This window comes from Cohnella rhizosphaerae, from assembly GCF_029525575.1.
In the GTDB taxonomy this organism is placed as follows: domain Bacteria; phylum Bacillota; class Bacilli; order Paenibacillales; family Paenibacillaceae; genus Cohnella; species Cohnella rhizosphaerae.
In genome coordinates this window covers 2,303,079-2,360,749 of record NZ_JAPDIA010000003.1, presented here as the reverse complement: position 1 = coordinate 2,360,749, position 57,671 = coordinate 2,303,079, and the positions used below count along the sequence as shown (strand labels likewise).

The window sequence follows — 57,671 nt, the reverse complement described above, 5'->3', positions numbered from 1 at the left end:
AGGTTCACGCCGCCGAGCGAATGGAATAACGTCAGGTCGACGACGCCGGCGGACAACTGCACGCCGGTCTTGACCCGAAGCCCTCGCCACTGCTCTGCCGTGGTGCCGTAGCTCTCTGTCTTGGGCAGCTTAAAGTATTTGATCTCGTCGCCCAGCTTCACGTAACGGATCGAATCCGTATCCGCGGCCGTCACGTCCCAGCCCGCCACGTACTTCACTACGAGGTCGTAAGTGCCTGTCTCCGGCACATTCAACTTCCACTTGAGCGACACGCCGAACTGATCCCAGTTGCTCACGCCCTTGCCGTTCGAGAGGAACGGGCGGGTGTCGTACACGGTCGGCTGCTTGGTGCCGTTCCACTGCGTGAACGACTCGGCTTCCTGCCATTCAATGCCCATCGTCTGCCGCGTCTGATCCGGATCCTGATACTGCTCCGTCTGCAGCGCGGCGCCCAACCCCAGGTTTTTCAGCTTCAGCGTGCCGGTGGCGCCCTTCAGCAGAACGGAAGCGTTCGCGTCGATCAGGCCGCTCGCGATCTTGCCGTACTTCTGGAAGGAGAAGCCCGACGGCGCTTCCAGCACTTCGTAGAAGCCCTGCGCGTTGGACAGCTGTCCCCAGGCGACGCTGTCGCCGTTCACGTCGCGATATGCCTGCAGCGTGACCGAACCGGCGACGCCGTCGATCTCGGTCTGCAGCGTGACCGGCGCGAGCGGACCCGGCATCGGGGCGGCGTTCAGCTTGAACGCGCGTTGGCCCTTCTCAACGTGCATCGTGAGTTTGCCGCTCGCGAACGACCATTGTACGCCGCGGTTGTTCATCCCGTCGGCAACCGTGCCGCCGGAAGGAATGGCCGTGCCGGTATCAGCATCGCGCACGGCTGTCAGACCCGACGCAGCCAGCGTGACTTGAACGTCCGTCTGCGCCGATACGGACAGCCGATCGCCGCCGTACGAGACGGTTGCGGCCGAATCGCTTTCGATGAGCGTAACGCCGTTTTTGACGAGCTTGGTGCCGACGACGAGCAGCGCCGAATCGCCCTTGACCGCGGCAGCCGCACCGTCGAACTGCACGCCGTCCGCGCCGGTGTCGACCAGACCGCTGTTCGACTTGCGGACGTATACGGCGGTGCCGTCCTCGAAGGCTAGCTTGATATAGGTCGCGGTTTCGGCCGGCGTTACGCTTTCGGGCGAATCGCCGCGCTTGTAAGGCGCCAGCGTCGCGACCATCTTGGCTTCATTCGCGCGCGGGGTGATGAACGCCGCATGCACCTGCGACTTGCCGGCGAACGCGTTCACCGGCGGATACGATACGCCGTCCGGCCCCAAGTATTGGGTCTCGTAGGTTGTACGGTAGCTCTGCGCGGCCTGACCGTAGAACTGCACCTTCAAGTTCGCGTCGCCCTTGGCGATCGTCGCACCCTTGCCTGCCTGGTCAAGCACCAGATTGTCGTCGGCATGCAGGTTCCATTCGAATTCGGAGCCGCCGTCCTTGGTCGTCGCCAGGTCGTCGATGACGACGTAGGCGTCCGGACGCACGTAGATGATATGGCGCACGGCCTTGGACAAACCGCCCTGGTAAGCCTGGGTGGCGTCGCCGCTCGTCGCGTCGAAGTCCGGACTTGTGACGAAGCCGAGAATCTTGCCGTCGGCCGCGATGTTGTCGTTGGCTTGGCCTTTGCGTCCGTCGAACGTAATCGCGTTGGCGGAGTAAGTGTTCCGCGTAAAGTTGGCATGATGCTTGCTGCCGTAGAAATCGTAGTAGCCCGCCTTCACGGCCAGAGACTCGCCGAAGGCGTTCAGCACGAAGCTGTTCTGATCGGACATCGTATGATTGTAAGTGCCGTACGGGCTCGACCGGAAATAAAGCGAGGTGCGGTCGGTCTCGTACAGCTCCGAATGCATGGCGACCGCGCCCGTATCCGGGAACCAGATGCCCTTCGGCAGATCGACCGGCGGCTGGCTGCCCACGTCGTCGGCCCGGTAGAAATAATCCGTCAGGCCGGTCGACTTGGCGCCGATCGCCTCGGCCTCCCATTTTAACCGGGAGTCGTCGTAGATCTGGGCCATCCGCGTCAGCAGACTGGTGCTGGCCGCGCCGGGGGTATACTGGGAATCGTCGCCGAAGACGCCGATCGGGCTGCCGTGCGGGAACATATACAGCGGGTACAGGCCTTCGTTGCGAGAGAAGGCTTTGTCGTACAGGTTGATCGCTCCCGAGCTCAGCAGCACGTCCATCAGCTCCTTGTTAGAGCCCGACGACCACTGCCAGTACCCGGTCCCTTGCGACCAGGAGCCGTCCTCGCCGCCCCACGGCGGCAGCACGTTGATGAACAGCGGCACGGACAGCTTGTACCAATTTGCGGCTTCCGGCATGTCGTTCAGCATCGCGGTCGCGATGATGCCGATGTAGCCGACGATCGTCCAGCCGTGAGAGTCGTAAGGGAACTTGTAGAAATTTTGCCCGGCTGCGCCGCTGTCCAGGTATTTCTGAACGAGCGTATCCGTCCGCGTCTTGATCATCGCGCGGAGCGCCGTCTTGTCGCTCTCCGACAGCAGCGGATAGAGCCAGTCGTACGCGATCGCCGAGCGATAGGCGATGGCGCGATGCACCTGGTCGTGAATGCGATAGCTCGTCGCCCCGTCCGGATTCCAGGTCGCGATGTTGAGCAGCAGCGCTTTGGCACGGTTGCCGTAGGTCGCATTGCCCGTCACGAGATAGAGGAACGAGGCGTTCATCATATCGGTCAGCGCCGTTTCGGCATACCCTTTGAGCACGCCTTGGGCAGCCACGTACGCGTCGCTGTTGGTCGGCACCTCGTTGTTCATATACGGGAACGTCGGATCGGCCGGCAGCGGCTTGCTCGCGCTCGCATTATACGCGGTCACCGTCTGGTCGAATACGGTCTTCGAGTTACCCGTCAGCCGCAGATCGCGGAAGGCGGTCAGTTCGGCCGGCGTCGTCCAGACGCGCGGATGCGCCGTGGACACGTTGCTCATGAGCGTCTCGACCGAAGGCACGGGGAACGCCACGTTGTCCTGGTCGATGCGGAATTTGCGCGTCGTGCTCCAATCGGACCAAGCGCCGCCCGCCTGGTGATAGCGGACGCGCCAGTACCAGGTGCCGGCATCGAAGGTCACGGGAAAGTTGTAGTAGTTGAACTGGATCGCGTCGTTCTCGTGCGCGACCGTCGCGAAGGACGAATCGCGGCTGACCTGGAGGTCGTACTTGTCCGCTCCAGTCACGAACGGCCAGCTGAAGTCGGGCGGGTTCTGCGTCGTGACGAGAGAATCCGTCGGCCGAAACGGCATGTTCGTGCCGCCGAGCACGTTCGCGGGCCAACCGGAATCGGCTGCCGCGGCCTTGGGCGTCATACTTGCCGGCCAACCTGCGCCAAGCAGTCCAAGCAGCATCGTGAAAGCTAATACAAGTGCGGTTTGCTTTTTCAACTTCCCGTAAATCGTCACTACACTTCATCCCTTTCGATCTGGATTGGCATTCCGTTTTTAACCCCAATTTCTGTAAGCGTTTACGATTTTTCATCGCCTAAAGGACGGCTCTCCGCAGAGAGCCGCCATCGATACTAACGTTTAAGACTAAACGCTTAAGGATGCGATCAAATCCCGAATCGGAATCGTCTTGCGCGCAAGCCTCGACTGCTCGGCGGCGAACGCCATCATATGGCTCTGCACCGAGACGTCCGCCGAGGACAGGCTGTCTCCCTCCCCCATCCCCTCGCACGAGCCGCGTGAAGTCGCGCATGATGCCCAGATCGCCGCCGCCGTGATTGAGCCCGGTCGATTCCAGATCGATCGTTTCCACGCGCCCCGTTTTGAAGTCGCTTATCTCGATCGTGTTCTTGGCCATATGCGCGCGCAATTGTCCGCGGGTGCCCATGATCTTGAGCGTGCGTCCCCCGTCCGTCGTGAAGGCGGTCATCGTGAACGTCGCCGTGATGCCATTCGCGAATTCCATCGCCGCCACCTGATGGTCGACGACGTCGTTGTCGCAGCGGTAGACGCATCTGCCGTAGGGACCGGTGCGCAGCGCCTCCAGCACGCCCGCCTCGCTCGTATCGTGGCTGATCGCGCCCCGAAGGATGCGCTCCGAGACCTTGTCCGCGTTGTTCAGGTAGATATCCGGCGCATAATACGGGCACGCGTCGCTGACCGGGCAGCCGTCCAGGCAGCGGTACGGCGCGCCTGGCGGCGCATTTTCCGCCTTGAAGTGCCTGAGCCCGCCGAAGGAAGACAGCGTATCGCAGTCCGCGCCGGCCAGCCACACCAGAATGTCGAGATCGTGGCAGCTTTTGGCGAGGATCATCGGGTTGGACTCGTCGGCTCTTCGCCAACTGCCTCTGACGAAGCTGTGCGCCTGATGCCAGTAGCCGACGTTTTCGATCAGGTCGATCGTGACCGGCTCGCCGATCCGCCCTTCGTCCAGCAGCCGCTTGACGGTCGAGAAGAAAGGCGTGTAGCGGAGGACGTGACAGATGGCGAATACCCGGTCCGTACGTTCGGCGTACTGTCCTAACCTGACGCATTCGCCCGGATCGTTCGACATCGGCTTCTCGAGGAGGACGTGATAGCCGAGTTCGAGCGCCTTGACGGCGGGGTCGTAGTGCATCCGGTCCTGCGTGCAGATGAGGACCGCGTCCGCGACGCGAGGCCCCGCGAGCAGCGCCTCCCAGCTGTCGAAGCGCATGGCCGGATCGATGCCGTGCAGGTCGGCGAACGTCTCGCGCCGGATCGCGTCCGGCTCCGCCACCGCGGTTATCCGCAGCTCTCCGGGCCGATCGAGCGCGTACTGGGCGTATTCTCTGCCTCTTCCTCCGGCGCCGATGACGGCGGCCGTTACGGTTTTCATGAGGTCGGTCTCCTTTTGACGCCCCGATCAGCCCTTGACGGAGCCGATCATGGCGCCTTGCTCGAAGTGCTTCTGAATAAACGGATAGACGATGAGGACGGGCAGACAGCCGAGCAGGATGACCCCGTATTTCAGCGATTCGAGTATGACCTTGTGGCCGTCCCTGGTCGTTGCCTCCAGCACGTCGCCCGCTTGTCCGACGACGACCAGATTGCGGATGACGAGCTGCAGCGGGAACAGGTTCGGATCGCGGATGAGCAGCAGCGCGCTCTGGAAGTCGTTCCAGATCCCGACGGTATAGAACATCCCGATCGTCAGCAGCACCGGCTTGGACAGCGGCATGACGATGCGCGTGAGCACCGTGAAGTCCGACAAGCCGTCGATGCGTCCCGATTCCTCGACCTCGACGGGCATCCCGGAGAAAAACGTCCGCATGACGATGAGATTGTACGTGTTGATCGCGTTCGGCAGCACCATCGCCCAGATCGAGTCCATGAGTCCGTATGCGCGCGCCACGAGGTAGAACGGAATCATGCCTCCGAAGAACATGATCGTAAAGACGATGTACAGCATGACCGGCTTGTAGAAGACGAGACCCCGGCGCGAAAGCGCGTAGGCGCCCATAATCGTCAAGGACATCGAAATGAAAAGACCCAGGATAACGTAGCCGATTGAATTGCGGTAGCCGATCCACAGCCGATTGTCTTCGAATATGGCTCTCAGGGCGTCGAACTGCAGACCCTTCGGAAAAAAACTGATCTCGTTGCGGACGACGTATTCCGGCGCGCTGATCGCGACGGAAGCCATATGCAGGAACGGGAACACCATCGTGATCGCGACGAACAGCAGCAGCAAAAAGTTGACGACGTCGAATACGCCGATTCTTCCTGTTCTTACCATAGACTGGTCTCCCCCACTTTGCGGCTTGCGACATTCGTTAAATAGACGAGCAGCATGGTAACGAGACCCAGGGACAGATTAATCGCCGTCGCGTAGCTCATGCCGCCGCCGAGAATGCCGATCCGGTAGACGTAGGTCGAGATGATGTCCGCGGTGTCCAGATTGCCTGCGTTGCCGAGCAGGAAAGCCTTGTCGAAGGGAATGTTGAGGATACCGCCGATGCTCAGGATAAACATGATGACGATCGCCGGAATAATGCCCGGGAGCGTCACGTGAACCGTCTGCTTCCAACGGTTCGCGCCGTCCATCCTGGCCGCCTCGTACAGCTGGGGATCGATGGCCGCCAGCGCGGCGAGGAAGATGATCGTGCCGTAGCCGGTCATCTGCCAGATGTCCGACGCGATATAGATCGTCCGGAACCATTCCGGCCGCTGCAGGAAGTTGATCGGCTCGAAGCCGAGCGACTGGATCGCCTTGTTGATCCACCCCGTGCTCGGGGACAGCAGCATGATCATGATGCTGGACAAGACGACGCTGGAGAGAAAAAACGGCAGGTAGCTGACCGATTGCACGAATCGCCTGAACTTCTTCCAGCGCATCTCGTAGAACAAAATCGCCAGCGCGATCGGCGCGGGGAAGGCAAAAATAAACTTATATAAACCCAATAAGAGCGTGTTGCGGACAATAAGCCAGGCGTCGGGATTGCTGAAAAACATCCGGTAATGCTTAAGCCCGACCCATGGGCTGTGCCAGACGCCCTTGAACAGGTTGTAGTCCATGAAGGAGACGACGATCCCGAACATCGGGACGTAGTGGAACAACAGATAGTAGAGCAGCACGGGTATAAGCAGCAGCAAATAAACTCTGTCGCGCTTCATGCGGTGAAGTAAGGACTGCTTCATGGCGTTACTCCTTTCAGAAAAAGCACGGGGCCGTGCACTGCTCGTCAACGCACGGCCCCACGGCTTGCTATCGTTGCTTACTTCGTATTCGCGAGCTGACGATCGAGCGCCGTCTGGTACGTCGTACGGACTTTCTCGAGATCGTGCTTGCCGAGATCCTTGATGAAGGCGTCCCACTCGGAGAGCGGCCGGTCGCCGTTGATGAACTTCGTCACTTCGCCCGTCCAGAACTTCCACAACTGGTCGTTCGACGTCGAGAGCGCGGCCGCTTCGTCGGCGGTCAGGTTCGGACGGCTGTAGGCGACGGGGAACCGGTACTTCGGCGCCTCGACGTACGCGTATTGCTCTTCCGGCTTGACCAGCGAGAGCCATGCGTTGAAGTCGAACCAGCCGTAGGTCGCGGCGGTCTGGATGCCGGAGATGACGCGCAGGTCGTTCGCTTCCTTGTAGTTGTCGTTAAACTTGCGCTTGCCGTCGACGACCGTATACGTCTCGCCTTCCTTGCCCCAGCTCTGGATGTCCTTGCCCTTCTCGGAGAAGATATAGTCCAGGTAGCGGTAAGCCGCGTCCTTGTTCTTGGACGTGGAGGCGACGGCCAGGCCGTAGCCCTCTTGGCCGCCCTTCGGCAGGTATGGCTTGTCGCCGGCGCCGATCGGAGGCGCCATGAACTGCAGATGGCCTTCGGTCAACTGGCTGTTCATAATTTCGATCTGGCCGATGAACTGCAGGGTGACGAACGACTTGTTGGTCGACATGAACTGCGTCCAGGCTTTGTAATCCATCGTCAGCCAGTCCGGCGGGATGAGCTTTTCCTTCACGAACTTGTTCAGCCATTCGACCATCGTCTTGGCGTTCGGGTCTTCGAGACCGAACTTCATCTTGGTCGGGTCGGCCGGATCCTGATAGAACTCCGGATAAAAGTCGAAGGTAGGCGCGAACGTATCGAGCGTGCTCAGGCCGTGGCGGAACATGAACGGATAGCTGTCGGGATAAAGCTCCTTGAGCTTCTTGGATACCGTATACAGCTCGTCCCACGTTTTAGGAACCTCGAGATTGTTCTTCTGGAAGATGTCGTCGCGATAGAACCAGACCATCTGGCTGCCTTCGCCCGCGCCGTCGTTAATAATGCTGTAAATCTCGCCGTTCGGCGACACCACGCGGGACATGACGTCCGGATGGCTGTCGAGGAACGCCTTGACGTTCGGCATCTGGTCCATGTGCTTGGACAGGTCCTCGAAGGCGCCCTGGGAACCGAACTTCTGGACGTCGTTCGGGAAGACGGACAGCACGTCGGGCATGTCGCCCGAAGAGACAGCCAGCGCCAGCGATTCCGGACCGGTCGCGAGCACCTGTTCGACGTCGATGTTGGTCTCTTCCTTGACCCACTTCCATACGCCCCAGTCCGGCTTCGGCGGCCAGGCCGTGTTGTTTTCCGTGAAAATACGAATCTTCGCCGGCTCCGGCAGCGCGGCCGACGCGCTCGGCGATCCGCTTTGCGTCGCGCCGGCGGATGCGCTTGCATCTGCCGGGCTAGAGGCGCTTGCAGCCGGCTCGTTATTATTGTTGCCGCTGCAGCCGCTCACGGTCAGCGCGACCGCCGCCGCGGCCGCCCATGTCCATTTTAAAGATTTCATTCCGACACCCCGTCCTTTTCGGATATAGTCTTAGTTGCCTTTCGCGATGCCGTTCGACTCCGCCGCGGCGTCCGCCCCGGCCGTCCTTCGGCTTGCTCCCATCGTAGGCGGTCCGGGCCCGCCCGGTAAATAATCGGTTGTCTTTAAAAATGGTACTTTTTTTCGAGGCGCATTAAAAAAAGTATTAGCTTTCCGTAAAACAGGCAAAAAAACGGCGGAAAACAGGCAAAAACGGCGGCAGGACGGGCTTTTCCCGTTCCCTGCCGCCGCCGGCTTCATTCCTCCGAAGCGCCCTGCATGCTCTTGCGGTAATCGCTGGGCCGCAGGCCCGTGTACTTCTTGAACATCCGGTTGAACGACGCGATGTTGCGATAACCCACCGCTTCCGCCACTTCCTGGATTTTCGAGCGGCCGCTCACCAGCAGGGAAGCCGCTTCCTTGATTCGCGTCTCGTTCACGTACTCGACGAAGTTTTTGCCGGTCTTTTCCTTAAAGTAGGTCGACAGGTAGCCGCTGCTGAGATTCAGCTTTTCCGCTAGGGCGTCCAAGTAAATTTCCTCCGACAGATGCTCGTTGACGTAATTCATGACGAACGTCGTCACCGTATCCTTGCGGTCCTTCCTGTTTTCGATCTCCTCCGCCGTCGAACCTACCCATTCGAGCAGCAGGCGCTCAAGCGCGTCGATCGTAACGCAGCCCTCGATCCGCTGCTCCGCATTTTCGAGGATCGCATCCGCAGCCGGCGCGCCCAACTGATCGGCGGCGACGCTTCGGATGCGTTCGGTCACGGATTGGGCAAAGCCGAGCCAGGCGGCAGCCGTCAGTTCACGGCCGCGCTGCTTCGCGAAGAAGCGCTCCATGAGCCGCTCCAGCACTTGGCCGTGGCCTTCCCGCAGATTCGCCCTGAATTCGGCCTCTTCTTCCTGGGTAAAGGCGATCTCCGTCTCCCGGCTCGAGGACGACGTCACGATCTGGGTCTCGTCGACGAGGCCGCGATCGTCGATCCGCTCCCGGACTTCCTTGTAGGCGGCGCTAATCTGATCGGAGCGATCGTAAATCGAGGTGACGGCGATCGTGATCGTGCCGCTGTCGTGGTCCTGGTCGAACACCGTCTTCATCTCCCGCAGCAGCTCCTGCAGCGTCTCCAGCCGATCGATGAACACCAGGCTCAGAATCTGGTTGTACTCCACCTGATTGGTCAGCGCATCCGGAAACACCCGGTTGAGCTTGTCCTCGATAAAAACCTTTATATAGTAAAGCCAGCTGCTGAACGTTCCGTCGTCCCAGCTCGCGCCTTTTTTCTCGACGACCTGGAACATGACGAACACGAAAGGCTTGCCGGCAAACTCCAGACTCGCGGCATCCCTGCCGCTGCCTCCCCGAATGTCCTTCAGCAGATGAATGAACGCCCACTGCCGCATCAGCTTGTTTTTATCCTGGAGCTGGCTGCTGATCAGATCGAACTCCTTGATGCTCGAGCGATACGGCCCCGCTTCGCTGGTTCCTCTGATCGAAGCGACGAGCTGCTTGAACGGATTGTTGATGCGGGCTGCCATCAGAAGCGAGATGACGACGCTGAATAGCACGACCGCGACGACCAGCACGACGAGCGTCAAGTTCAGGCGAGTCTGCGAAGCCATCTGCGCGACGGGCAGCCTGTGCATGTAGGTCATGCCGCTGGCCCCGGTCTTGTAAAAATGATAGCGGTTGTTCAGCACGAACGCCTCTCCGCCCCGTGCGTTCAGCGCATCGAGCGCAGGAAAGGCGCTCGTCTGCGACCTTTCGAACAGCGTCTCCCCCGCCGTGCCGTAAATGACGAAGTCGTCATTGATCGATTGGTGGAACGCCTCGTACATCTTGTTCGCGTCGAGAAACACGGCCATATAAAAGTCGCTGTTGTCCGCGCGCTTGAAGATCATCGGGATGTAGTCGCCGACGACCTCCTTGCGTCCGGCAAAGAGATGCGAGTAAAAGCGGTCGGCCGGAAAATTGCGGTACGTGTACCTTTCCCCGAACTGCTTGTCCCAGAACGACTTCGGATATTTCTCGCCGGCCATGAACACGTCGAACAGATTGTCGGGCGTCGTGCTCGCCGACTTGTCGATGACGAACTGATGCGACTTGGAGTAAAACACGATATCGGCGATATAGAGATTCGAGTTGGCCACCTGGGTCAAGATATCCGTGATAATGGCGCCGAAGTCGGAATACTTCGGTTCCCGCTGCAGCTTCTGCACGCGATCGCTGAACAAAAAGAGGTACATCTGCTGGCGGATGATATTAAAATGCTTTTCGTAGTTCTCCATCGTGCTGTCGAGCATGAGCGTGTTGTACTTCACGATCTCGTGCCGAACATTGCTCTTGGATACGGAAAGCGCATACGCGGTCAAAGACACGAGGAGAATAATGATACACAAAAACCCCGCCATGAGGCGCAAAAAGAGCGTCGTCGACAGATTGCGGAAATAACGCAGCGGCTGAAGCTTCATGATGATCATCCTGTCTGTTTGGCCGGTGCGCCCGGGCGTCCCTTGAAGGCGTGCCGCGGGAGCTGCCAATAATTAAAGTACCATCGTAACGAGTTCAGCTGCCAAGCGGTGACATTTATACCATATGCATCTGAAGCTGATGCAAACGACCTATGTCCATCATAATAGCCGAAGCTATTTCGAGACAAATCTTTTTTTGCGTCTTTATACGTTTTCGTGATGAAAGCGCAAAAAACGCCCCTCGCGTATCTCCGAGCGAGGGGCGTTCGATGCCGGACGCAAGCTTTTGAAAATGCGAAAAACGATAGCGTATTCGCCGCTTTCGTCAGATTCGAATTATGGAAGAGATAGAACGAAGTATGAGATAGAATCGATCAGGAGTTCCCGCTTGACGGGAAAGCGCTCAGGGGAACTCCGCTGGGCCACAAGCCGGTTGCGTTACGCTTTTTTTGCCTGCGTACTCGGCGTTCGCCGTATCGAGCATCGACTTCCAGTCGGCGAATCGGGTCTCTCTGGCCACGTGCCGCTCCCACAGCTCTTCATGAAGATTTTTGATATCCTCGTGGGAGTATACCTGGAAGTTGCCCTTCTCAAGAAATGCGAGGAACGAATCGAAGTTCGTGTACTTGCTCATGAACGCTTCGTTGAACAGTTTATCCAGCGAGACATGATTCGGATCCTCCTGGAACGTACGCTGGCCTTGCAGATCCTTCAACAATTCTTCCATCGACATCGGCTTTTGCTTTTTCAAACGACCACTCCTAATTTTTAACGATACTCCATTATTGCCGCATTCCGCCAAACTTACAAGTCGGCTGGCACGATTCTGTTGCGCAGAAGCCGTTTTAAGCCCGCAAAATGGTTTTGCCTTCTGTGCGCTATTGGATTCGGTCGCATCCGTATTCGGCGGTTTTTCGATAGGATCTGGGAGAATGGCCGAAGGCGGCCTTGAATGCCCGCTCGAAATGGGGCAGCGTGTTGAAGCCGGAAGCGTAGCAGATCTCGGTGACGGGCAGCCGCGACACCTTGAGCAGGGAGCCGGCGAACTGAAGCCGCAGATCCTGCAGGAAGCGCTGATAGGTCATGCCCGTCAGCTCCCTGAAGCGGCGGCTGAAATAGTTGGGGGACAGATGGGCTTGCGCGGCGGTCGCCTCGAGCGTAAGCGGCTCGCGGAAATGAATCTGCACGTACGCGGCTGCCTGTCTGACGGCATCGTCCACGGCGGATTCCGAAGCAGGCCGCGCAGCAGGCGCTGCCGGAATGCGCCGGATCAGCTCGATCAGAATCCGTTCGATCGTCCCTTGGACGACCAAGCTCGCGCCGGGACGCCGCTCCTGGCGGAGCTCGGCTTCGATGCGTTCGAACTCCGCGCGTATTCGCGCGATCTCCGCTTCTTCTTCGAATTGAACGACGAGGCTGTCCGTGCGGGCAACGAACAGCAACGCGCGAAGCTCGTCCCGCAGCGCCTCGTCGGAAAAGATGAGATTGTAGTGGACGCAAGGCGGACCGGAAGGCGTGTTCAGCGCGTGAAAATCGGCCGGCGTCAGCAAAAACAGCGTGCCGGGCCGCAGCGGGGCGGACCGGCCGTTCAGCACGTGCTCGCCCGTGCCGGAGATAACGAATCCCAGCTCGAAAAACTCATGCCAATGTACGTCGACGTCTCCCGTCAGCTCGTTCAAGTACAGCCGAAACGGAAGCGCCCGGTGCATATAATCGCGATTCGTAAGCCGATCCGGCTCGCGGGTTGGATGGACGGTCATGTTCGGGCGCCTCCGTTTCCTCCGCGTCGGCCGTTCGGATGCGGCGCGACGCCTGCCTTATGCGTTGACGAACGGACTGCCGGCGATATCCTTGCCGCGGGCGAGCCAGATCTTGAAGCCCGGATTGCGCTCCGGAATGACGCGGGCTTCGGTAGAAAAGTAACGCATCGTATAGCCGCAGCGTCTGTACGGACTCGTATTGGGCGCGGCGCCGTGGATGATGCGCGAATCGTGGAGCGAACACTCGCCCGGCTCGAGCTCGAAATAGACGGCTTTGTTTTCGTCCAATTCGCCCTTGATTTGCGTCGGGAAAACATTGCGTTCGGTATCGATATCCTCATATTCGGAAAAACCGCCCCGGTGAGTGCCGGGAATGACGCGCATGCAGCCGTTTTCCCGGTTGCTCCTGTCGATCGCGAGCCATACGGTCACGATCTTGTCGAAGGAGCTGAGCCGTCCGTTCCAGTACGCGGAGTCCTCGTGCCAAGGCGTAGCCCGGCCTACATACGGGTCCTTGCAAATAAAGTGGCTCGACCACAGCCCGATATTCGGTCCGATGATCGGCTCGATCAAATCCAGCACTTCGTCGCTCAGCAAAAACGAGAGCAGACGCTCGTCGCGAAAATGCGGCGTGTCCAGCTCGTCGGACAGCTTGGCGCCTTTTTTGCGCGAGCTGATCCTCGAAGATCGCCGTCAGCTCCGCCAAGCGTGCAGGGGAAAACAACGGCTTCTTGTGCAAATAATAGCCTTCGGTGCGATAAAACGCGACTTCGTCTTCGGTCAGTACGGACTGCGTCATGCGCGGATGCCTCCTCGGTTCTGATCGTTGCAGTACCGATTATAGAGCGCCCGCCATCCCCGTACTCGCCAAAAAAATAACGAAAACTATGCTTATCTTATCCTGCTTCCAACGCTCGTTTTTAATCCTGCAACATTTGCATCGCCCAGCGGCGCATTTTGGCCACGTACGGCGCGAGCTCGTGCTCGGTCGCCAGCTCGTTGAGCAGCGCCGTGACGAGGAAGCGCCGCGGCGCCTCCTTCTCTCCCTCTTCCCGGAGCATATCCAAGAGCTGCTCCAGCTCCCGCTTGCGCGCGTTGGGCACGCTCAGCTCGCGGATCGTGGAGGACGCCTGCTCGAGCACCAAGGCGCCGCAGCGCTCGATCGCTTCCTGCAGCGTCTCCGGCCGCTCGGACTCGAATTCCTTCATAAGGTCGGTCGAGAGCATCGGCTCCGCCTTCCGCGAGAGCAGTCCCTCGACCAGATCGTCCATCCGGTCGGCGAAGTAAGTCGCCAGCGCCGGCACCGAGATCGGCTTGGCGAACATCTTGATCAGGTGAAGATACTCCTTGGCCATCGCGTTCAGAATCATGACCGCATCCCAGATATGCGGCTCGAGCGCCTCCCCGTAGCGACGCTGCAGCACGCCCCGATTGTAGTTGAGCAGCTTGGCGCGCTTGCGGAACATCAGCGGTCCGAGCTTGTCGCCGGGAATCGCGGGCTTCTCCTTGAGCGAATTCGCGACGAACAGGCCGCGATTGAGAAAGTAGTCCAACTGATGGCGGATCTCCTCGACGAACAGCTCGCGCGGGGAGAGCTCCGTCCGTTCGCGAATCCGTTCGGAATCCTCCATGATTCGCGCGAAATGAACCTCCATGATCTCGATGTACAGATCCTCCTTGGAAGGAAAAAACTTGTACAGCGAGCCCTTGGCGATGCTGCAGTCGTCCGCTATATCTTGAATGGAAGTCGCCTCGTAGCCTTTCTCCGCGAACATGCGCTCGGCCGACGCTATAATTTTGTTTTTTAGGATGCTCATGAGGACCCTCCTTAAAAATAAGGATTGACAAAGGCTGCCTAACACGATAAAACTAGGCCTGTAGACTTTTATGACTCTGCGGTTTTTGTTAAAACCACTTAGTCAAAAGTTAACGGAAAATCGGAATTCCGTCAAGGCTCAGGCCCTTATTCAGAAAGGAATGAATACTTATGGCAAACCCGCGCACGGCCTCGTCCGCCCAAGCAGAGCCTTTCTCGCTGCTCAAGCTGCTGCCGCCGCTCCTCGCCGTTATTATCGGCATGTTCATGGTTATCCTTGACACGACCGTCGTCAACAACGCGATTCCGACGCTGGTCGACGACTTCGGCACGACGCTGCATCATCTGCAGTGGGCCGTCACCGGCTATACGCTCGCCCTGTCGGCCGTCATCCCCCCTCGCCGGCTGGTTGACCGACAAATTCGGTTCAAAGCGCATCTTCATCGCGACGATCGTGATGTTCACGCTCGGCTCCGCGCTCTGCGCGCTGGCGACGAACACGGAGCAGCTCGTCGTCTTCCGCGTCATCCAGGGCATCGGCGGCGGCATGGTCGCGCCAATCGGCATGGCGCTCGTCTTCCGCATCTCGCCGCCGGAGAGGCGAGGCGCGGTCATGGGCATGCTCGGCATTCCAATCCTGCTCGCTCCGGCTCTTGGACCCGTGCTGTCGGGCTACTTTGTCGAGTACGTCTCGTGGCATTGGATCTTCCTGATCAACCTGCCGATCGGCGTCGCCGCCGTGATCGTCGCGTGGCGCTACCTGCCCGCGTTCGAACGCGGCAAGCCGCCGGCGCTCGACATCCTCGGCATGATCCTCGGTCCGATCGCATTCGCCATGCTGGCCTTTGGTGTCAGCGAGGGGGGGCACGGACTGGGGCTCCGGGCGCACGTTAACGGGCCTTATCGTCGGCGGCGTCGCGCTCCTGCTCTTCATCTTCGTCGAGTTGAGGCATCGCCAGCCGCTGCTGGAGCTGCGCGTATTCAAGAGCTTCGCCTTCACGCAAGGCATTATCTTGTCTTGGATCCTCTATGCAGCGCTGTTCGGCTCCATCATCCTGTTCCCGCTCATGCTGCAGCAGGCCAAGGGCTATACGCCGCTGGAGACCGGACTCATCCTGCTCCCGCAGGCGCTTGGCTCCATGCTCGGCATGCCGATCGGCGGCCGCCTGTTCGACCGGTTCGGCGCGCGTCCGATCGTCATCACCGGCACGGTGTTCATCTCCACGGCGCTGCTCATCATGTCGCAAATCACGCTCGATCGTCCGCTGTACGTCATCATGCTCAACCTGTTCCTGCTCGGCTGCGGCATGGGGCTATCGATGATGACGATGAACACGTATATCCTCAATACGGCGCCAAAGGAGCTTGTCGGCCGCGTCACGCCGCTGACCAACTCGGCCCAGCAGGTCATCGTGTCCTTCGCGGTAGCCGGTCTGACGGGTTACTTGTCCACCCACAGCGACAAGGTTTTGGCAGCCTACAAAGGTCCCAACCCGCTCGAAGCCGTCGTCGGCGCGTTCGGCGATACCTTCCTGCTCACCTCGGGCTTCGCGATCGCCGGCTTCGTGCTCAGCCTGTTCATCCGGCGCGTCAAGCCGGCCGCGCAGAAGAGCGGTTCCGGCGATGTGCGCGGGGAGGAGAGCATGCTGGCGGGGCATTAAAGCGAGCCCCGTGCAACCCGTACCGAGCTACATGCGATGGCGCCATGCTGCGTCGGCCCCGCTTATCGCGGCGCCGGCGCGGATGGCGCTTTTGGCGTTAGAAATGCGAAGGCGCAAATTCATTTTCGAATTCATAATTGAAGAAATGAGACCGTAACTTCTCGTCGGTCAGTCTATCGCGCAACATTGCACGCTCCAGAGCAGCTCCCTATTCAGACTCGTACCCTCTCGCCATTCAGACTCGTACCCTCTCGCCGCTCAGTCTATCGCCTACGCGCACGCATAAGTGAATGTAGAGTCGACATGCACCGGATTTGCTCAAGAGACGATCTACCGCGCATTTTTGCAGTGCAGCAGCACGAAATAAATATATGGTGTGCGGGCTATGCCAGTCAGATACTTGAGGGGCGTTGGAGGCGTGCGTTAACGATACAATCGGGCGGGCTTCGAGGCGAGGCGAAGTTGCAAGGTGTTGCAAGGTAGCGCGGCGCGTCATCGCACATTTTTTGTGCGATTACAGCCGTTTGGCGCGGCTCCCTGCATGCTGGCGCCGTATGCGACCGCTAAACGGCGCATCATCGCACATTTTTTGTGCGATTACAGCCATTTGGCGCGGCTCCCTGCATGCTGGCGCGGTCCGCGACCGCTCAACGGCGCGTCATCGCACATTTTTTTGTGCGATTACAGCCGTTTAGCGCGGCTCCCTGCATGCTGGCGCCGTACGCGACCGCTCAACGGCGCGTCATCGCACATTTTTTGTGCGATTACAGCCGTTTGGCGCGGCTCCCTGCATGCTGGCGCGGTCCGCAACCGCTCAACGGCGCGTCATCGCACATTTTTAGTGCGATTACAGCCGTTTGGCGCGGCTCCCTGCGTGCTGGCGCGGTCCGCGACCGCTCAACGGCGCGTCATCGCACAGATATTAATTCGACGGATAAGCGAAAACGACGTCGTGCACGCTCAGCTTCGCGCCAAGCATGATGCCGCCGCCGGGACGCGCTTGCTCGCCGTGACCGCCCGGGTGCGCTGCCGGTTCGGCACCGGCTTCCGGCTTCGGACGGGCATGGGCATGCGCTTGCTTAAACGCGTCGCTGTTCACCCAGCTGTCGAAGGCCGCGCGATCTTCCCAGGTCGTGCACACCTTAAGCTCGTCATGCTCCGCCAGCGATTCGGTCAGCAGCTCCATTCGGACGAAGCCTGGCGCGTGCTGGACGCCCTTCGGATTTTTGAAGCGTTCGACGACTTCGGCGACATGTCCCGACTTTATCTTGATGGTGTTGATGGCGACGATCATGGCGAACATCCTTCCCTTGTCTGTGTTGTACCTATTGTAGCAAAGGGGGGAATCGCGGCTCAAACAGCGTCCGGCTGCGATGCGTGATTGCAGCTTGATGAGCGCTACAGCAACCGACCTCCTGGAGATAGTTGTCAATAAGCAGTTATTTCCCCGCCAATCGCATATCCGCAAAAAATAAGTGTCAAAAGGCTGCTAATTCCCGCTAAAACGTCAAATTCTCGCATCCCGCATGAAAATAACTGCCTTTTAACAACTAACTGCTGCTTGCTTCCGAATCCGCACGAAATAACGGCCTTTTAACCCTTATTCCGCGCTGAGCCGCGTTAGGGTGGGCTGCCCTGGGCGGGGCGTGCTCTGGGTGGGCTGCCCTGGGCGGGGCGTGCTCTGGGTGGGCTGCCCTGGGCGGGGCGTGCTCTGGGTGGGTTGCCCTGGGCCGTGCTAGGCCATGCTGCGCCGCGCGACCACGCTCCCCCCCATGTCCGCGCAAAACAAAGCCCCTTGCCGGATAAACCGACAAAGGGCAGGCTTATTCTGATTGCGTCGCGAAGCGAATTACTTGCGAATCGTCTTCAGACCCGTGGACCAGGAGATCACTTGGTCCAGCATTTGTCCGAGCGAAGTCGCCTGCACGTCCTTCGGCTTGAACACCGAGCCGTTCTCGAAGTCGGTGAACAGCGAGAGCGCCGGATGCACGCGCACGTCCGCGACCGACAGCTCGCCGAGGATGCCGCGGAGATGCTCCGCCGCGCGGGCGCCGCCGACCGAGCCGTACGAGACGATGCCCGCGGCCTTGTCGTTCCACTCTTTGCGCACGTAGTCGAGCGCATTCTTCAGCGCGCCCGTGATGGAGTGATTGTACTCCTGCACGATGAACACGAATCCGTCGCAGCTGTCGATCTTCGCCGTCCACGCAGCGGCGCCGGACGCGTCCTGACCCGGCTCGCCGAGCAGCGGCAGCTTGTAGTCGGCGATGTCGAGGATCTCGTATTCGGCGTCGCCGCGCTTGTCCGCGAGCGATTTGACCCATTCACCGACCTGCGGGCTGAGACGGCCTTCGCGCGTGCTCCCCAGGATAATGCCGATTTTCAACATGATATTGCCTCCCTTGGCCTGAAGTTGGATTCAATTCATTGTATCATCCGCTCCAAGATTATCCAAAGCCCGTCCGGTTTATGCACCTATCCCGCAAATCGTCGAATCTCGCACCGGCCGGGCCGCATTTAGACACGCGATGCAGAAGATACAGACGATGCGGATGAGGCGGACGATGTGTACGCCGCTTCCGGCAAGTCGACCATCGCAGGCGAGGGCGCGATGCCGAGACAGCGGCACATAAGCGGGGCCATCAGCAGCTGCGGCAGCGCAGACTCGCCGCGCCCCCGCTCCAGCATAAATCTGGCGTCCCCCAGCAGATAGAGCGGTACGCTTCGCTCCTCGGCCGCCGTTCCGCCGTGCATCCCCGACGCGCTCATCCCGTGGTCGGAGGTGACGAGGATTCGGTAGCCGAGCGCCAGCCACTCCGGCACGAGCGACGCCAGCATGCCGTCCGCCGCCCTCACGGCCGCCTCGTACTGCGGACTCTCGCCGCCGAACTTGTGGCCCGCGTCGTCGATGTTCATCGTATGAACGTACAGAAAATGCGGATCGTACGCCTTGCGCAGATGCTCGGCGTCCGCGAACAGGTGACTGTCCGGATAGTGGTCCTCGAAGTAAAAAACGCCATGCTGAATCGGCTTGTCCCCGTCATGCTGGTGACGGTCCGCGAGCGGCCGGAAAGGCGCGGCGTTGTACAGCTCGCTGACCCAATGATACGCTGCGGCGGCCGTACCGAGCCCCGCGCCGGCGGCAAGCTGGAACACGCTGCGCTCGCGGCTCGGACGCGCGATATGATTGGCCGTAATGCCGTTTTGCGCGGCGGGCGTGCCGGTCAGCAGCACCTCGTACAGCGGACGCGACAGGCTCGGGAGCTCGGACCGGACTTTGAGGCAGACCGCTTCTCCCTGCTCGGCCAGATGCTCCATGAAGCCGAGATAGCGGCGCGCGGCATCGTACCTTAATCCGTCCAGCACGACGACGATAAGCTTCGAAAACGTTGAGTTCATGCGAGTTGTCCTCCTTTAATGGGCGACCGTCCATTGCAAGCGGTGGGCGCGCAGCGTCTGCGCCCACTCCCGCGGCGCGGCGACGTTGCTGACGATCGTATGGACGCTGCGAAGCGGGACGATCTCCACGAACGCTTCCTTGTTCAGCTTGGAGTCGTCCGCGAGCACGATCGTCTGTCCGGCCGCCTCGGCCATGCGCCTGGACATGCCCGTCTCGGCAAGATCGTAGTCGCTGATCCCCCCGATTCGGCGATACGCCGCCGACCGAGATGAACGCCTTGTCGATCCGAAACTGCGAGATCGTCCGTTCGGCCATCGTGCCGGACATCGATTGCTGCTCCGGATTCAGCTCGCCGCCGATGACGATGATCTTGCCCGTAAAACGGCCGCCGTTCAACGATTCCATGAGATGGTAAGCGACGGCCAGCGAGTTGGTCAGCACGGTGAGCCGCTCGCGGCCCGCGATCGCCTTGGCCAGCTCCAGCGTCGTCGTGCCGACGTCGATGGCGATCGTGTCTCCCGACGAGATGAGGGCGGCGGCCGCCCGGCCGATACGTTCCTTCTCCAGCGCCTTCTCCTTCTGGCGCTGCAAATAAGGCGGCTCGTAGTTGGTCTGCTTGCTCGGCACCGCGCCGCCGTAGACGCGCCTCGCGAGCCCTTCCCGCTCGAGCAGCAGCAGGTCCCGGCGCACCGTCTCCTCCGACACGGCGAACCGCAGCGACAGCTCGGGCACCTTGACCTGCCCTTCCAGCTTTAACTGATCCACGATGACGCGTTTGCGCTCTTCCGACGAGATGGACATACGCTCAAGCTCCTTCTTTCTCCAGCTGCAGCAGCTGCGATTCGTCGAGCGCAAGGAGGACGAGGCTCCGCTCGGCGAGCGGCAGCGTGCGTCCGTCGTTCAGCGCGTCGATCGTAAGCCGCACGCCGGCGGCCTCGACGCCGTACCGGATGACGTTGCCGAGGATCGACACAGAACGGATCATGCCCGCCGCGATGCGCCGATCCGTCCCAAGCGATTCGGCGCTTTCCTTCAGCAGCACGACCGATTCGGGACGAATGGCGAAGCTTTGCGCCGCGCCGTCGACTTTGCCGAACAGCTTGAGCGCGTCCATTCGGCTAAGCACATTGTAGCTGCCCATGAACCGGGCGACGAACTCGGTCCGCGGCTTCGTATAGATCGCCTCCGGCGAGCCTTCCTGGACGATCCGGCCTTTGTTCATCAGGCATACCCGGTCGGACAACGTCAGCGCTTCCTCCTGGTCGTGCGTGACGAACACCGTCGTCATGTTGAACTGCCGCTGGATCGCGCGGATTTCGGCGCGCAGGTTTTTGCGGATTTGCGCGTCCAGCGCGCTGAGGGGCTCGTCCAGCAGGAGCACCTTCGGACGGACGGCCAGGGAGCGCGCGAGCGCCACCCGCTGCTGCTGACCGCCGGACAATTGCTGGGGATACGCATCCCGTTTGTCCGTCAGTTCGACGACGGCGAGCAGCTCCTCGGCCCGGCTCCGTCTGGCCGCCTTGTCGATCCCCCCGCATCTTCAGGCCGTATTCGATATTTTGACCGACCGTCAGGTTCGGGAACAGCGCATATGCCTGAAACACCATGCCGATCTCCCGGCTCCGCGGCGGCAGCTTGGCGATATCCTTGCCGTCCAGCAGGATTCGGCCGCCGTCGATGTCCGCGAGCCCCGCGATGCACCGCAGCAGCGTGCTTTTGCCGCAGCCCGAAGGCCCGAGCAGCGTCACGAGCTCGCCTTCTCGAATTTGCAGGTTCACGTCTTCCAGCACGTTCGCGGACCCGAATCGCTTGCGGATGCCTTGCAGCTCCAGGTAGTCGCTCATCGTTTCAAACCTCCGTTCACTTTTTGGCCCAGCTTCATGAGCATGGCGGACAGGATCAATATAAACACGAAGTAGGTGATCGCGATGGCGCTGGCGACGTGCCCGCTCTCGCCCATACGTCGATACAGGTACACCTGGATCGTCTGAATCTGCCCGCCGACGAGCATGTTGGTCAGCACGAATTCGCCGAACAGCACGGAGAACGACAGCAGCGCGGAGACGAGCACGCCGGGCCAAATGTTGGGCAAAACGACCGTCGCGAACGCGCGCATCCGGCTTGCGCCGAGCAGTTCCGCGGCGGAGAGCAGCGGACCGGCGGATACGGTCAGCAGACTGTTGCGGATGCCCTGGTACATATAAGGCAGCACGACGACGAAGTAGGCGCCGATCAAAATGTAAGCCGTGCCCGATATGTTGAGCGGACCGGAAGAATAGGCGCGGATGAGTCCAACCGCCGCGACGACGCCGGGCACCGCGTAAGGAAGCACGACGAGCCCCTTCATAAGCGACTCCAGCCTTGGCATGTAGATCGCAATGACGAACACCGCGGGCAGCATGACGAGCAGGCTGATGGCGACGCTAATCAGGCAAAGATAGAGCGAATTCCAGAGCGACGCCAGAAAACGAAGGTCCATGAACATGCCGCGGAACCATTCGAGCGTCCAGCTCTCGGGCAGCAGCGTCGTCTGCCATTCCCGGGCAAACGCATAGATGCAGGTGGCCAGCAAGGGCAGCAGCAAATAGACCATCAGCAGCAGCAGCAACGTGCGATGCGCGGGTCCCGCCCGCTTGGTCGAAGCGTCCATCACAGCTCCTCCTTGGCGGCGGCTGCCGCAGTCCACGAGCGCGGCGGCGAAGAACGGCGCTTGCGGGCCGGGCGAGCGGCGAATGCGGCGTCGAGTCGCCGCGCGCGCTGGGTCATCTTATGATTGAGAAAGACGGCGAGCAGCGTCGTGAGCGCCAGAATGACCGCGAGCGCGTTGCCGAGCTGCGGCTGGTTGACGACGTCGCCCGCCACGAGCGAGCCGATCCGCACGGCCAGCAGATTGTAGTTGCCCCCGACCAGCGCATAGGCCGTCGCGTACGCCCCCATCGCGTTGGCGAACAGAATGCCGACCGTGCCGAACACGGCGGGCGACAGCACCGGCAAGCCGATGCTCGTCCAGAACTGCCGCCGGCTCGCGCCCAGCAGCGACGCGGCTTCGCGCCACTGCTCCCGGATGCCGTAGAAGGACGGATACAGCAGCAGAAGCGCGAGCGGCACCTGGAAGTACACATACACCAGGACCAGCCCCGACCAGCTGTACAAATTAAAATCGGCGAACACGCTCCAGCCCCACTGCTTGAACAGGAGCGTGAACACCCCGTTGCTGCCCAGCAGCACGATATAAGCGAAGGCGAGCGGGATGCCCTGAAAATTCGACGTCATGTTGGATAGCATCAGCAAGCGGTCCCGCGTTCTTGACGGGAATCTCGTGATCGCATACGCGCAGGCAAGACCCACGACGATGCCGATCGCGCTTGAAGCGGCGGAGATGAGCAGGCTGTTCTTGATCGCCTGCATATAATAGGCGCTCTGCAGAATGTGCGCATAGAAGCCGAAGGAGATGCCCCGGCCCGATTCGGGCTTCAGGCTGCCCGTCACCATCGATACGACCGGGATCAGTTGAAACAAGAGTACCATCGCCAAAAAAGGGGACAAGCCCCAGCCACATCCACCGATTGCTTCGTTTCAAACGCGCCACGCTCCTATCGGATCGGAGAGGCGCCTTCGGCCGAAGTCGAAGACGCCCCGTAAGAATTTAGTTCATGTGGACGAGGACGCGTTCCTGCCACAGCTGCGGAATCTGCTTGGCGGTCTCTTCCCACGCCTTGTAGTCGTTAACCGGCTTGACGTTCGCGTAGGCTTCCTTCGGCAGCAGCTTGGCGGCCACGTCGTCCGGCAGCTTCACGCTGTCGCGGATCGGTCTGGCGTAGCCCTTGGCCAGGTTGATCTGACCTTCGTCGCTGAGGATATATTCGCGCGCGAGCTTGGCCGCGTTCGGATGCGGCGCGTACTTGTTGATGATCGTCGCGTAGCCGCTCACGACGCTGCCCTCGGTAGGAATAGCGACGTCGTACTGGTCCTTGCCGAGCTGGTCGCTGTAGTTGAGCGCGTTGAAGTCCCAGAGCAGCGTCACTTGCACTTCGCCCTTCTCGATGTTGGCGAGGCTCGCTTCCGCATTGGAGAGACGGCCTTCCTTCGCCAGGCCTTCGAAGTACGCGATGCCCGGCTCGACGTTCGTCTCGCTGCCGCCGAACGCGATCGCCGCCGCGAGCACGGCCATTTGGGCTTGCGCGGCTTTGGTGACGTCGCCGACGATAATCTTGTAGTCGCCGTTCTTCAGGTCCTCCCAGCTCTTGGGCGGGTTCGCGACGAGCTTCTTGTTCGTCAGAAATCCGATCGTGCCCTGGTAGCCGACGATCCAGTGGCCGTCCTGGTCCTTGGCCCAAGCGGGAATCTCGTCCCAGTACGAGGTTTTATAGGCTTGCGTGACGCCCTTGTCGATCGCGACCGAGCCGAAGGCGATGCCGACGTCGCCGATGTCCGCGGTCGGCTTGTCCTTTTCCGCGTCGAACTTGGCGATCTCCTCGGCGCTCGACATGTCGGTGTCCGTATGCGTCAAGCCGTATTGGGTCTGCAGATCTGCCCACGTATCTTTCCAGTTCGCCCAAGTGTCCGGCATGCCGACGCTGACGACGGTGCCCTCTTCCTTCGCGTTCTTTTCCAGGTCGGCCACCGAGATTTCCTGCTGCGGTGCTGCGCTCGCTTCCGCGCCGTCCGCGCTTTTTTCTCCGCATGCCGCCAGCGACAGCGCGAGCGTCGACAACGCGAGACCCGCAGCTAACTTCCTCTTCAATGCGATTTTCATGGTTTCCCTTCACTCCCGCGTGGATTATTGTGGACTATGTCTATATTCTTGTTGTTTTCTCTCCACCTAGAGTGTAGTCGGGGACTATTTGCGCTGGATTATCCGAACCGGGCTGATTTATTAAATCGTTTGGGGGATTTATCGCGAAGGCGAATCTAGTATAATGTTGAAAAAGGCCATATTTTGTCAGAAGGAGATTTGCCATTATATGAAAAGAAAACTAGCGGGTCTCGTGCCCGCAGTGCTGGCGCTCGCCCTGGCATTAGCTCCGCTCGGCGCGTTCGCGGCCGGACCGAAGTTTCAAAGTGCGACTCCTTCGTATACGCTGCCGGACACTTATTCAATCATATTCGATGCAGCGTTCGCCGACTTGACGGGCGACGGACGCCAGGATGCAGTTCTGATTGATCTCTATAAAAATGAACTCGCGATATTCAAAGGAAACGGTGACGGTACGTTCCAGGACCCGCCGTCCTATCAGCCGGTCGGCGCCAAACCGAGAGAAATCGCCGTGGCGGACTTCGACAAAGACGGCGATCTTGACCTGGCGATCAGCAACAGCGACTCTCACAACGTATCGATCCTCCTCAACCGGGGAGACGGCACTTTCGACACGCAGACCTTCTTTGCTGCCGGCACCTATCCGATGGGCTTAGCCGAATCAGATTTCAACGGAGACGGCAATGCGGATTTAGCCGTCGTTGATACCCTCTCGGATCAGGTGTCGGTCCTCTACGGCGATGGACACGGCGCTTTCGGCGCGCCCGTTTCTTTTTTCTGTCGGACATATTCCTCGTTACGTCGCTGCCGGCGACTTCAACAGGGACGGACAAATGGATCTCGCCGTCTCCAACGACTCCGATTCGAATATCAGCGTGCTGCTGAATAACGGAAACGGGACCTTTACGACTAGCGCATACGGAAGCTTCCCAGGTCCGTTCAAGCTCGTGTCGGGCGATTTCGACGGCGACGCCGACGACGACCTTGCGGTCGTGGCCAATGGCGTCGGCGGCAACGGCGCCTACGTTCTGATCAGCCGTGGCGACGGTTCCTTCGAGACGCCCGTCCTGTACTACACCGGCAATCAACCGATCGATATCGCCACGGGCGACTTCGACGGCGACAACCATTTGGACCTGGCGGTCACGAACCAATGGAGCACCGTCTCGTTCCTGAACGGCAACGGCGACGGCACGTTCCAGGCCAAGTCGGATCTTCCGCTCTCCGGGTACATTGCGACCGGCGATTGGAACGGCGACCTCATTACCGATTTGGCCAATTTAAGCGGGAACACGATTTTTCTGAAGACCAGCAGAGCCGAAGGCGCGCTGGCGCTATCCGCCCCCGCTTATTCCGTCCCCGAGGATGGAGTCAGCGCGATCGTGACCGTCAATCGGACCGGAAGCTCCTACGGTCAGACGAAGGTTCGGATTAAAACGTCGGACATCACCGCGATCGCCGGCTCCGACTATACGGCGGTCGACGCGACGATCGTCTTCAACCCGGGCGAGACGACGCAGACGTATTCAATACCGGTCGCGGACAACGGCGTTCATGGCGTGGACCGCACATTCGGCGTGACGATATCCGCACCGACGAACGAGGCGACGCTGGGCGGCCAGACAAGCGCGACGGTCACGATTGTGGAGGACGACCCCGTGCCGGACACGACGGCGCCGACGATAGATCCGACGAAGTTCGCCGCCGTCGACAACTACAGCGGCACGCCGGATCGGCTCGCAGGCGCCGCGGGCGCGATCGGCGAACCCGGCGCGATCGTACGCGTGTACCGCTGGATCGATGCCGACACCGACGGCGTCGTCGATGCAGGCGAGCTCGGCGCGGCCATCGCGCTCGGCACAAGCGACGTGGACGGCACGGTCCCGGGCGCCGACATCGGCGACCTCGGGCCGGGAACCTACAAGTATGTCGTATCCGCCGAGGACGCTGCGGGCAACGAATCGCCGCGCACGGCGGCGGCAGCGGTCACTGTCACGCTGACGAAGGGGCTCGCGCCCGACGTCACCGATCCGACCTGGCCGGCAGGGGCGACGCTCGCGAACACGAACGTCACGCGCACCGGCGTCCGGCTGTCGTGGCCCGCAGCCGACGACGACCGTGGCGTCGATCACTACGAGCTGAAACAGGACGGCGGCCTGATCGCCTCGCCTTCTGCGGCGACGCTGACTTACGACGTCGCTGGACTAACCGCCGGCACGTCGTACACATTCGAGATCGTCGCCGTGGACGCCGCGGGCAACCGCAGCGCGCCGCTCGCCGCGACGGTGGCGACTTCGCCGCTCGTCGATCCGGCGAAGTTCTCGGCCGTCGACAACTACGACGGCACGCCGGATCAGTTGGCCGGCGCAGTTGACGCCATCGGCCGCGCCGGCGCGACCGTGCACGCCTACCGCTGGGACGACGCCGACACCGACGGCGTCGTCGATGCGGGCGAGCTCGGCGCGGCCATCGCGCTCGGCACGAGCGGCGCCGACGGCTCGGTCGCGGCCGTCGATCTCGGCGACCTCGCGCCCGGCACTTACAAGTTCGTCGTCACGGCGACCGACGGCGCCGGCACCGAATCGCCGCGCACGGCGGCGGCGGCCGTGACCGTCACGCTGACGAAGGGCACCGCGCCGGACGTCGCGGCACCGGTTTGGCAAGCTGGTGCGACGCTATCCGTCTCGGCAGTCACCTACGAGAGCCTCCGGCTCTCGTGGCCTGCTGCAACGGACGACCGCGGCGTCGACCATTACGAGCTGACGCAGAACGCGGGTACGCCCATTATTTTGACGGCTTCCACGCTGTCCCGCGATATCGGAGACCTGGCCGCTTCGACCGTTTATGAATTTTCCATCGTCGCCATCGATGCTGCGGGCAACCGAAGCGCCGCGTTGACGGCCACGGCCTCGACGCTGCCTCGTCCTGGAATTGCGCAACCGCCCGAAGCTTCGGGCGAGAACCGACTTCGGCTGCTGACGCTCATTACGGATGCAGGCTCCGTCAGCTTGACGCCTGCCTTCGACATGAACGTACTCGCTTACGAGGCAACGACTACGGAATCGCGCGTTACGCTGAATGCCGAGCCCCTTTCTCCAGCCGCTGTTTTGCGGATTAACGGACAGAGCGCCCTCGGCAAGCTCCCGCTCGCGATCGATCTCGCCCCGGGCAAGAACGTCGTACAGATCGAAGTTCAGGCAGCCAACGGCAATATCCGCGCTTACGACCTGACGATCAATCGCCGGGAGAAGCCCCCCGGTTGGCACTTGCTTCGGCGATATCCGCGGCCACTGGGCGGAAGCGGAAATTAACGAAGCCTGCGCGCTCGGCCTGGTCCAAGGCGGGCCCGAAGGCCTTTATAGACCGGACAGCCCCGTCACTCGCGCCGAGTGGGCCGTCATGATCGCAAGATGGTTGAATTCGGACGTCAAAAGTACCGCCATGGTCTCCGAGTACGCGGATTCGTCCAGCATTCCCGCCTGGGCCAGCGAGGCGATTGCCGCCGCGACGGACATCGGCATCCTGATCGGCTATCCGGACGGCACGTTCCGCCCCGCCGTGAGAATCAGCCGCGCGGAGATGGCGGCCAGCATCGTCCGCGCCGCGAAGTGGACGACGGATCCGAAGTCCCTCACGAATTTCGCGGACGACGCGAGCATCCCGTCCTGGGCGAAGCCGTATGCCGCAAGCCGCCGCGATGCACGATACTATGAACGGCCAAAGCGGCAATCGCTTCGAGCCTCGCGCACCGACGACCCGGGCCGAAGCGGCGGCGCTCCTCGTGCGATTGTCCAAACGCTCCAACTGACTGCGCCTTTAATTGAAAACGGGATTAGGCAGGTTTGTTCCTGCCTAATCCCGTTTTTATTTGAACGATGTTTAAACTTCTGCTGCCCTGCGACAGTACTTTGCGCCCTTCGGCTTCGGACACCGCCCAACTACTGCCCTACGACCGTACTTTGCGCCCTTCAGCCCCGGACACCGCCCAACTACTGCCCTACGACCGTACTTTGCGCCCTTCAGCCCCGGACACCGCCCAACTACTGCCCTACGACCGTACTTTGCACCCTTCAGCCGCGGACACCGACCAACTACTGCCCTACGACCGTACTTTGCGCCCTTCAGCCCCGGACACCGTCCAACTGCTGCCCTGCGACAGTACTTTGCACCCTTCGGCTTCGGACACCGCCCAACTACTGCCCTACGACCGTACATTGCGCTCTTCAGCCCCGGACACCTGGCGCGGACAAGAAAAGATCCGCAGCCACTTCTTTTTCAATGCGTTTTTCATCGTTTCCCCATCGCTCCCGCGTGGATTATTGTGGACTATGCCTATATTTTTTTCGTTTTCTACTTCACTTGAATGTTGTCGGGTACGATTACGCTGAATTATCCGAACCAGGCTGATTGGTTTAATCGATTGGGGGATTTCTAGCAAGAACGAATCTAGTATAATGTTGAAAAAGGCTATATTTTGTCAGAAGGAGATTTGCCCTTACTATGAAAAGAAAACTAGCGGGTCTCGTGCCCGCCGGGCTGGCGATCGCCATGGCGGCAGCTCCGCTCGGCGCGTTCGCGGCCGGACCGAAGTTTCAAAGTGCGGTGCCTGCTTACACGATTAATAACAGCGGCTCGATTAACCATATCGCCTTCGCCGATCTGGACAAGGACGGGCACCTGGACGTGATCGTGAGCGATCCGATAAATGACCGAATCGCGATATTCAAAGGAAATGGCGACGGGACGCTTCAGGCAACGCCCCAATACTTGACGGTGGGCCTCGGTCCGAGAAGGATCTCGATCGAGGATCTCGACGGCGATGGCTTCCCGGATCTCGCTGTTACCAGCTATTCCGACGACAAAGTAACGGTCATTCTCAGGAACGCCGACGGCACGTTTAAGCCTGGAACCGCGTATGCGGCGGGAGACGGCCCGATCGGAATCGCCTCGGTCGATTTAAACAAGGACGGGCACCTGGATCTGGCGATCGCAGACAACGATAGTCATCAAGTATCTCTCCTCTACGGCAACGGAGACGGCACCTTCCTAGCCCCCGTTTCTTTGCCGGTAGGAAGTTATCCTCGTTATATCATCGCCCATGACTTCGACAAGGACGGGCAGCCCGATCTGGCCGTCTCCGACACCGGCTCGGCGAATATCAGCGTGCTGCTTAATCAGGGAGGCGGCACCTTTAACCGCAGCGATTTCGGGGGCATTCTGACCCCGACGTCCCTGGTGTCGGGCGACTTCAATGGCGACGGGATCACTGATCTGGCGACCGCCGACAACGGCAATCCCGGCGGCGCTGCCGTCCTGCTCGGCGTCGGCGACGGCTCCTTCCGCACAGCCGTCCTGTACCCGACCGCTCCGGGTACCTATCCATTCGACATCGCGGCGGGCGATTACGATGGCGACGGCCGGCTCGATCTGGCCGTCTCGAACCAGGTGGTAGGCACAGTCTCTTTCTTTAACGGCAACGCCGATGGAACCTTCCAGCCGAAGTTCGATCTGCCGATTTTCGGTTATGTAGCCTCGGAAGACTTGAACGAGGACGGGCTGGCGGATTTGGTCTATGCGAACGGCGCAAACCTCAAATTATTGAATAGCCGGGCCGAAGGCGAGCTGGCGTTTTCCGCGCCGACCTTTACCGTCGCCGAGAATGGCGGCAATGCGACTGTGACCGTCAATCGTACGGGCAGCGACTACGGCCAAACGAAGGTTCGAGTTCAGACATCGGACTTGACGGCGGTTTCGGGCACCGATTATACCTCCGTCGACCAGACGATCGTTTTTGGTCCCGGCGAGACGACGAAAAACGTGACGGTGCCGGTCAAGGACAATTCGGTCTACGGCACGGACCGGACGTTCGGCGTGACGATCTCCGGTCCGACCAACGGAGCGACGCTCGGCGCGCAGACGAGCGCGGTCGTCACCATTCAAGAGGACGATCCGGCGCCGGATACGACCGCGCCTACCCTTGATCCGACGAAGTTCGCCGCCGTCGACAACTACAGCGGCACGCCGGACCGGCTCGCAGGCGCCGCGGGCGCGATCGGCGAACCCGACGCGATCGTCCGCGCCTACCGCTGGATCGATGCCGACACCGACGGCGTCGTCGATGCAGGCGAGCTCGACGCGGCGATCCCGCTCGGTACAAGCGCCGCGGACGGCTCTGTTCCGGGCGCCGACATCGGCGACCTCGGGCCTGGAACTTACAAATACGTCGTATCCGCCGAGGACGCTGCGGGCAACGAATCGCCGCGAACGGCGGCGGAGGCCGTGACCGTCACGCTGACGAAGGGCATCGCGCCGGACGTCGCCGATCCGACCTGGCCGGCTGGCGCGGCGCTTGCGGACGCGAATATCACGCGCACGGGCATCAAGCTGTCTTGGCCCGCAGCCGACGACGATCGCGGCGTCGACCACTACGAGTTGACGCAGGACGGCGGCTTGATCGCCTCGCCTGCTGCAGCGACGTTGTCCTACGACGTCGGCAGCTTGACAGCCGGCACGTCGTACGCGTTCGAGATCGTCGCCGTGGACGCCGCGGGCAACCGCAGCGCGCCGCTCGCCGCGACGGTGGCGACGGCGCCGCTCGTCGATCCGGCCAAGTTCTCGGCCGTCGACAACTACGACGGCACGCCGGACCAATTGGCCGGCGCAGTTGACGCCATCGGCCGCGCCGGCGCGACCGTGCGCGCCTACCGCTGGACCGACGACGACACCGACGGCGTCGTCGATGCGGGCGAGCTCGGCGCGGACATCCCGCTCGGCACGAGCGGCGCCGACGGCTCGGTCGCGGCCGCCGATCTCGGCGACCTCGCGCCCGGCACGTACAAGTTCGTCGTCACGGCGACCGACGGCGTCGGCACCGAATCGCCGCGCACGGCGGCGTCCGCGGTCTCCGTCACGCTGACGAAGGGCATCGCGCCGGACGTCGCCGATCCGACCTGGCCGGCTGGCGCGGCGCTTGCGGACGCGAATATCACGCGCACGGGCATCAAGCTGTCTTGGCCCGCAGCCGACGACGATCGCGGCGTCGACCACTACGAGTTGACGAAGGACGGCGGACTGATCGCCTCGCCTGCTGCAGCGACGTTGTCCTACGACGTCGGCAGCTTGACAGCCGGCACGTCGTACGCGTTCGAGATCGTCGCCGTGGACGCCGCGGGCAACCGCAGCGCGCCGCTCGCCGCTACGGTGGCGACTTCGCCGCTCGTCGATCCGGCGAAGTTCTCGGCCGTCGACAACTACGACGGCACGCCGGATCAGCTGGTCGGCGCGGTAGACGCCATCGGCCGCGCCGGATCGACCGTGCGCGCCTACCGCTGGACCGACGACGACACCGACGGCGTCGTCGATGCGGGCGAGCTCGGCGCGGACATCGCGCTCGGCACGAGCGGCGCCGACGGCTCGGTCGCGGCCGCCGATCTCGGCGACCTCGCGCCCGGCACGTACAAGTTCGTCGTCACGGCGACCGACGGCGTCGGCATCGAATCGCCGCGCACGGCGGCGGCGGCCGTGACCGTCACGCTGACGAAGGGCATCGCGCCGGACGTCGCGGCGCCGACCTGGCCGTCAGGTGCGGCGCTCGCGGACGCGAACGTCACGCGCACCGGCGGCCGGCTGTCGTGGCCCGCAGCCAACGACGACCGCGGCATCGATCACTACGAGCTGAAGCAGGACGGCGGCCTGATCGCCTCGCCTGCTGCGGCGACGTTTTCCTACGACGTCGGCAGCTTGACAGCCGGCACGTCGTACGCGTTCGAGATCGTCGCCGTGGACGCCGCGGGCAACCGCAGCGCGCCGCTCGCCGCGACGGTGGCGACGGCGCCGCTCGTCGATCCGGCCAAGTTCTCGGCCGTCGACAACTACGACGGCACGCCGGACCAATTGGCCGGCGCAGTTGACGCCATCGGCCGCGCCGGCTCGACCGTGCGCGCCTACCGCTGGATCGACGCCGACACCGACGGCGTCGTCGATGCTGGTGAGCTCGGCGCGGACATCGCGCTCGGCACGAGCGGCGCCGACGGCTCGGTCGCGGCCGCCGATCTCGGCGACCTCGCGCCCGGCACGTACAAGTTCGTCGTCACGGCGACCGACGGCGTCGGCACCGAATCGCCGCGCACGGCGGCGTCCGCGGTCTCCGTCACGCTGACGAAGGGCATCGCGCCGGACGTCGCCGATCCGACCTGGCAGGCAGGGGCGACGCTCGCGAACACGAACGTCACGCGCACCGGCGTCAAGCTGTCTTGGCCCGCAGCCGACGACGATCGCGGCGTCGACCACTACGAGTTGACGAAGGACGGCGGACTGATCGCCTCGCCTGCTGCAGCGACGTTGTCCTACGACGTCGGCAGCTTGACAGCCGGCAAGTCGTACGCGTTCGAGATCGTCGCCGTGGACGCCGCGGGCAACCGCAGCGCGCCGCTCGCCGCTACGGTGGCGACTTCGCCGCTCGTCGATCCGGCGAAGTTCTCGATCGTCGACAACTACTACGGCACGCCGGACCAATTGGCCGGCGCAGTTGACGCCATCGGCCGCGCCGGCTCGACCGTGCGCGCCTACCGCTGGACCGACGCCGACACCGACGGCGTCGTCGATACGGGCGAGCTCGGCGCCGCTATCGCGCTCGGCACGAGCGGCGCCGACGGCTCGGTCGCGGCCGCCGATCTCGGCGACCTCGCGCCCGGCACGTACAAGTTCGTCGTCACGGCGACCGACGGCGTCGGCACCGAATCGCCGCGCACAGCGGCGGCGGCCGTGACCGTCACGCTGACAAAGGGCATCGCGCCGGACGTCGCGGCACCGGTTTGGCAAGCTGGTGCGACGCTATCCGTCTCGGCAGTCACCTACGAGAGCCTCCGGCTCTCATGGCCTGCTGCCGCGGACGACCGCGGCGTCGACCATTACGAGCTGACGCAGAACGCGGGTACGCCCATTATTTTGACGGCTTCCACGCTGTCCCGCGATATCGGAGACCTGGCCGCTTCGACCGTTTATGAATTTTCCATCGTCGCCGTGGATGCTGCGGGCAACCGAAGCGCCCCGTTGACGGCCACGGCCTCGACGCCGCCTCGTTCTGTAACTGCGCAGCCGCCCGAAGCTTCGGGCGAGAACCGAGTTCAGTTGCTGACGCTCATTACGGATGCAGGCTCCGTCAGCTTGACGCCTGCCTTCGACATGAACGTACTCGCTTACGAGGCAACGACTACGGAATCGCGCGTTACGCTGAATGCCGAGCCCCTTTCTCCAGCCGCTGTTTTGCGGATTAACGGACAGAGCGTCCCCGGCAAGCTCCCGCTCGCGATCGATCTCGCCCCGGGCAAGAACGAGATCCAAATCGAAGTACGGGCGGCTAACGGCAGTATTCGCGCCTATAGTCTGACGATTAATCGCCAGGAGAAGCCGCCGGTTGTTACTTGCTTCGGCGATATCCGCGGCCACTGGGCGGAAGCGGAAATTAACGAAGCCTGCGCGCTCGGCCTGGTCCAAGGCGGGCCCGAAGGCCTTTATAGACCGGACAGTCCCGTCACTCGCGCCGAGTGGGCCGTCATGATCGCAAGATGGTTGAATTCGGACGTCAAAAGTATCGCCATGGTCTCCGGGTTCGCGGATTCGTCCAGCATTCCCGCCTGGGCCAGAGAGGCGATTGCCGCCGCGTTGGACAGCGGCATCCTGAACGGCTATCCGGATGGCACGTTCCGCCCCGCCGTGACGATCAGCCGCGCCGAGACCGCGGCCACCCTCGTCCGCGCCGCGAAGTGGACGACGGATTCAACGACTGTCACAAATTTCGCGGACGACGCGAGCATCCCGTCTTGGGCGAAGCCGTATGCCGCAACCGCCGCGATGCACGGCATTCTGAGCGGCAAAATCGGCAATCGCTTCGAGCCTGGCGCGCCAACGACCCGGGCCGAAGCGGCGGCGTTCCTCGTGCGATTGTCCAAACGCTCCAACTGACTGCACCTTTGATTGAAAACGGGATTAGGCAGGTTTGTTCCTGCCTAATCCCGTTTTTATTTGATCGATGTTTAAACTTCTGCTGCCCTGCGACAGTACTTTGCACCCTTCAGCCCCGGACATCGCCCAACTACTGCCCTACGACCGTACATTGCGCGCCTTAGCCCCGGACACCGCTCATCAACTGCCCTGCGACAGTACTTTGCACCCTTCAGCCCCGGACATCGCCCAACTACTGCCCTACGACCGTACTTTGCGCGCCTTAGCCCCGGACATCGCCCAACTACTGCCCTACGACCGTACTTTGCGCGCCTTAGCCTCGAACACCGCCCAACTACTGCTCCACGACAGTACTTTGCACCCTTCAACCCCGGACACCGCCCAACTACTGCCCTACGACCGTACTTTGCACCCTTCAACCCCAAACACCGCCCATCAACTGCCCTACGACCGTACTTTGCACCCTTCAACCCCAAACACCGCCCATCAACTGCCCTACGACCGTACTTTGCACCCTTCAGCCCCAGACACCGCCCAACTACTGCCCTACCTCACTACTTTGCACGCTTCATCTCCCGGGCATCTCTTCCCGCTACGCCCGAATGCCCTCGAACCCGCTCGTCACCAGCCGGCGCACATAATCGTCGTCCAGCGGCTCGCCGGTCACCAGCAGCCGGTAAAGGATCGGTCCGTACAGCAAGTCCACGCCCAGTCCGACATCCAGCGTTTCCCGAAGCTGTCCTCGGCGAATTCCTTTTTCCAGAATTCCCTTGGCTTCCTGCCGCCGCGGCTGGAAGTACCGCGTCCGGTACGCTTCGGCGAGACCGGCATCGAATTGCCCTTCCCCGACCAACGCGGCGATAATCTTGCCTTCCCGGCTTGTCAAAAAGCGGGTCAAGTTCACGGCGTGAAGCTGAACGTCCTCGAATGCGTCTCCCGTGTCGGGCACCGGCAGCCGGGCCGTGGCGGCGGACAAAAATCCGTCCATGACCACCGCGGCTTTGTTCGGCCACCATTTATAAATGGTCGCTTTGCTGACGCCAGCGCGCTCCGCGATCTTCTCCACCGTCACCGCGCCGAAGCCGACCTCCAGCAGCAATTCGTAGGACGCGGACAGTATCGCCTGCTGCGTCTTCGGATCCCGCGGCCTCCCCCGCTTGCCCTGCTCATGCATCGTTCTGTTCTCCCTTCGCCTATTTACAAAACGCTTCGTTCAGTATATCATGAGATCACAAATTAATAAACTGTACGTTCAGTATATATACCATTCGAACGTACAAATCGGAGGAATTCAGATGCATACGAAACAAAAAGCGAAGGACGGCGGCATTTCCCGCGGTTTGACGATCCTGCTCGCGGCAGCATGCGGCTTGATCGTGGCGAACCTCTACTATGCCCAGACGCTGGTCGGACCGATCGGCGCTTCCACGGGACTGTCCGCCGGCGCCGCGGGCCTCATCGTCACGTTGACCCAGATCGGCTATGTCGCGGGGCTGCTGTTCATCGTCCCGTTGGCCGATATCGTCGAGAATCGCAGGCTTACGATCGTATCGCTCGCCGTGGCGGCCGCCGCATTGATCGCGGCAGCTCTGGCGCCGAACGCGCCGTTGTTTCTGGCCGCGTCGCTCCTCATCGGGACCGCTTCTGTCGTCGCCCAAGTGCTCGTGCCCTTCGCGGCTTCGCTCGCCTCCGAAGCCGAACGGGGCCGCATTGTCGGCAACGTGATGAGCGGACTTCTCCTCGGCATCATGCTCGCGCGGCCGGTCGCCAGCTTCATCGCCGGCATCTGGAGCTGGCCTTATGTATTCGCCGCCTCGGCGGTCGCCATCGCGCTGCTGGCGGCGCTGCTGTCGCGCAAGCTGCCCAAACGGCAGCCTGCGCCCAGCGTATCCTACGGCAAGCTGATCGGCTCCCTTTTGCCGCTGCTCGCCCGCACGCCGGCCCTTCGCCGGCGCGCGTTGTACCAGGCTTGCCTGTTCGGCGCCTTCAGCCTCTTCTGGACGGTCGCCCCGCTCCATTTGGCGGATGCTTACGGCATGTCGCAGCAGGGCATCGCCTGGTTCGCGCTCGTCGGCGTCGGCGGCGCGATTGCCGCTCCGATCGCCGGGCGGCTGGCGGACAAGGGCTGGAGCCGGCCGCTTACCTGGCTGGCGATGAGCGTCGCCCTGCTGTCCTGGCTGCTCCCGCGCATTGTACACGGCCACTCGACCGCATCGCTCATCCTGCTCTTCGTCGCCGCGATCGCGCTCGACATGGCCGTCTCCGGCAACCTGGTGCTCGGACAGCGCGTCGTCTATTCGCTCGGCAGCGAAGCGCGGGGCCGTTTGAACGGCCTGTTCATGTCGATCTTCTTCATCGGGGGGCGCCGTCGGCTCGGCGCTCGGCGGCTGGGCATACGCGCACGGCGGCTGGCAGCTCGCTTCGCTGATCGGTGCCGCTCTGCCGCTGCTCGCGATTCTCTATGCGTTCACCGAAAAAAGCGTCAAATCGCTCGAAGCAAAACCCGCCGTTAACTAAGCTTCGCCAGCTCGTCCATAAAAGCGGGCCGTCTCCCGTAAGCCGCCTTCAATCGGGAGACGACCTCCGCTTGCCTGGCCTCGCCGGCGATCTTTTTGTAGCGTTTGATAACGCCGCACACCGCCCGGTAGCCCTTTCTATCGGTCGACTGTTCAGCCTGACGATCAATGTACCGCTCATAAATTTGCAGAACTTCATCCCGGTAATCGGTCGCAAGCCGTTCGGCATGCGTTTCGATCTCCGAAGGCGCGGTACGGACATAATCCATCAGTTCCGGCAGATCGTTGTTCTCCAGAATCAGCCGAAGATACACGTCTCTGGAACGCCAACCGCCAGCCTCCCTCAGCTCCGCGATGATACGTCGATAGAAAGCTTCCTTATTTTCTCCAGCCAGGACAGCCAGCTCTTCATAGTACGCATACTCGCCGCCCAGCAGCAGCTCCTTGCCGAGCGCCGCCTGCTCCTGCTTAAGCGAAAGCCTTTTATAGGCTTCATACTTGATGCGCTTCCACTTGGCGACGCGTCCCGGCAACGTCCGATCCTCCCGTTCGCCCTCCTCGGCCAATTCGATCGCGCGGCGCGTGTCCCCCGGATTCCATGAAACGATCGATGATCAGCTCGCGAAACGAAGGATATTGGATATGTTCATAGGCAAACCGCTCCGCTTCTTCCTCCGAATCGAGCAGGAGCAGCCGATGCATCAGTTGAAGCAAGCTCTCCCGATTGTATTGAGCGTATCCGTCGTCGGCACCGTCTTCAAGCTGCTCCTCCAGCTTGTTTTTCAACCGTTCTCTCGGTCCCGGCAGATCGGCGAAGGCCATGCAAATTTCAAGCACATCGGTACGGTTCGAGTCCCAGCCGTCGAACATCCCGCTGTCGCTCAATGCAAGCAAGCGCTCAAAGAAAAAGAGACGCGCCGTCTCGCTATCTTCGCGACATTCGTTTGCAAGCTGCGCGATTTTCCCCAAACATTCCTGGATCAGCATGCCGATCTCGCCGCCCGAATCGTCCGCATATTGCAGCGCTTCCATGCTTTCTTCCAGCATCGCGGACGTCATTTCAAGCGATAGCACGGCGCCGTGGCTGTCATCGATGCTTTCCAGCAGATTCAACATTTCCGCCGCAAATCCGGATACCTCCCGATAAAAAATGAATTCTTGTTTTCCGCTGTACTTTCTTACGGTCGATTTGATCATTTTTTTTTAATGCTTGGATTTGCTGCTTGTCCGTTTTCCCTTTCCCGTATTTCAATAGCAGGCTATTTTTAAGCATGCTGTCCTGTTCGCATACGTTCGCTACGATTTGAACGAGCTCTTCTTTGGACAAACGGCTTAGTATCGTTTCCAGCTCGGAAATTTCGGTCATAAACTGCGCTCCTCGGTAATTTCATCGTTTTCTATCATTGTAGCGGTTTACGGCGTCCGTCTGCACTTCAAACTTTCGCTCGACCGTTCGTCGATGACGCTTGACGTCCCCACCCATTTGAATCTATTATGGATATTCAATATCTTTAATTAAAAATCGATTCCATTAATAAAGGAGACTGCGACCATGTCCAGCCAACCCGACCTCGATTCAACTCTTCCGAACGGGGCGCAGCGAAAGGAACCCTTGTCCCGACTAGGCACGGAAGTGCTGTCCCTCCTCCAGCCCTCCCCCCGGAGAGCGAATACTCGACCTCGGCTGCGGAAACGGGGACCTGACGGCCCGAATCGCGGCCGCGGGAGCGATTCCCACGGGCATCGATCTGTCTGCGGATTCGATCGCTGCCGCAAAACTAAGGCACCCGGGCCTGGATCTTCTTGTGGCGGATGCCGGCAATTACCGGACGGACGAACGTTATGACGCGGTCTTCTCCCATGCCGCGCTGCATTGGATCGGGAACGCGGAGGCGACGGCGCGCACCATCCGGCTCGCCCTCAGGGACGGGGGACGATTCGTGGCCGAGTTCGCGGGCAGCGGCAACCTCGTCTCGCTGACCGATGCGGTCGTGAAGACGCTCTCGGCGCGCGGCTACAAGCCCGAGGGACGCATTCCCTGGTATCTACCGACGATCGGCGAATATGCGGGCTTGCTGGAGCGAACCGGATTTCGCGTGACGTCCGCCCTGCACTTCGATCAGCATTCGCCGATTAAGGCGCCCGCGGGCATTAGAGCGATGATGGACAGCTTCGCGAGCTACTTCTTCGACGGCGTCGCGCCCGAGGAGCACGATGCCGTCTACGACGAAGTCGAGGCCGCGCTCATGCCGCGCCTGTACCGCGACGGCCAATGGACGATCCATAAAAGTCGCTTGCGTATCGCTGCCGTCAAGCTTCCGTGATCGGCGGATGCTTGTCGGGACGCAGGGCAGACTACAGACGGTCGAGCTCCCGCGCTTCTGCTTTGGGCCGGCAGCTTTTGCATACGCCGATCGTACGCCCGCCTTCGTCGATATAAAAAAGAAAGCCGCGCGGCGCGCTTGCGGCACAAAGAGCAGGGCCGCGCTTGCTCCCCTGCTTCGGGGTGCCGCGTCTTGCCCGGCTCCTCTTGCGTTTGGCGTCCGCCCGTTCGCGGCTTGCCGGTTCTGCGCCGGCGGGCGGCCCGAAGCGGCACAACCTTCGCGCTGCGCGCTGCCGGCGTTGTTCGGCGGCGCCGGACAAGCCAAATGGCGGCCCCGGCGACCGCCAGGACGGCGGCCATTACAATAGCGATCAGCATGCGGTTCTCCTTTCCGATCTGCGGTATGCCCGACTGACTCGGCGTCGGACGCTCAACCGATGGCCGACAGCAGGTCGTTCAGCGACTCGGCCATCGACGGATGCGTAAAGATCGAGTCCCGGAGCGTCGCGTAAGGCTCGCCGGTCTTCATGAACATCGAGACGATGTTCACGACTTCGCCGGACTCCGCGGCGAACAGCGTAACGCCGAGCAGCCGCCCGTTGTCCGCGTCGACGACCGCCTTCATCAGACCTTCCGTCTGCCTGAGCTGGCGCGCGCGCGGCGAAGCGGACGCGGGCAGCGCGGCCGTCTTCACCCGGTGTCCGGCCCGCAGCGCCTCAGTCTCGGTCATGCCGACCTGGGACAAAGGCGGATCGATGAACACCGTATACGGAACGTAATGCCGATCCTTCGTCGAGCGTCCGCCGTCGCCGAACAACGCGTCTCTGACGATCCGATAATCGTCGAGCGAGATATAGGTAAATTGAGGTCCTCCGTTGACGTCCCCGAGCGCCCAAATATGCGGGACGTTCGTTCGCAGCCGCTCGTCGACCTGGATGAAGCCGCGTTCGCTCCGTGCGACGCCCGCCGCGTCAAGATTCAGGCCTTCCGTGTTGGCCGTGCGTCCCGCCGCGATCAGAATCGCGTCCGCCGCCAGCTCCGACTCGCCTTCCGGACACGACACATGCAGTATCGAAGCATCGCTGCCGTCTTCGATCCGATTCACGCCGGCGTTCAACAGGAAGCGGATGCCTTTTTTCTCCAGCGTCTTCCGCACTTCGTCCGCGATGTCCGGATCCTCGCGCGGCATGAACCGGGTGCCCCGTTCGATAACCGTCACCTCCGATCCGAAGCCGGCATAGATCGAGGCGAATTCAAGGCCGATATATCCGCCGCCGACGATCGCGAGGCGCGCCGGCAAGCGCTCGACCTCCAGCAGCTCCGTGCTCGTATAAATGCGGCTGCCCTCGATGCCCGGCAGGTTCGGCAAGACCGCCCGCGCGCCCGTATTGATGAAGATCCGGTCGGCTTCGACGATCCATTCGCCATCCTCCGTCTCCACGCGCACCTCGCGCGGATTGAGGAACGACGCCGCGCCGGTCAGCACGGTCGCGCCGGGGCGGCCGTTAACGTTGTCGAAGTTTTTGGCCCGCAGCAGCGAGACGAGCGCGTTCTTGTCCCGAACGGCCTGCGCATAAGCTTCGCTGCGCGCCTCCATGCTCAGCCCGACCCGCTGAGACAGCAGATGCGCGTCGTGAGCCAGCGCCTTCGTCGGAATGCAGCCGACGTTGATGCAGGTGCCGCCGTACATCAGCGGAGACTTCTCGACGACGATGACCTTGAGGCCTTGGGCGGCCAGATAGGGCGCCAGCGTCTTGCCCCCTTTGCCGAAACCGATGATTAAAGCGTCGACCTTTTCTCTCCTGTCCGCCATCGCGCATCCCTCTTTGCTGATCAGATTAGCTGTCCCTTGCTTCCGTTAACCAAGTTTTCCTTTTTAATGATCATAGCACTACGGCGACTCGAATTAAAATCCTTCGAGCACGACCTTGCCCGCCGTTCGGCAGGTCTCCAGCATCAGGTGCGTCTTCCGGAGGTTGCCGGCGTTGATCGGCGAGCGCGTCTCGCCCGTCATCGTCCGGACCGCGCCGGCTTCCTGCGCGAATTTCGACGAAACCCAGCAATCCATGAGAAACGCCGGCCCGCCTGTCCATGATAAAATGGTACAAAAAAGGAGGCTGACATCCATGAGCGACGTTACCGCCGGCGCATCCGAGCCGCGCATCGTCCCGCATTTGTGGTTCGACAAGGAGGCCAAGGAAGCAGCGGCGTTTTACAGTACCGCGTTTCCCGGGTCCGCCGTCACGAGCGCGACGACGCTTCGCGACACGCCCTCCGGCGACGCCGACCTCGTATCGTTTACGATCTGGGGCACGCCCTTCATGGCGATCTCCGCAGGCCCGCTCTTCAAGTTCAATCCGTCCGTCTCGTTTATCGTGAACTTCGATCCGTCCAGGGAGAGCCGCGCGCGGGAGCTGCTCGACGAGACATGGGACAAGCTCGCCGAACAAGGCACGGCGCTGATGCCCCTGGGCGAATACCCGTTCAGCGCGCGATTCGGCTGGATTCGGGACAAGTACGGCGTGACGTGGCAGCTTATGCTGACCAATCCGGAAGGGGAGCCTCGTCCGACGATCATCCCGTCTCTCATGTTCACGGGCGACAACGCAGGCAGAGCGGAGGAAGCCCGCGAGCTTTATCTGTCCGTATTCGCGCGTTCGCGTCCGGGACAGCTGCGACGCTACGGTCCCGGCATGGCGCCGGATAAGGAAGGCACGGTCATGTTCAGCGACTTTATGGTGGAAAATACCTGGCTGACCGCAATGGACAGCGCGCACGACCACGGCTTCGCGTTCAACGAAGCGATCTCCCTGCTCGTCCGATGCGACACGCAGGCCGAGATCGACGCCTATTGGAGCGGTTTGTCCGCCGATACGCAGGCTGAACAGTGCGGCTGGCTCAAGGATAAGTTCGGCCTGTCGTGGCAGATCGCGCCCGCTTCCATGAACGACATGATGTCCGGCGGGACGCCCGAGCAGATCGAGCGCGTGACGAAGGCCTTCATGCCGATGAAAAAGCTCGACATCGCGAAGCTGGAGCAGGCTTTTCTCGGATAAGCGTATGGCGGATAAGCGTATTCCGCATGCGTGATGCCGCCCGGCGAGACGCGCAAGCGCGAGACATGGCGCACGAGCAAGAACCGCCAAGCCCCAAGGCTCCGCGGTTCTTGTTTTGGATGGCGGCGCTTTTGCGCCTCCGCTATTCGTACCAGTATGGCGGGAGGACATCTTTTTCCTGCTCGAGCAGCTCCTTGATGATCAGGTCCGCGTCATGGATCGAATTCACGAGCGGATCGGTCATCATCGCCCTGCGCAGCTTGACGAAGCTCCGTTCGGCGACCGCCTCCGCGGTAAGCTCGTGCGTGTCCAGCACGAGCTCCTGCATGCCTCGAATGCCTCTCGGCATCTCCCCTGCGGGAAGCGGCTTGATCCCTTCCATGCTCACCTCGCTCAGCAGCTCCAGGAACGCGTCGTCGTTCATGTTGGACACCGCTCCGTTGTTCAGCGTGTTGATATAGAAGCGCTTGCCCAGATTGCCGACCATATTCTCGATGATATCCGTCGCATGGTCGGGGCCGAACGACCGCATATAGTCCGAGATCGGCAGCGCGCCGGACAGGAAGCCGTCCACTTGGCCCCACATCTCTTCGTGGCGCTTGTACCGCTCGTCCGTCTCCCAGATCGACAGCGGCGGGATCGCGTCCTTCGTCTTCCCCAGCCCCTGCCAATACCGGACGTATTCTTTGGTGTGCGCCGTGCAAGTCGGGATATAGCCGAATATATCGTACAGCTGATAGGTAATCGAATCGTTGAAGCGCGCTTTGGCACCCGTATCTCCGCCGTCGGTCTCCGTCGCGGCCGCTATTCTCATCGCCTCGGCGATCTTGGGAGCGACGTCCGCTCCATCGTACTCCGCCTTCAGCAGCCAGGTAAAATGATTGACGCCGGCCACCCGGAAGTCGAATCGCCGATCGAGATCCGCGTCGAATGCGCTCCGATCCGCGATAATGCCGGCCCTGACGGCATAATTCGCTTTGATGTGCGGCATATGGTGGCCGTCGCACAGCGCGAACGACTTCAGCTTCGGCGCGTAGCGGCTCAGCGCGATCCCATGGACGGTCGACGGATTGATATAGTTGATGACCCAGGCGTCGGGACACAGCTCTTCGACGTCCCTGGCGCATGCGAGGATAACCGGCATCTCCCTCATGGCCCTGAAGATGCCGCCCGGTCCGATCGTATCGCCCGAGCACATGCGAATCCCGTATTTCAACGAAACCTGGCAGTCGATGCCCCGGTATTTGACCGTATCCTCCGCAAAACTGAGCACGACAAAATCGGCGTCCTTCAGCACATCTCTCCGGTTCGTTGAACCTTCCACCTTCAGCGGGACGCCATTCTCCTTGGCAACCGCCTTGGCCAGGTTCACCATTTTAGCCAGCCTGTCTTCGTCCGTGTCGACCAAGGCAAGCGTCCCGTTGTTCAAATAAGGGGAATGAACCATCTGCCAAATCGACTGACGGCCGAAAAACAGGCTGCCCGCGCCGAGCACGACGACCTTCGGTTGAAACGCGTTCGAGTCGCTCACGATCGAACCTCCTAAGTAGTTGATAGCCTCATTATAGGAGAATGGCCGGAAAGCGGAATATGCGGCGGTTTTGCATCCATGTCAAAAAGTACGAATTTCTGAAGCCTGCGAATTCAATGATATAATCGGATAAAAGCCCGCAATGTCTACGAGTGGGGGAATCGTACATGCCGGATATGGACATTTTTAACGAGCTCTCCGAGTTCATCGCGCTCCGCCTGAAGTCCTGCTGGGCGATCGCGCCGGAAGGGGACTGGATCGAGCATAAAGCGCATGCCGATTACGATATTTGGTTCATTCAATCCGGCACCGTGAAGCTTAGCATCGGCGGCACCTCGCATACGGCCCGTCCGGGCGACGTCGTTTTCTTTTATCCCCGCATCCCGTACATCGCTTCCTGCGAAGAGGGGGGGCTGCAGGTTTATATACGTCCATTTCGACTACGGCATCGGCGAGCAGCAGCGCATTTTGGGCGACTTTCCGCTATCGGGCATTGTCGGCGGCGATTTGATACGGGAAAATGTCGAGCTGTTCGTCAAGGCCTACGCGCAATCGGAGCGTTCGGACGGCAAGCCGGGGAACCGTCTATATTTAAAAGCTTGCCTCATGGCCGTCATCGCCAAGATCATCGAGCTCCACGCCCAAGGGCAGTATCACGGCGCCTTTCTGATCGGGACCTCGCCGAGGAGATCGGGCCGGGATCTGGACGTCCTCCAGCCGATCTTCCGGTACATTGACGATCATCTGCACGAATCGGTCCGAATCGGCGAGCTGGCTCCCCTTGCCGGCATCTCCGAGAAATATTTCATTTCCTACTTCAAAAAAGCCGTCGGCATCACGCCGGGGCAGTATATCTATCAGATTAAAATGAACCGGGCGCGCGACTACCTGTACGAAAAAAAATACACGGTCCAGCAAATCTCCGGCTTCCTCGGCTACCCCGATCCCTTCACCTTTTCGAAGGCGTTCAAGAAGTACTATCATGTGCCTCCGTCGAAATTCGATTGATCGGCGCGCCAGACGACAAAGAAGTCCCCCTCCCCGAAGGGAAGGAGACTTCCGTTTCTCGTTTAAACGTCAGGACAATTCGCGTTTTACGATTTTCATGACAATCTTGCCGATTCTCCAGTAATTCTGGAAATCCTTCATGAAGTTCGAGATCGTGCTGCCCATCATCGACTGCAGGATGAACACGCCGATCGCCGCGCGGTACTCGTCCCACACCGCCCCGAGCGCATCGTCCCACTCGTAGCCCGACAGGATGAGCATCACCGTCGCCTTCATCCAGTCGCCCATGTCGTTCGTGAGCAGGTCGGCCGATTCGTGCGCGCCGAACCCGGCGCCGCGCAGCGTGCCCAGCGTCACGATAATCGCGGCCTCGTCGTCGCCGAGCGCGCGGCGTTCGACCGCGGACAGCTCGCCGAGGAATGCGGCCTGCTCGTTTTTGCTGATGGCCTTGACGATGTCGTAGATTTGCTTGTTGTTCGCCTCCGCGATCTGCAACGCCTTGACGATGACGGTGAGGGAGATCTCGCCGGTGTCGACCATCGCTTGGGCGATATCCTGCAGCGGCGCCATGCCGTACAGATAGTCGGGGATCCATTCGGGACGAAGTCCCGCCTTGTACACCGCCTTCACGATCTCGTCCAGATCCGTGAAGCCGCCTTGCTTCAGGTCCTGCGCGATGATCGCATAGTTATTCGACGCGCCCGACTGGACGACCGCGACCGCGATCTCCGTGGCGCCAAGCCCGGTCTGCTTCAGATAAGCGACGGACTCCGCGCCGTAATACACATACTTCAAGTAGTCCGTGAGCTTGTAGCCGTTGAGGGCAAGCAGCCGTAAACGATCGTTCCGGCTGTCGAACATGCGGCTTACGAAGCCTGCGGCGTCATAGGCGCTGTAGCCCAGCCGCTTCAGAATGGCTTCCTCCGCGATGCTGCCGCTCAGCTCGTCCATCGCCAGCATCGCGTTCTCGATCGGCAGCCGGCCGAAGCCGTAGCCCGCGACCGCCAGCGCGATATCGCCGATGGAGGCGTTCGGCAGGCCCGCACGCATGATCTGCATCATCGCGAGCACGCCCGCGGAGCTGCCGCCGTAGCTCTTGTACATCAGGAAGTCCGCCATCGCCGCCGGGGTGTTGACGCCGAACCGGATGAGCAGCGCGGCCTGTCCCTCAATGGTGCCTTCGTTTTTTAACACGCGGTTGAAGGATCGATATCGCAAATTCAGAATCGTCGCCCCGTCGTAACCGAGAGCGGCAAGCGTATCGACCAAGTAACGGTCGCTAACCTCCAACTTGCCGTTGCGCTGCATCTCGACCGCGATATCGCTTGCGCTGGCTCCCTGGGCCTTCATCCGGGTCAGCAGCGCGAGCACCGGATCGACGCCGTACACTTCCGCGATCTTGCCGTTGATCTGATCCGGCGAAGCGTCCACGTTGATCATCGCATCCTTGGCGCCGAGCGCGTCGAGACCGAACAGCAGCTTGAGCGCGAGCACGATGTCGGACAGCGGGAACTTCCCGGACATATAGCCCGCCAAATTGGTCGGATTGCCCGCATAGGCAGCCGGCACCATCTGCTTCAGATACGACAGATTCGTATCGGCATAGTAGACGGCGGCGATCGCCAGCGCGATGTCTCCGGCCTGGGCGTAAGGCTTGAGCAGCTCGGTCGCGCGCGCCGCGTCTATCTGATAGCGGTTCTTGAGCTGCAGCGCGATGTCGGCGAGCGAATTGTTCGTTTGCTTCAGGAAAGCCACCGCGCCTTCCGGCGTCGTCACCCCGTACAGCTCGAGGACGTCCGACAGCAGGTCGGCCGACGTCGGTCCTTGTCCGCGCGCCTGATTCACGGCGGCTTCGATCGTTTGCGCCGTGTAGACGCCAAGTCCGGACAGGATGGCCTTCGTATTCGTCTCCGATTGGGCATAGCCGTTCAGGAGCGCGGACGCGATGTCCGTCGCGCCATAGCCGGCCTGCCGCAGCATGCCCGCGGCGTCCGATGCGGAACCGACGCCTACCGCGCTCAGCACCGCAGCCACGCCGGCACCAGTCAAACCTTCCGATCCTGCGACCAGCACATAGACGATCGTAGCCGGATCGAACAGCTCCGTGCCTGCCAGAACGGCGGCAATCTCGCCGGCAGTCAGACTGTAATGACGGCTGAGCGCGCCGGCGATGTCGCCCAGCGGAATGCCCGCTTGCCATAGGAGCCTTGCGGCGGCAGCGGGATCCGCGATCTCTTCGCCGCCGGCAAGCACCGCGTCCGCATCGGCGGCCGAAGCCGGCGCATAGACGTCCGCTACGGCCGCCGCGATCAGGGACGCGCTGTCGAGGTCGAGCGCCGCGAGCCCGTCGGCGGTCTGCTCGGCGGTCAAGCCGTAGTACGACCGCGATGCCGCGACGATTTCCTTTAACGAATAGCCCATCTGCCGCAGGATCGGCGCGCCGTCCTCCAGCTTGGCGGCGCCGGCGCCGCGCAGCAGGTCTCCTGCGCTCTCCGCGAACGGCTTGCCGTAATACTCCAGGACGGCTGCCGTCACCGCGCCGGTCTGGTAAGCGGCGATCGGCAGCAACGCGCCAAGCGCCTGACCGGCGGTCAGCCTGTAGTGATCGCGCGCGGCCAGCACGAGGTCGTCCAGCGTCAGGTTCTCAGCGCGCAGATCCGGAATGGCGGCTTCGAACGTCGTTGCCCCCAGCCCGTCCAGCGCGGCCACCAGCGCCTGGCTCATCGTCTGTCCGTATACGGAGGCGATCGCGGCGACGACTTCGCTGCCGCTGCCGTCGAAGAAGCCCGATGCGTCGAGGGCCGACGCCGTCTGGCCCTGCGTCAGTCCGTAGTGCTCGCGGCCGACGCGCACGATGCTCCGGAGATCGAAGTTCATACGCAGCAGGTACGATACCGCGTCGGTCAACGTATGCATGCCGCTCGCTTCGAGCGAATCGACGACGCTCGCGTCGCCGGACATGCCGTACACGCCCGCCACCGTGGCGACGACGTCCTTGTCCTTATACATGCCGAACGCGCGGAAAGCCTGCAGCGCTTGTCCCGACGAAAGACCGTATTCTTCCTTCGCCAGCATCGCGCCCGTCCGCAGATCGAACCGCTGCTGCGCGTAAATATAGGCGATCGCGTCGGCGAAGGACGCTTGTCCGTTCGCCGTCAGCAGCTCGCGGATCGCATGCTCGACCGTCTGGCCGTAGACGCCCGCCGCCGCATAGAGCACGACGCTGTCGCGTTCGCCGCTGTGCGCCAGCAGGGCTTGCGCCGTCCGGCCGAGCGGCGCGCCGAAGCGATCGCGGGCGATGGCGGCGATATCCTGCAACCCGAAGCCGGCATCCCGCAAGTACGGAATCGCCGCCTCCAGCGTGGTAATGCCCTCGGCCGCAAGCGCGGCGGCCGCGACAGCCGCCTTGCTGTCCCCGTAAATGCCCGCCACCGTCTGAATGACCTTCGTCAGCTCGGACGGGTAAGCGTCGGCGAGCAGCCTGGCCGCTTCGCCCGATTCCAGCCCGTAATAGGATTTCAGGCTGCGGGCGATCTCCGCTTGCGAATACTTCGCGTTTTTAAGGAAGACGATGCCGTCGGCCGGCGCAGCGCTGCCGGATGCGGCCAGCAGCTGCGCGACCGTCACCTGGTCTTGCGCGTACAGCGATTTGAGCACGGCGATCGTATTTTGCAGGTTCGGATTGCTCGAACGGGCGATCAGCGCCTGAATGACCTCTTCCATGCCGTAGCCGCCGCGGATCAGCGCCGGACCCGCTACGCTCGGATCCCGGTATTCCGTATAGCGGGAGGCCAGAAGGCTGATGACCGAGCCCGCCGACGCGCCTTGCGCCTTCAGCGTCTTCACCCACAGCGCGACCGGGTTGCCGCCGAACGCCCAGGCGACCGCCGATCCGATCTCGTCCTGATCGTAGAACTGCGCGGACAGCAGCGCCGCAATCGCGCCCGACTCGTCCAGTCCGTACTGCTCGCGCAGCACGAGCGCGATATCCTTGAGCGGATACGGGCGCAGACGAACGATGATCTGGTCTTCGGTCTGCCCCTTGGACTGCAAATACAAAGCCGCTTCCTTGGCCGCGATGCCGTACCGGCTGAACGCTTTGATCCAGTCCCAGCCCTCGCTGTCATATACGGCTGCGAGCTCGCCGACCGGATACCCGGTACCGCTCAGCACGGCGGTGAGCGCGGACATCTGCGATTCCCGCGAAGCGCCGGGGTACAGCGAGATCGTGCCCTCGATGATCTGCTGCAGCGTGAACTTGCCGGTCGCGCTCATCGTCGCCGTGATGTCGCCGACGGACGAGGCGCCGAACAGGAACTTCGCATCCTTGGCCAGCTTGGCTGCGTCGCAAGCGCAATCGGCCGTCTGCTGATCGATCCACATCGCCATCGTCTGGCCGAACTGCGAGATCAGCGCCCTTTGATAATCGTAGAACGAATACCGTTCGCTCATGCCCGCCGCCAGGTTCGCCGGATTGGCCGGCTCGGCGGCATCGCTCGCATAGGCGGCGCGCAGCGCGGCGAGCGCCTCTTCCGCGGAGTAGAAAGCCCCGGTGGCGAACATGTCCCGGACCGCGTCCTTCATCGCATAAGCCTTGCCGCCCTTCGTCACCGCATCGTGCACGTACGTCAGCGACGCGGGGAGCGGGTAGCGCGCATCCTCCAGGAAGTTTTCCAGCACGGGCGCGATGCCGGCATAGACGTGCGCGAGGAAGTAATCGGCCACCTCTACCGGATCATACCCGCCTTGGAGCAGCGTCGTGAACAGCCCCTTGGCATCGAAGCCCCACGGATGGAACATCGGCTCGAGCGCGTCGTAGGCCGACGCCGTATTCGCCCCGTAGACGGTGCGCAGCGTCGCCGCCGCCTGGATCTTGCTGAAGCCGCCCTGCACGAACTGGCTTGCCGTCTCCCGCAGCGTCAGCGAGGTGCCCCATGCGCTCATCACCTGGCGGGCGATCGCTTCAGGATCCCCGCCGCGGCTCAGCAGAGCGGCGACTGCCGTCGCCGCGCCGCCGCCGGCCGCCCGGATCGCGTCCGCCACGTCGAACGCTGACATCCCTTGGCCCAGCATGGCCGAAGCCGCGTCCGCCGGCGAGAAGATCGCGCCGGCTGCGGCATACAGCTCTGCCCCGGCCAGACCCGCTTGCCCGAGCGCCCGGACGGCCTCTGCCGCGTCCGCGAACGTATAGAGCTGCCGGACGGCTGCGCCGATGGCCTTCGCCGGGTAGCCGGCGCCGCTCAGCAGTCCGGCCGCGGTCGCCGCATCGGCGGAGAACAGCGTCTTGCTCGCAGCGGCTGCATCGGCCGCTGACATCCCGCCGGCCGCCAGCGCCTGCACCGTCCCGGCATCCGTCAGACCGTACGCGCTCTGCACGGCGCCCGCGGTGTCCGCAGCTCCGTACAGGATGCGCAGCTGGGCGGCCGCGCTGTCGCCCGTTTCATGGAGCGCGCGGTTCATCGTCAGCGCCGCCGTCTTTGCGGACACGCCTCCCAGTTTGAGCCCGCGCACGATATCCCGCGTCTGATAACCCGCGTCGCGGAAGCTGCCCGCGAATTCCTCCGGCGCATAGCCGGCGGCAAGGAAGCCCGCGATCCACGTGTCCGGCGCGTTCGGCAAATACCGCGTCGCCCGGACGGCGCCGAATGCCGTGGACGCATCCGTGTCCATCTGGTACAGCAGTCCGAGCACGGCCGCAAAGTCCAGCTGATACGCTTTGCCGACGGCGGCCGCGTATAGCGCGGCGGAGAACCCGCCCTCCCGCAGCAGCTTCGCGGTCTCGAGCGCCGAGCGTCCGAACTGCGCGTGCAGCATCGCCGCCGGCGTATCTGCATTCCGGCTGTCGACGTAGCTCTGCACGAGGCCGAGCTCGCTCGAGGCATTCAGCGCCGGCGTAGCGGCGAATTGCGCCAGGAACGCGCCGTTCACGCCTTTTACCCGGTTCACGCCGGTATAGGCGACGGCCAGTTCGTCGGTCGAACGGAGGAGCGATCCGCTCCAGGTCAGCTTGACCGTCGTCGCGTTGATAAAGTAGGACTTAACCCCGCTTTGCCACTGGTCGCCTATTTTCAGCGTAAATCCGGCACTCGTCTCCATCGACACGAGCGGCGCGTCGAACGTCAGCAGCACGCTCGCGCTGTCCGCGCCCGATACCGCGCGGAGCATGACGGGCGGCTTCTTCGCGTATTGCACCGTCTGGTCGGCGCCGAGCGCGTATCCCGGCTTCGACAGCGCGAGCGTCAGCGGATAGTCGCTTGGCCACGATACGCCCACCTGATAAGTCCGGCCTCCATCCGGCGTCGCAATCGTCAGATCGTAATAGGCGCTGGCGAAGCCTGGCTTGAACAGCTTGATATCCAGATCCGGCACCGGCTCGGACAACACGATCGTGAAGCCCGATTCGTTCGGATTCAAGACGGTAGCCGTCACGGCGATCGGCACCTGTACCTGCGTCCCGCCGGCCGAGCCGAAGCTATAGCCCTTCTTGTTCAGCTTGAGCGTATACGTGCGTCCCTCCGTCAGCTTGACGTCGACCGCATACTTCGCCGCCGTCTCTCCCGCGACCGCGCTGCCGACGGCGATCCGCTCTCCGTCTTCGTTCAGCAGCTCGATCTCGTCCGCGCTCAGTCCTTGAACCGCTTTGTTAAAGGCGAGCGTGAAGCCTTTCTTCGAGATGCCGGACACCTGGACCTGAGCCTGGATCGGCAAAATAACCTGCAGCGGTGCGGCCGTCGGATGCGCCGGATCGCGGACGTCGATCGTGTACGTCTCGCCTCTCGTCAATGAATAGACGACCTGGTACCGGCGTCCGGCGTTGGCCGCGCCAGATAAATCGAAGAACGAGACCGCATTCAGCTTGATCCGCGTACCGGACGCATCCGTCAGATAGACGTCGTCCGGCTTCAGATTCGGCACGGCGTCGCCGAGCTCGAGGACGAAGGCGACGTCGGAAACGCCGCTCGCCGAGAGCGCAAGCGCCGGCCGCGCCTCGCGCCGGACGGCCGGGCCGAAGTCGTAGCCGTTCGCGACGAGTTGCAGCGCGTACGTTTCATGCGCAGCCAGCTCGGCGGAAGCTTGATAGGACAGCCCGTCTTCGGACGCGGTCCAGGCGGTGATGGCGACTGCTTTTCCGGCGCTGTCCGCAAGCGCCACATTGCCTGCGGTCAATCCGGGCACCGCCAGGTTCAGCTTGATCGCGAAGCCCGTCGTCAGCAGCGCCGGCACTTCCGTCTGTACGGCAAGCGGCACGACGAAGCCTGCATCGGCGCCGAAGTCGTAGCCCGCTTTGGATAGACGCAGCGTATAGCGCCGCTGCGCCTCGAACGTAGCCTCCACCGCGTAGGCGGCGCCGCCGTCGGACGTCGTCATGGCATCGATCGGGATCGGCTTGCCGTCCTGATCGAGCAGCGTGACGTTCGCGGCCGTAAGCCCTGACACCGGAGCGGCCAGGCGGATCGTCAGCCCGGACGTCCCAACGTCCGAATACGCGGCGGTTACCGGGATCGGTACGTTCAGCGTCATCGGAGTGCCGAAGTCGTAGCCGGCCAGCCCGATGGTCAGCGTATAGCCGGTGCCGCCCGTCAGTGACGCACTCAGCACATAGGTGCCGCCGCCGTTCGCCGTCGTCGCGCCGGTCAGCGCGACCGCATGTCCGGACGCATCCCGCAGCGAGAAGCTGGAAGCGGACAGTCCGCCTACGGCAGGAGCGAGCGACACGGTGAGACCCGTCTCGGAGATCGCCGCGATCGCGGCCGTCACGGCGTCGGGAATATCCGCGACGAGCGGTTCGCCGAATTCGTAGCCGGCCTTGGCGACCGACACCGTATACGTCTCCCCGCCCGCATAGTCGGCGACGATCCGATAAGTCGCTCCGCCGTCGTCGGTCGAGACCGAACCGACGGGCAGCGTCGTACCTGCCCCGCTGCGCAGCGCGAAGCCGCTCTCGTCGAGACCCGGCACGGCGGGGTTGAAGCCGATCCGGATCTCGCGCGGACTCGCGCCGGTCACGGCCGTCCGCTCGAAGATCGGCACGTCGAACGGGATCGGATCGCCGAATGCGTAGCCGTCTTTTTCCGGAATAATCGTGTAGCTCTCCGATTGAAGGAAGTCGGCGGACAGCGCGTACGTCGTGCCGCCGTCCGTCGATTCGGCCGACAGCACCGGTAGACGCCGTCCGTCGGAAGCGCGCCGCAGCACGAATTCCCCGGGACGCATGTCCGGAATCGCCGGATCGAGCGTCAAGCCGAAAGTGCGGCTGCCGCCCGGCGCCAGGCCGTCGAAGGTCGTCTGCGCCTTCCGGACGATCAGCGGAATGCCCGGCCCGTAGTCGTCGCCCGGCTTGGTGAGCGTGACCGTGTAGTTGACGTCCGGCGCGAGCGCCGCATCGATCTCGTAGCTCAGCCCGTTATCTTTGGACACGATGCCGCTCGTCTTGACAACATTGCCCTGCTCGTCCATGACGACGAGCTTGAACTCGCTGCTCCAGTTCACCGCACGGTCGAAGTTCAGCCGGAAGCCGCCAACCGACGCCATATCCACCGACGCCGCACGCCGATTCAGGCTGAACGGAATCGTGAACTTCACCGTATAATTCGGTTTGACGATCGTGACGGTATAGGTCTTGCCGGCCGTCAGCTTCGCGGACACCTGATAGGTGGCGCCGCCATCGGCGGTGGTTGTCGACGTCACGGCCGTCGTCTGGCCGCCGCCGTCCTTGATCACGATCTCGGAGACGCCCAAGTCGGCCACGGGAGGGCTGAGGAACAGCCTGAAGCCCTGCTGGTTCTGGAACATCGTCGTGATGCCCACCGCGATGCTAAGGCCGAACGTCAGCGGCTTGCCGAAGTCGTAGCCCGGCTTGGAGACGGTCAGCGTGTATGTCTCTTGCGCGTCGAAGGCGCCGGTCAGCTTGTAAGAGCCGCCGCCGAGATCGGCCATCGCGAACGATACCGGACGTCCCTTGCCGTCCCGCAGGTCGAAGCTGCTCTTGACGAGGCCGAGCTCCCGGCCTCCGTAGCTGCCGATATCCAGCAGCAGATCCGTGCTAGTCGTCAGCGAGACGAGGACGTTCGCCGGAATCGGAATATCGAACGCGAGCGGCGCGTCGAGCGCGAATTCGTCGCGCTGCACGTCGAGCGTGTATCCTGCGCCCGGCTCGACGGCACCCGCGCCGACCGCGTAACGGAACTGATAGCTCAGGCCCTGATCCGCCGTCGAGAAGCTGTACAGGTGCGTGCCGAGCACGCCGCCGCTTGGATCGCGCAGGACGACTTCGGAACCCTTGAGACCCGCGACCTTCTCGCCGAATTGAAGCGTGAAGCCCGTCGATGTCACGTTTTTGATCGTCGGGGCCAGCGACTTGCGCACGGCGAACGAGACCGGCTGCGTCTGTTGATACGACGCCGGCGATTTGTACTGTACCGTGTAAAACTTCCCGGGCGTCAGCGCGGCCGTCAGCGCATAGCTGGCGCCGCCGTCCCCGGTAGACGCGCCGGTCACGGGGATCGCCGCGCCGGAAGGGTCGCGGACGATGAAGCCGGCGCCGGTCAGTCCGTCGACGGGCGTGGCGAATCGGACCTTGAGGCCCGTCGCCGTGCCGTCCGCGGCAGAGATCTCCGTCGGGAACCCGAACGTCGGCGAGGTTAGCGCATAATCCGCGAGGTCCGGTACCGCCGCCGGATTCAGCGCGATGCTGTACGTATGGGCAGGCGAGAAAGTCACGAGCCTCAGCCGATAGACGGTACCGCCGCCGGCCATGGCATATTCGTACGGATGATAATCGTTCCCCCGCTTCGTCCCGGGCGAACACGCCGCCGTACTGCGCCTGCGGAAGCGCGGACGAGAAGCGGACCTCGATGCGTCCGTCCAGCGTCGTCTGCACGATCGTCGCAGACAGGAAGTAGCCGACGTGGAAGGTGACCGGCGAGGCGAAGCGGAAAAAGTCCTTGCTCAGCGTCAGCTTGTAGTCCCGTCCGCTGGTCAGGCCGACATGGACGCGGTAGCTGGCCCCGCCGTTCGCGGTGGACAGCGTCACGCCGCTCAGGCGATTGCCGCTCGCGTCGCGCAGCTCGAGATTGGCCGGCAGCAAGCCCGGCACGGCGCTGTCGAACGTCAGGTCGAAGCCGTCCGCCCCGATGCGGTCGACGGCCGGGACGCCCGCATCCACCGTAGGAGCAACCTGGAACGGGACGCCCGCGTCCGGAAGATGGCCGTACAGCCGCAGCGTGTAACTGCCCCCCGGACAGCTCGGCCGACAGCCGATAAGTGCGGCCTTGATCGGACGTCGTCGCCGAATCGATCGCAACCGGCATACCCGTATCCGCCTGGACAAGTCCGAAGCTGCCGGCGGTCAGACCGCTCAGTGCTTCGCTTAGTTTCACGGTCAGGCCGCTAGCGGTAATTTGATCGACCGTTATGGTAGCGACGACCGGTACCGTGAAGTAGAACGAATCTTCATCAATGTCCGCGTCCACCGACAGCTTGTAGTCTCCGGGCGTCAGCGCGGCCGCGAACCGATAGCTCGCCCCGTTGTCCGTTGTCGTGACGGAATCGATCCGCAGCGCGCTGCCGACGACTGCGCCATCTTTCGCCCTGTACAGCGCAAAGGCGTGCGCAGTGTCGATCGCCGCGGGCGGATTGAGCGCCAGCGTGAACCCGGTCCTGGAAGGATCGACGATCGTATTGCGTGCGTACACGTTGATCCGGTGCGGACCGCCGAAGTCGTAGCCTTCCTTGACGACGGTCACATCGTAGCCGCGGCCCCGCAGGCCGTCAAAAGTGGCGATGAACGCGTTCTGCATCGGGATGAGCGCCTTGATCGCGACCGAAGCGCCCGATGCGTCCGTAATCCGATAGTTGTCCATGGTCGTCGGCACGGACGGATTAAGTCCGATAAACGCGGCCAGGTCGGCCAACCCGCCCCAGTTGTTAATCGTCGGACGGATGATTTGCAGCGTGCCGCCGAAGTCGTAGCCCGCATGCCGTACGTCCAGCGCATAGTCGCTGTACGTCATTTGTTCCGGTACCAGCAGGTAGCTCCGGCCTCCGTCGTCCGTCGTCGCCGACGCGAGCGCATACGGCGTGCCGTCCCGGTGCGTCAGCGCGAACGCCTCGGGAGGCAGCCCCTGGACCGGAACGCTGAAATGCACGCGCAAGCCCTGATCCACGTAATTGACCGACTCGAAGGTCGTGTACCGACTGACGGCGATCGTCTCAGGTACATGCAGCTCTCCCGAGAACACGAGGTCCGCAAAGGCGATGCGATACCCGTAGTCGCCGGCGGCGGGCAGCTCGGCCGTCACGACGGCGGACCTGCCGTCCGCCGCCAGCTGTACGCCCTGAACGGCGATTGCCGCGCCCGACGCCCCGGTCAGCGAGATCCGGTCGGCGGTCAACGCCGCGATCGGCGAGCCGAAGCGGATGGAGAAGCCCTGATACGACACCCACTCGATCGTAGAAGGCGATTCGGTCGCCTTGACGGACAGCGTCAGCGGTTCGTCAAAGGTATAGCCCGGCTTGTTCAGCGACACCGTGTACGTGTCGCCCAGCGCGAGCGGCGCGTACACCTCGACGATCTTGTGCGTGGCTTCGGTCTCCAGCATGTTGATGCCGACAGTCGTCTCGTCGCTGCCTTTAATCGTGAAGCTGTCCATCTCAAGCTCCGGCACCGGCTTGTCCAGCTCCAAAACGAAACCGGAGGAAGTAAGACGACTGACGCTGGGCGCGACGACCACAAGACCTGCAGGCACCGTGAAGGTCAAGCCGCTGCCGAAGCCGTAGCCCGGCTTGACGATCGTCAGCCGGTACGTCTCGCCTTCGGTCAGCGAAGCCGCGATCGCGTACGTCGCCCCGCCGTCTTCGCTGACGGCGCTAGTCACGGCCACGCTGTCTGAACCGTGCGTCAACTGGAACTGCCCGGCCGACAGATCCGGAATCGGCACGCTCAAGCCGACGGACAATCCCGCGCCGCCGACCGTACCGCCCGGCGCCAGCGTGACGGCGATCTCCTCGGTTCCCTCCGGCAGCACGTCGATCGTCAGCGCGCCGCCGAAGCGATAGCCGGGCTTGACGATCGTCAGCAGGTAGCGTTCGCCCGCGGACAGCGCCGCGACGACCGCATACGTGGCGCCGCCGTCGGCGCTGTCCGCGGACGCGATGTCAACCGGCTCGCCGCCGTGCGTCAGCGCGAGATCGGCCGCCGTCAGGCCGGCGACCGGTCCGCTCAGCGCCAACGTGAAGCCGGACGGCGCAGCCGCGCCGACAAGGGACGCAGCGACGTCGACGTCCGCCGGCTGGGTGACCTGAACCGCGACGGCGAGGCCCGAGCCGAAGCCATAACCCGTCTTCGCGATCGTCAGCGTATACGTCGCGCCTTCTGACAACGCGGCAGCCAAAGCGTATGTCGCGCCGCCGTCAAGCGTTGCCGCGTACGTCACGGGGACATTGCCGCCCGCGGCGTCCTTCAGGGCAAAGTTCGCGGCAGTCAGACCCGGCACGGCCGGGTCGAGCGCCACCTTGAGACTGGACACTCGCGCTTGAACAAGCGTCGGGACGACCGTTATCGTCGTATCGACCGGCGGCGTCGGCGTCGGCGTACTCGTCGGCATCGTCGTCGGCGCAGTCGTCGGCTGCACGCCGCCATTTCCGCCAGTGCCGCCAGTGCCGCCAGTGCCGCCCGACCCTCCGGCCGCGACGGCGCGCTCGGTCGTTTCCACGGTCGCGGGCTTCGTCTCGAAGCGCACGTCCGCCGCGTCTACCAGCGCATGGCCGATGGTCCCCGCGCCCGTGAACTGCGCGCCGCCGTGCAGCTCCGCGCGCTCCACCGATACGCCGTCGCCCAGTTTGATGGCCGCGGACTTGACGCCATCCGCAACCTGCAGCTCGCCGATCGTCCCGGCGCCGACGGTCAGCAACACGTCGCCGGCGACTTCGACCTTGCCGAAGCTTCCCGACAGCTCGACCTCGCCGGCCGCCGTAATGGAGATGCCGGCGATCCCGGCGCTCTCCGCCGTGCCGGCCGACTCGATGTTCGCGTCCGTCCGCACGTCCATCCGCTCGATGACCGTCGTGCCGCCGACGACGATCCGGATCCGGC

The 57,671-nt window shown here is 62.3% G+C and carries 36 protein-coding genes and 5 pseudogenes (2 of these 41 cut by a window edge); 11 read left to right on the top strand and 30 right to left on the bottom strand.

Annotated elements, in window-relative coordinates; translation table 11 throughout:
- From OMP40_RS16130 to OMP40_RS40165, 11 genes are all read right to left on the bottom strand, one after another.
- Positions 1–3,464, bottom strand: partial view of a DUF4962 domain-containing protein gene (locus OMP40_RS16130; RefSeq protein WP_277532726.1) — the 5' portion only. Its footprint begins 2,680 nt before the window's first position; 3,464 of the gene's 6,144 nt are visible here — the first part of the coding sequence; it begins with the start codon at positions 3,462–3,464; its stop codon lies off the left edge, out of view.
- A gap of 79 nt (positions 3,465–3,543) precedes the next feature.
- Complete coding sequence (locus OMP40_RS16125; RefSeq protein WP_277532725.1) at positions 3,544–4,863, bottom strand: Gfo/Idh/MocA family protein; 1,320 nt, start codon at positions 4,861–4,863, stop codon at positions 3,544–3,546.
- Between the two features lie 27 nt (positions 4,864–4,890).
- On the bottom strand, positions 4,891–5,763 hold the full coding sequence (locus OMP40_RS16120) for a carbohydrate ABC transporter permease (protein WP_277532723.1): 873 nt from the start codon (positions 5,761–5,763) through the stop codon (positions 4,891–4,893).
- Complete coding sequence (locus tag OMP40_RS16115; protein WP_277532721.1) at positions 5,757–6,665, bottom strand: ABC transporter permease; 909 nt, start codon at positions 6,663–6,665, stop codon at positions 5,757–5,759. Before OMP40_RS16115 ends, OMP40_RS16120 begins: the two co-directional genes overlap by 7 nt.
- 77 nt (positions 6,666–6,742) lie before the next feature.
- Positions 6,743–8,299 (bottom strand): extracellular solute-binding protein, encoded by a 1,557-nt coding sequence (locus tag OMP40_RS16110; protein WP_277532719.1) that lies wholly within the window; start codon positions 8,297–8,299, stop codon positions 6,743–6,745.
- Positions 8,300–8,574: 275 nt separating this feature from the next.
- Entirely contained in the window at positions 8,575–10,788 is a 2,214-nt protein-coding gene (locus tag OMP40_RS16105; RefSeq protein WP_277532717.1) for a helix-turn-helix domain-containing protein, read from the bottom strand.
- A 403-nt stretch (positions 10,789–11,191) separates the two neighbouring features.
- Positions 11,192–11,521 carry a hypothetical protein gene (locus OMP40_RS16100; protein ID WP_277533233.1) on the bottom strand — a complete coding sequence of 110 codons (330 nt, stop codon included), beginning with the start codon at positions 11,519–11,521 and terminating at the stop codon, positions 11,192–11,194.
- Positions 11,522–11,666: 145 nt separating this feature from the next.
- Positions 11,667–12,548 carry an AraC family transcriptional regulator gene (locus tag OMP40_RS16095; RefSeq protein WP_277532716.1) on the bottom strand — a complete coding sequence of 294 codons (882 nt, stop codon included), beginning with the start codon at positions 12,546–12,548 and terminating at the stop codon, positions 11,667–11,669.
- 57 nt (positions 12,549–12,605) lie between these two features.
- Complete coding sequence (locus OMP40_RS16090; protein WP_277532714.1) at positions 12,606–13,145, bottom strand: phytanoyl-CoA dioxygenase family protein; 540 nt, start codon at positions 13,143–13,145, stop codon at positions 12,606–12,608.
- Positions 13,146–13,468: 323 nt separating this feature from the next.
- On the bottom strand, positions 13,469–14,365 hold the full coding sequence (locus OMP40_RS16085; protein ID WP_277532711.1) for a TetR/AcrR family transcriptional regulator: 897 nt from the start codon (positions 14,363–14,365) through the stop codon (positions 13,469–13,471).
- Positions 14,366–14,511: 146 nt separating this feature from the next.
- Complete coding sequence (locus OMP40_RS40165; RefSeq protein WP_338131130.1) at positions 14,512–14,829, bottom strand: hypothetical protein; 318 nt, start codon at positions 14,827–14,829, stop codon at positions 14,512–14,514.
- Here OMP40_RS40165 and OMP40_RS40160 point away from each other — a divergent pair.
- Positions 14,774–15,094, top strand: a pseudogene (locus OMP40_RS40160) (MFS transporter); the annotation flags it as partial. The gene OMP40_RS40165 and the pseudogene OMP40_RS40160 overlap by 56 nt on opposite strands.
- A gap of 118 nt (positions 15,095–15,212) precedes the next feature.
- Positions 15,213–16,025, top strand: coding sequence for an MFS transporter (locus tag OMP40_RS40155; protein ID WP_338131129.1), 813 nt, complete (start codon positions 15,213–15,215; stop codon positions 16,023–16,025).
- Positions 16,026–16,947: 922 nt separating this feature from the next.
- Here the strand turns inward: OMP40_RS40155 and OMP40_RS16075 are convergent.
- The 9 genes and pseudogenes from OMP40_RS16075 to OMP40_RS16030 form a co-directional block, all read right to left on the bottom strand.
- The gene (locus tag OMP40_RS16075; RefSeq protein ID WP_277532710.1) at positions 16,948–17,319 is read right to left on the bottom strand and encodes an antibiotic biosynthesis monooxygenase; all 372 of its coding nucleotides are present in this window, start codon (positions 17,317–17,319) and stop codon (positions 16,948–16,950) included.
- 555 nt (positions 17,320–17,874) lie between these two features.
- Positions 17,875–18,414 carry an NADPH-dependent FMN reductase gene (locus OMP40_RS16070; protein WP_277532709.1) on the bottom strand — a complete coding sequence of 180 codons (540 nt, stop codon included), beginning with the start codon at positions 18,412–18,414 and terminating at the stop codon, positions 17,875–17,877.
- 128 nt (positions 18,415–18,542) lie between these two features.
- The gene (locus tag OMP40_RS16065; RefSeq protein ID WP_277532708.1) at positions 18,543–19,424 is read right to left on the bottom strand and encodes an alkaline phosphatase family protein; all 882 of its coding nucleotides are present in this window, start codon (positions 19,422–19,424) and stop codon (positions 18,543–18,545) included.
- 298 nt (positions 19,425–19,722) lie between these two features.
- Positions 19,723–20,226, bottom strand: a pseudogene (locus OMP40_RS16055) (DeoR/GlpR family DNA-binding transcription regulator); the annotation flags it as partial.
- A 4-nt stretch (positions 20,227–20,230) separates the two neighbouring features.
- Positions 20,231–20,899 (bottom strand): ABC transporter ATP-binding protein, encoded by a 669-nt coding sequence (locus OMP40_RS16050; RefSeq protein WP_277533231.1) that lies wholly within the window; start codon positions 20,897–20,899, stop codon positions 20,231–20,233.
- A gap of 109 nt (positions 20,900–21,008) precedes the next feature.
- Positions 21,009–21,269 (bottom strand): annotated as a pseudogene (locus OMP40_RS16045) (ATP-binding cassette domain-containing protein); the annotation flags it as partial.
- Entirely contained in the window at positions 21,266–22,075 is an 810-nt protein-coding gene (locus tag OMP40_RS16040) for an ABC transporter permease (protein ID WP_277532706.1), read from the bottom strand. The gene OMP40_RS16040 and the pseudogene OMP40_RS16045, both read right to left, overlap by 4 nt.
- Positions 22,075–22,953: an ABC transporter permease gene (locus OMP40_RS16035; protein WP_277533229.1), complete on the bottom strand. Its 879-nt coding sequence runs from the start codon at positions 22,951–22,953 to the stop codon at positions 22,075–22,077. The genes OMP40_RS16040 and OMP40_RS16035 overlap by 1 nt, the downstream gene beginning before the upstream one ends.
- A gap of 118 nt (positions 22,954–23,071) precedes the next feature.
- Positions 23,072–24,181: an ABC transporter substrate-binding protein gene (locus tag OMP40_RS16030; protein ID WP_277532704.1), complete on the bottom strand. Its 1,110-nt coding sequence runs from the start codon at positions 24,179–24,181 to the stop codon at positions 23,072–23,074.
- A gap of 208 nt (positions 24,182–24,389) precedes the next feature.
- Between OMP40_RS16030 and OMP40_RS16025 the strand changes: the two genes are divergently transcribed.
- Together OMP40_RS16025 and OMP40_RS16020 are read left to right on the top strand one after the other, a co-directional pair.
- A complete protein-coding gene (locus tag OMP40_RS16025) occupies positions 24,390–25,070 on the top strand; it encodes an FG-GAP repeat domain-containing protein (RefSeq protein ID WP_277532702.1) in 681 nt (226 codons plus the stop codon).
- Entirely contained in the window at positions 25,015–27,492 is a 2,478-nt protein-coding gene (locus OMP40_RS16020) for a Calx-beta domain-containing protein (protein WP_277532700.1), read from the top strand. The genes OMP40_RS16025 and OMP40_RS16020 overlap by 56 nt, the downstream gene beginning before the upstream one ends.
- A gap of 219 nt (positions 27,493–27,711) precedes the next feature.
- Here the strand turns inward: OMP40_RS16020 and OMP40_RS16010 are convergent, their stop codons facing one another.
- Positions 27,712–27,840 carry a hypothetical protein gene (locus OMP40_RS16010; protein ID WP_277532698.1) on the bottom strand — a complete coding sequence of 43 codons (129 nt, stop codon included), beginning with the start codon at positions 27,838–27,840 and terminating at the stop codon, positions 27,712–27,714.
- A gap of 20 nt (positions 27,841–27,860) precedes the next feature.
- On the opposite strand from OMP40_RS16010, the gene OMP40_RS41825 reads away from it, so the two are divergent.
- Positions 27,861–27,989, top strand: coding sequence for an S-layer homology domain-containing protein (locus OMP40_RS41825; protein WP_420871943.1), 129 nt, complete (start codon positions 27,861–27,863; stop codon positions 27,987–27,989).
- A 692-nt stretch (positions 27,990–28,681) separates the two neighbouring features.
- On the top strand, positions 28,682–34,144 hold the full coding sequence (locus tag OMP40_RS16005) for an FG-GAP-like repeat-containing protein (RefSeq protein WP_277532696.1): 5,463 nt from the start codon (positions 28,682–28,684) through the stop codon (positions 34,142–34,144).
- A 592-nt stretch (positions 34,145–34,736) separates the two neighbouring features.
- Here the strand turns inward: OMP40_RS16005 and OMP40_RS16000 are convergent.
- A complete protein-coding gene (locus OMP40_RS16000; RefSeq protein WP_277532694.1) occupies positions 34,737–35,318 on the bottom strand; it encodes a TetR/AcrR family transcriptional regulator in 582 nt (193 codons plus the stop codon).
- Positions 35,319–35,439: 121 nt separating this feature from the next.
- On the opposite strand from OMP40_RS16000, the pseudogene OMP40_RS15995 reads away from it, so the two are divergent.
- Positions 35,440–36,661 (top strand): annotated as a pseudogene (locus OMP40_RS15995) (MFS transporter).
- Here the strand turns inward: OMP40_RS15995 and OMP40_RS15990 are convergent.
- The 3 genes from OMP40_RS15990 to OMP40_RS15980 are packed head-to-tail and all read right to left on the bottom strand — an operon-like array spanning position 36,654 to position 38,026.
- Positions 36,654–37,193: a hypothetical protein gene (locus OMP40_RS15990; RefSeq protein WP_277532693.1), complete on the bottom strand. Its 540-nt coding sequence runs from the start codon at positions 37,191–37,193 to the stop codon at positions 36,654–36,656. The pseudogene OMP40_RS15995 and the gene OMP40_RS15990 overlap by 8 nt on opposite strands.
- Positions 37,153–37,776: a hypothetical protein gene (locus tag OMP40_RS15985; protein ID WP_277532690.1), complete on the bottom strand. Its 624-nt coding sequence runs from the start codon at positions 37,774–37,776 to the stop codon at positions 37,153–37,155. The genes OMP40_RS15990 and OMP40_RS15985 overlap by 41 nt, the downstream gene beginning before the upstream one ends.
- Complete coding sequence (locus OMP40_RS15980; protein ID WP_277532688.1) at positions 37,748–38,026, bottom strand: hypothetical protein; 279 nt, start codon at positions 38,024–38,026, stop codon at positions 37,748–37,750. The genes OMP40_RS15985 and OMP40_RS15980 overlap by 29 nt, the downstream gene beginning before the upstream one ends.
- 304 nt (positions 38,027–38,330) lie before the next feature.
- Here OMP40_RS15980 and OMP40_RS15975 point away from each other — a divergent pair, with 304 nt between their 5' ends.
- Positions 38,331–38,984, top strand: coding sequence for a class I SAM-dependent methyltransferase (locus OMP40_RS15975; RefSeq protein WP_338131167.1), 654 nt, complete (start codon positions 38,331–38,333; stop codon positions 38,982–38,984).
- Positions 38,985–39,413: 429 nt separating this feature from the next.
- Here the strand turns inward: OMP40_RS15975 and OMP40_RS15970 are convergent, their stop codons facing one another.
- Together OMP40_RS15970 and OMP40_RS15965 are read right to left on the bottom strand one after the other, a co-directional pair.
- Positions 39,414–40,796: an FAD-dependent oxidoreductase gene (locus OMP40_RS15970; protein WP_277532686.1), complete on the bottom strand. Its 1,383-nt coding sequence runs from the start codon at positions 40,794–40,796 to the stop codon at positions 39,414–39,416.
- Positions 40,797–40,889: 93 nt separating this feature from the next.
- Positions 40,890–41,051 carry a hypothetical protein gene (locus OMP40_RS15965; RefSeq protein ID WP_277532684.1) on the bottom strand — a complete coding sequence of 54 codons (162 nt, stop codon included), beginning with the start codon at positions 41,049–41,051 and terminating at the stop codon, positions 40,890–40,892.
- A 58-nt stretch (positions 41,052–41,109) separates the two neighbouring features.
- Here OMP40_RS15965 and OMP40_RS15960 point away from each other — a divergent pair, with 58 nt between their 5' ends.
- A complete protein-coding gene (locus tag OMP40_RS15960; RefSeq protein WP_277532682.1) occupies positions 41,110–42,039 on the top strand; it encodes a VOC family protein in 930 nt (309 codons plus the stop codon).
- 142 nt (positions 42,040–42,181) lie between these two features.
- Here OMP40_RS15960 and OMP40_RS15955 read toward each other — a convergent pair whose 3' ends face one another.
- Complete coding sequence (locus tag OMP40_RS15955; RefSeq protein WP_277532680.1) at positions 42,182–43,570, bottom strand: family 4 glycosyl hydrolase; 1,389 nt, start codon at positions 43,568–43,570, stop codon at positions 42,182–42,184.
- Between the two features lie 167 nt (positions 43,571–43,737).
- On the opposite strand from OMP40_RS15955, the pseudogene OMP40_RS40150 reads away from it, so the two are divergent.
- Together OMP40_RS40150 and OMP40_RS15950 are read left to right on the top strand one after the other, a co-directional pair.
- A pseudogene (locus OMP40_RS40150) lies at positions 43,738–43,902 on the top strand (AraC family transcriptional regulator); the annotation flags it as partial.
- Positions 43,903–44,038: 136 nt separating this feature from the next.
- Positions 44,039–44,578: a helix-turn-helix transcriptional regulator gene (locus tag OMP40_RS15950; protein ID WP_277532678.1), complete on the top strand. Its 540-nt coding sequence runs from the start codon at positions 44,039–44,041 to the stop codon at positions 44,576–44,578.
- A 69-nt stretch (positions 44,579–44,647) separates the two neighbouring features.
- Here the strand turns inward: OMP40_RS15950 and OMP40_RS15945 are convergent, their stop codons facing one another.
- Together OMP40_RS15945 and OMP40_RS15940 are read right to left on the bottom strand one after the other, a co-directional pair.
- Complete coding sequence (locus OMP40_RS15945) at positions 44,648–54,334, bottom strand: hypothetical protein (RefSeq protein ID WP_277532677.1); 9,687 nt, start codon at positions 54,332–54,334, stop codon at positions 44,648–44,650.
- On the bottom strand, positions 54,304–57,671 hold the 3' portion of the coding sequence (locus OMP40_RS15940; protein WP_277532676.1) for an S-layer homology domain-containing protein. 643 nt of this gene lie beyond the right edge of the window; only the last 3,368 of its 4,011 coding nucleotides appear in the window; its start codon lies off the right edge, out of view; the stop codon is at positions 54,304–54,306. The genes OMP40_RS15945 and OMP40_RS15940 overlap by 31 nt, the downstream gene beginning before the upstream one ends.

Bases quoted from the DNA above. Each gene is read 5' to 3' on its own strand.
- OMP40_RS16010 (WP_277532698.1), bottom strand. From the start codon at position 27,840: ATGCTCGCGTCGTCCGCGAAATTCGTGAGGGACTTCGGATCCGTCGTC.
- OMP40_RS41825 (WP_420871943.1), top strand. From the start codon at position 27,861: ATGCCGCAAGCCGCCGCGATGCACGATACTATGAACGGCCAAAGCGGC.
- OMP40_RS15965 (WP_277532684.1), bottom strand. From the start codon at position 41,051: ATGGATTGCTGGGTTTCGTCGAAATTCGCGCAGGAAGCCGGCGCGGTC.
- OMP40_RS16100 (WP_277533233.1), bottom strand. From the start codon at position 11,521: ATGTCGATGGAAGAATTGTTGAAGGATCTGCAAGGCCAGCGTACGTTC.
- OMP40_RS16095 (WP_277532716.1), bottom strand. From the start codon at position 12,548: ATGACCGTCCATCCAACCCGCGAGCCGGATCGGCTTACGAATCGCGAT.
- OMP40_RS16000 (WP_277532694.1), bottom strand. From the start codon at position 35,318: ATGCATGAGCAGGGCAAGCGGGGGAGGCCGCGGGATCCGAAGACGCAG.
- OMP40_RS15970 (WP_277532686.1), bottom strand. From the start codon at position 40,796: ATGGCGGACAGGAGAGAAAAGGTCGACGCTTTAATCATCGGTTTCGGC.
- OMP40_RS16005 (WP_277532696.1), top strand. From the start codon at position 28,682: ATGAAAAGAAAACTAGCGGGTCTCGTGCCCGCCGGGCTGGCGATCGCC.
- OMP40_RS16025 (WP_277532702.1), top strand. From the start codon at position 24,390: ATGAAAAGAAAACTAGCGGGTCTCGTGCCCGCAGTGCTGGCGCTCGCC.
- OMP40_RS16120 (WP_277532723.1), bottom strand. From the start codon at position 5,763: ATGGTAAGAACAGGAAGAATCGGCGTATTCGACGTCGTCAACTTTTTG.
- OMP40_RS16110 (WP_277532719.1), bottom strand. From the start codon at position 8,299: ATGAAATCTTTAAAATGGACATGGGCGGCCGCGGCGGCGGTCGCGCTG.
- OMP40_RS15960 (WP_277532682.1), top strand. From the start codon at position 41,110: ATGAGCGACGTTACCGCCGGCGCATCCGAGCCGCGCATCGTCCCGCAT.
- OMP40_RS16065 (WP_277532708.1), bottom strand. From the start codon at position 19,424: ATGAACTCAACGTTTTCGAAGCTTATCGTCGTCGTGCTGGACGGATTA.
- OMP40_RS15980 (WP_277532688.1), bottom strand. From the start codon at position 38,026: ATGACCGAAATTTCCGAGCTGGAAACGATACTAAGCCGTTTGTCCAAA.
- OMP40_RS15985 (WP_277532690.1), bottom strand. From the start codon at position 37,776: ATGTTGAATCTGCTGGAAAGCATCGATGACAGCCACGGCGCCGTGCTA.
- OMP40_RS16115 (WP_277532721.1), bottom strand. From the start codon at position 6,665: ATGAAGCAGTCCTTACTTCACCGCATGAAGCGCGACAGAGTTTATTTG.
- OMP40_RS16085 (WP_277532711.1), bottom strand. From the start codon at position 14,365: ATGAGCATCCTAAAAAACAAAATTATAGCGTCGGCCGAGCGCATGTTC.
- OMP40_RS16125 (WP_277532725.1), bottom strand. From the start codon at position 4,863: ATGAAAACCGTAACGGCCGCCGTCATCGGCGCCGGAGGAAGAGGCAGA.
- OMP40_RS15945 (WP_277532677.1), bottom strand. From the start codon at position 54,334: ATGGCCGGCGGCGGTACCGTCTATCGGCTGAGGCTCGTGACTTTCTCG.
- OMP40_RS16070 (WP_277532709.1), bottom strand. From the start codon at position 18,414: ATGTTGAAAATCGGCATTATCCTGGGGAGCACGCGCGAAGGCCGTCTC.
- OMP40_RS16040 (WP_277532706.1), bottom strand. From the start codon at position 22,075: ATGGACGCTTCGACCAAGCGGGCGGGACCCGCGCATCGCACGTTGCTG.
- OMP40_RS16105 (WP_277532717.1), bottom strand. From the start codon at position 10,788: ATGAAGCTTCAGCCGCTGCGTTATTTCCGCAATCTGTCGACGACGCTC.
- OMP40_RS16035 (WP_277533229.1), bottom strand. From the start codon at position 22,953: ATGGTACTCTTGTTTCAACTGATCCCGGTCGTATCGATGGTGACGGGC.
- OMP40_RS16020 (WP_277532700.1), top strand. From the start codon at position 25,015: ATGGATCTCGCCGTCTCCAACGACTCCGATTCGAATATCAGCGTGCTG.
- OMP40_RS16075 (WP_277532710.1), bottom strand. From the start codon at position 17,319: ATGATCGTCGCCATCAACACCATCAAGATAAAGTCGGGACATGTCGCC.
- OMP40_RS16030 (WP_277532704.1), bottom strand. From the start codon at position 24,181: ATGAAAATCGCATTGAAGAGGAAGTTAGCTGCGGGTCTCGCGTTGTCG.